General features: G+C 73.0%; 46 protein-coding genes and 1 pseudogene. 30 read left to right on the forward strand and 17 right to left on the reverse strand.

Annotation, left to right across the window (positions count from 1 at the left end):
- The 4 genes and pseudogenes from P3H78_RS29330 to P3H78_RS29345 all read left to right on the forward strand — a co-directional run.
- A pseudogene (locus P3H78_RS29330) lies at nucleotides 1-162 on the forward strand (flavodoxin-dependent (E)-4-hydroxy-3-methylbut-2-enyl-diphosphate synthase); the annotation flags it as partial.
- A 114-nt stretch (nucleotides 163-276) separates the two neighbouring features.
- Nucleotides 277-1,125 (forward strand): GNAT family N-acetyltransferase, encoded by an 849-nt coding sequence (locus P3H78_RS29335; RefSeq protein WP_276112198.1) that lies wholly within the window; start codon nucleotides 277-279, stop codon nucleotides 1,123-1,125.
- 154 nt (nucleotides 1,126-1,279) lie between these two features.
- Nucleotides 1,280-1,846 (forward strand): GNAT family N-acetyltransferase, encoded by a 567-nt coding sequence (locus tag P3H78_RS29340; RefSeq protein ID WP_276112199.1) that lies wholly within the window; start codon nucleotides 1,280-1,282, stop codon nucleotides 1,844-1,846.
- Between the two features lie 105 nt (nucleotides 1,847-1,951).
- On the forward strand, nucleotides 1,952-3,655 hold the full coding sequence (locus tag P3H78_RS29345) for a proline--tRNA ligase (protein ID WP_276112200.1): 1,704 nt from the start codon (nucleotides 1,952-1,954) through the stop codon (nucleotides 3,653-3,655).
- A 242-nt stretch (nucleotides 3,656-3,897) separates the two neighbouring features.
- On the opposite strand, the gene P3H78_RS29350 is transcribed toward P3H78_RS29345, so the two are convergent.
- The 3 genes from P3H78_RS29350 to P3H78_RS29360 form a co-directional block, all read right to left on the reverse strand.
- On the reverse strand, nucleotides 3,898-4,797 hold the full coding sequence (locus tag P3H78_RS29350) for an aminoglycoside phosphotransferase family protein (protein WP_276112201.1): 900 nt from the start codon (nucleotides 4,795-4,797) through the stop codon (nucleotides 3,898-3,900).
- A 111-nt stretch (nucleotides 4,798-4,908) separates the two neighbouring features.
- Complete coding sequence (locus tag P3H78_RS29355; protein ID WP_276112202.1) at nucleotides 4,909-5,385, reverse strand: DUF4439 domain-containing protein; 477 nt, start codon at nucleotides 5,383-5,385, stop codon at nucleotides 4,909-4,911.
- A complete protein-coding gene (locus P3H78_RS29360; protein ID WP_276112203.1) occupies nucleotides 5,382-5,972 on the reverse strand; it encodes a hypothetical protein in 591 nt (196 codons plus the stop codon). The genes P3H78_RS29355 and P3H78_RS29360 overlap by 4 nt, the downstream gene beginning before the upstream one ends.
- Before the next feature lie 225 nt (nucleotides 5,973-6,197).
- On the opposite strand from P3H78_RS29360, the gene rimP reads away from it, so the two are divergent.
- The 9 genes from rimP (at nucleotide 6,198) to P3H78_RS29405 (ending at nucleotide 18,261) form a co-directional block, all read left to right on the forward strand.
- Nucleotides 6,198-6,695, forward strand: a complete 498-nt coding sequence (gene rimP, locus P3H78_RS29365) for a ribosome maturation factor RimP (RefSeq protein WP_276112204.1) — start codon at nucleotides 6,198-6,200, stop codon at nucleotides 6,693-6,695.
- A gap of 2 nt (nucleotides 6,696-6,697) precedes the next feature.
- Nucleotides 6,698-7,684 carry a transcription termination factor NusA gene (nusA, locus tag P3H78_RS29370; RefSeq protein ID WP_276112205.1) on the forward strand — a complete coding sequence of 329 codons (987 nt, stop codon included), beginning with the start codon at nucleotides 6,698-6,700 and terminating at the stop codon, nucleotides 7,682-7,684.
- Between the two features lie 159 nt (nucleotides 7,685-7,843).
- Nucleotides 7,844-8,125 (forward strand): YlxR family protein, encoded by a 282-nt coding sequence (locus P3H78_RS29375; protein WP_276112206.1) that lies wholly within the window; start codon nucleotides 7,844-7,846, stop codon nucleotides 8,123-8,125.
- A 201-nt stretch (nucleotides 8,126-8,326) separates the two neighbouring features.
- Nucleotides 8,327-11,356, forward strand: a complete 3,030-nt coding sequence (infB, locus tag P3H78_RS29380; RefSeq protein ID WP_276112207.1) for a translation initiation factor IF-2 — start codon at nucleotides 8,327-8,329, stop codon at nucleotides 11,354-11,356.
- Nucleotides 11,357-11,592: 236 nt separating this feature from the next.
- Entirely contained in the window at nucleotides 11,593-11,889 is a 297-nt protein-coding gene (locus tag P3H78_RS29385; RefSeq protein WP_276112208.1) for a DUF503 domain-containing protein, read from the forward strand.
- 68 nt (nucleotides 11,890-11,957) lie between these two features.
- Nucleotides 11,958-12,410 (forward strand): 30S ribosome-binding factor RbfA, encoded by a 453-nt coding sequence (gene rbfA / locus P3H78_RS29390; RefSeq protein WP_276112209.1) that lies wholly within the window; start codon nucleotides 11,958-11,960, stop codon nucleotides 12,408-12,410.
- Nucleotides 12,407-13,312 (forward strand): tRNA pseudouridine(55) synthase TruB, encoded by a 906-nt coding sequence (gene truB, locus P3H78_RS29395; protein WP_276112210.1) that lies wholly within the window; start codon nucleotides 12,407-12,409, stop codon nucleotides 13,310-13,312. The genes rbfA and truB overlap by 4 nt, the downstream gene beginning before the upstream one ends.
- A 245-nt stretch (nucleotides 13,313-13,557) precedes the next feature.
- Nucleotides 13,558-17,055, forward strand: coding sequence for a serine protease (locus P3H78_RS29400; RefSeq protein ID WP_276112211.1), 3,498 nt, complete (start codon nucleotides 13,558-13,560; stop codon nucleotides 17,053-17,055).
- Between the two features lie 252 nt (nucleotides 17,056-17,307).
- A complete protein-coding gene (locus tag P3H78_RS29405; RefSeq protein ID WP_276112212.1) occupies nucleotides 17,308-18,261 on the forward strand; it encodes a bifunctional riboflavin kinase/FAD synthetase in 954 nt (317 codons plus the stop codon).
- A 48-nt stretch (nucleotides 18,262-18,309) separates the two neighbouring features.
- Here the strand turns inward: P3H78_RS29405 and P3H78_RS29410 are convergent, their stop codons facing one another.
- From P3H78_RS29410 to eccE, 8 genes are all read right to left on the reverse strand, one after another.
- Nucleotides 18,310-19,305, reverse strand: coding sequence for an ABC transporter ATP-binding protein (locus P3H78_RS29410; protein ID WP_276112213.1), 996 nt, complete (start codon nucleotides 19,303-19,305; stop codon nucleotides 18,310-18,312).
- On the reverse strand, nucleotides 19,302-20,294 hold the full coding sequence (locus P3H78_RS29415) for an ABC transporter ATP-binding protein (protein ID WP_276112214.1): 993 nt from the start codon (nucleotides 20,292-20,294) through the stop codon (nucleotides 19,302-19,304). The genes P3H78_RS29410 and P3H78_RS29415 overlap by 4 nt, the downstream gene beginning before the upstream one ends.
- Nucleotides 20,291-21,211, reverse strand: coding sequence for an ABC transporter permease (locus P3H78_RS29420; RefSeq protein WP_276112215.1), 921 nt, complete (start codon nucleotides 21,209-21,211; stop codon nucleotides 20,291-20,293). Before P3H78_RS29420 ends, P3H78_RS29415 begins: the two co-directional genes overlap by 4 nt.
- On the reverse strand, nucleotides 21,208-22,278 hold the full coding sequence (locus tag P3H78_RS29425) for an ABC transporter permease (protein WP_276112216.1): 1,071 nt from the start codon (nucleotides 22,276-22,278) through the stop codon (nucleotides 21,208-21,210). Before P3H78_RS29425 ends, P3H78_RS29420 begins: the two co-directional genes overlap by 4 nt.
- A 22-nt stretch (nucleotides 22,279-22,300) precedes the next feature.
- Nucleotides 22,301-24,226: an ABC transporter substrate-binding protein gene (locus tag P3H78_RS29430; RefSeq protein ID WP_276112217.1), complete on the reverse strand. Its 1,926-nt coding sequence runs from the start codon at nucleotides 24,224-24,226 to the stop codon at nucleotides 22,301-22,303.
- Between the two features lie 338 nt (nucleotides 24,227-24,564).
- Entirely contained in the window at nucleotides 24,565-28,023 is a 3,459-nt protein-coding gene (locus P3H78_RS29435; RefSeq protein ID WP_276112218.1) for an SCO5717 family growth-regulating ATPase, read from the reverse strand.
- A 333-nt stretch (nucleotides 28,024-28,356) separates the two neighbouring features.
- A complete protein-coding gene (locus P3H78_RS29440; protein WP_276112219.1) occupies nucleotides 28,357-29,121 on the reverse strand; it encodes a hypothetical protein in 765 nt (254 codons plus the stop codon).
- Complete coding sequence (gene eccE, locus P3H78_RS29445) at nucleotides 29,118-30,449, reverse strand: type VII secretion protein EccE (RefSeq protein WP_438828064.1); 1,332 nt, start codon at nucleotides 30,447-30,449, stop codon at nucleotides 29,118-29,120. Before eccE ends, P3H78_RS29440 begins: the two co-directional genes overlap by 4 nt.
- A gap of 208 nt (nucleotides 30,450-30,657) precedes the next feature.
- Between eccE and eccB the strand changes: the two genes are divergently transcribed.
- The 3 genes from eccB to P3H78_RS29460 all read left to right on the forward strand — a co-directional run bounded on the left by eccB (nucleotide 30,658) and on the right by P3H78_RS29460 (nucleotide 34,077).
- Nucleotides 30,658-32,181 (forward strand): type VII secretion protein EccB, encoded by a 1,524-nt coding sequence (eccB, locus tag P3H78_RS29450; protein ID WP_276112220.1) that lies wholly within the window; start codon nucleotides 30,658-30,660, stop codon nucleotides 32,179-32,181.
- A 64-nt stretch (nucleotides 32,182-32,245) separates the two neighbouring features.
- The gene (gene mycP, locus P3H78_RS29455; protein WP_438828066.1) at nucleotides 32,246-33,481 is read left to right on the forward strand and encodes a type VII secretion-associated serine protease mycosin; all 1,236 of its coding nucleotides are present in this window, start codon (nucleotides 32,246-32,248) and stop codon (nucleotides 33,479-33,481) included.
- A complete protein-coding gene (locus P3H78_RS29460) occupies nucleotides 33,478-34,077 on the forward strand; it encodes a hypothetical protein (RefSeq protein WP_276112222.1) in 600 nt (199 codons plus the stop codon). The genes mycP and P3H78_RS29460 overlap by 4 nt, the downstream gene beginning before the upstream one ends.
- A gap of 32 nt (nucleotides 34,078-34,109) precedes the next feature.
- Here the strand turns inward: P3H78_RS29460 and P3H78_RS29465 are convergent, their stop codons facing one another.
- A complete protein-coding gene (locus tag P3H78_RS29465) occupies nucleotides 34,110-34,724 on the reverse strand; it encodes a hypothetical protein (protein ID WP_276112223.1) in 615 nt (204 codons plus the stop codon).
- Between the two features lie 7 nt (nucleotides 34,725-34,731).
- Nucleotides 34,732-35,022 carry a hypothetical protein gene (locus P3H78_RS29470; protein ID WP_276112224.1) on the reverse strand — a complete coding sequence of 97 codons (291 nt, stop codon included), beginning with the start codon at nucleotides 35,020-35,022 and terminating at the stop codon, nucleotides 34,732-34,734.
- A gap of 190 nt (nucleotides 35,023-35,212) precedes the next feature.
- Between P3H78_RS29470 and P3H78_RS29475 the strand changes: the two genes are divergently transcribed.
- The 5 genes from P3H78_RS29475 to P3H78_RS29495 all read left to right on the forward strand — a co-directional run bounded on the left by P3H78_RS29475 (nucleotide 35,213) and on the right by P3H78_RS29495 (nucleotide 39,548).
- Nucleotides 35,213-35,662 carry a DUF2563 family protein gene (locus tag P3H78_RS29475; RefSeq protein WP_276112225.1) on the forward strand — a complete coding sequence of 150 codons (450 nt, stop codon included), beginning with the start codon at nucleotides 35,213-35,215 and terminating at the stop codon, nucleotides 35,660-35,662.
- 2 nt (nucleotides 35,663-35,664) lie between these two features.
- Nucleotides 35,665-37,422 carry a WXG100 family type VII secretion target gene (locus P3H78_RS29480; protein ID WP_276112226.1) on the forward strand — a complete coding sequence of 586 codons (1,758 nt, stop codon included), beginning with the start codon at nucleotides 35,665-35,667 and terminating at the stop codon, nucleotides 37,420-37,422.
- Nucleotides 37,423-37,548: 126 nt separating this feature from the next.
- The gene (locus P3H78_RS29485; RefSeq protein ID WP_276112242.1) at nucleotides 37,549-38,721 is read left to right on the forward strand and encodes a S8 family serine peptidase; all 1,173 of its coding nucleotides are present in this window, start codon (nucleotides 37,549-37,551) and stop codon (nucleotides 38,719-38,721) included.
- A 153-nt stretch (nucleotides 38,722-38,874) separates the two neighbouring features.
- Entirely contained in the window at nucleotides 38,875-39,168 is a 294-nt protein-coding gene (locus P3H78_RS29490; RefSeq protein ID WP_438828065.1) for a WXG100 family type VII secretion target, read from the forward strand.
- 80 nt (nucleotides 39,169-39,248) lie between these two features.
- A complete protein-coding gene (locus P3H78_RS29495) occupies nucleotides 39,249-39,548 on the forward strand; it encodes a WXG100 family type VII secretion target (protein WP_276112228.1) in 300 nt (99 codons plus the stop codon).
- 117 nt (nucleotides 39,549-39,665) lie between these two features.
- Here P3H78_RS29495 and eccCa read toward each other — a convergent pair whose 3' ends face one another.
- Entirely contained in the window at nucleotides 39,666-43,637 is a 3,972-nt protein-coding gene (eccCa, locus tag P3H78_RS29500) for a type VII secretion protein EccCa (RefSeq protein WP_276112229.1), read from the reverse strand.
- 343 nt (nucleotides 43,638-43,980) lie between these two features.
- Between eccCa and eccD the strand changes: the two genes are divergently transcribed.
- On the forward strand, nucleotides 43,981-45,489 hold the full coding sequence (eccD, locus tag P3H78_RS29505) for a type VII secretion integral membrane protein EccD (RefSeq protein ID WP_276112243.1): 1,509 nt from the start codon (nucleotides 43,981-43,983) through the stop codon (nucleotides 45,487-45,489).
- Between the two features lie 528 nt (nucleotides 45,490-46,017).
- Here the strand turns inward: eccD and P3H78_RS29510 are convergent.
- The gene (locus P3H78_RS29510) at nucleotides 46,018-46,320 is read right to left on the reverse strand and encodes a DUF397 domain-containing protein (RefSeq protein WP_276112230.1); all 303 of its coding nucleotides are present in this window, start codon (nucleotides 46,318-46,320) and stop codon (nucleotides 46,018-46,020) included.
- A 271-nt stretch (nucleotides 46,321-46,591) separates the two neighbouring features.
- Between P3H78_RS29510 and rpsO the strand changes: the two genes are divergently transcribed.
- The 5 genes from rpsO to P3H78_RS29535 all read left to right on the forward strand — a co-directional run bounded on the left by rpsO (nucleotide 46,592) and on the right by P3H78_RS29535 (nucleotide 52,142).
- The gene (rpsO, locus tag P3H78_RS29515; RefSeq protein ID WP_276112231.1) at nucleotides 46,592-46,879 is read left to right on the forward strand and encodes a 30S ribosomal protein S15; all 288 of its coding nucleotides are present in this window, start codon (nucleotides 46,592-46,594) and stop codon (nucleotides 46,877-46,879) included.
- 365 nt (nucleotides 46,880-47,244) lie between these two features.
- On the forward strand, nucleotides 47,245-49,467 hold the full coding sequence (locus tag P3H78_RS29520; RefSeq protein WP_276112232.1) for a polyribonucleotide nucleotidyltransferase: 2,223 nt from the start codon (nucleotides 47,245-47,247) through the stop codon (nucleotides 49,465-49,467).
- Nucleotides 49,464-50,843 (forward strand): M16 family metallopeptidase, encoded by a 1,380-nt coding sequence (locus tag P3H78_RS29525; protein ID WP_276112233.1) that lies wholly within the window; start codon nucleotides 49,464-49,466, stop codon nucleotides 50,841-50,843. Before P3H78_RS29520 ends, P3H78_RS29525 begins: the two co-directional genes overlap by 4 nt.
- A gap of 79 nt (nucleotides 50,844-50,922) precedes the next feature.
- The gene (gene dapB / locus P3H78_RS29530) at nucleotides 50,923-51,675 is read left to right on the forward strand and encodes a 4-hydroxy-tetrahydrodipicolinate reductase (RefSeq protein WP_276112234.1); all 753 of its coding nucleotides are present in this window, start codon (nucleotides 50,923-50,925) and stop codon (nucleotides 51,673-51,675) included.
- Between the two features lie 11 nt (nucleotides 51,676-51,686).
- A complete protein-coding gene (locus P3H78_RS29535; RefSeq protein WP_276112235.1) occupies nucleotides 51,687-52,142 on the forward strand; it encodes a tetratricopeptide repeat protein in 456 nt (151 codons plus the stop codon).
- Between the two features lie 78 nt (nucleotides 52,143-52,220).
- Here P3H78_RS29535 and P3H78_RS29540 read toward each other — a convergent pair whose 3' ends face one another.
- Both P3H78_RS29540 and P3H78_RS29545 read right to left on the reverse strand, forming a co-directional pair.
- A complete protein-coding gene (locus P3H78_RS29540; RefSeq protein ID WP_276112236.1) occupies nucleotides 52,221-52,775 on the reverse strand; it encodes an SCO5741 family PH domain-containing membrane protein in 555 nt (184 codons plus the stop codon).
- Between the two features lie 126 nt (nucleotides 52,776-52,901).
- Entirely contained in the window at nucleotides 52,902-53,141 is a 240-nt protein-coding gene (locus P3H78_RS29545; RefSeq protein WP_276112237.1) for a hypothetical protein, read from the reverse strand.
- A gap of 181 nt (nucleotides 53,142-53,322) precedes the next feature.
- On the opposite strand from P3H78_RS29545, the gene thyX reads away from it, so the two are divergent.
- From thyX to P3H78_RS29560, 3 genes are all read left to right on the forward strand, one after another.
- A complete protein-coding gene (gene thyX, locus P3H78_RS29550) occupies nucleotides 53,323-54,063 on the forward strand; it encodes an FAD-dependent thymidylate synthase (RefSeq protein ID WP_276112238.1) in 741 nt (246 codons plus the stop codon).
- A gap of 198 nt (nucleotides 54,064-54,261) precedes the next feature.
- A complete protein-coding gene (gene dapA / locus P3H78_RS29555) occupies nucleotides 54,262-55,161 on the forward strand; it encodes a 4-hydroxy-tetrahydrodipicolinate synthase (RefSeq protein WP_276112239.1) in 900 nt (299 codons plus the stop codon).
- A gap of 165 nt (nucleotides 55,162-55,326) precedes the next feature.
- Complete coding sequence (locus P3H78_RS29560) at nucleotides 55,327-57,012, forward strand: ribonuclease J (RefSeq protein ID WP_276112240.1); 1,686 nt, start codon at nucleotides 55,327-55,329, stop codon at nucleotides 57,010-57,012.
- Nucleotides 57,013-57,068 lie beyond the last annotated feature (56 nt).

A 57,068-nucleotide genomic window follows, 5' to 3' on the forward strand; every position in this document is an offset into this window, starting at 1 on the left:
GGCAATGGGAAGGGGCAGATCTTCGTGAAGGGCGAGGTCATCAAGACCGTGCCGGAGTCGAAGATCGTGGAGACCCTGATCGAGGAGGCCATGAAGCTCGCGGAGCGGATGACCGCCGAAGGCGCCGAGTCCGGAGAGCCCTCGGTCTCCGTCGCCGGCTGACCGCCCCGACCGCAGAACCACCGCACCCGCCCCCCTCCCCAGGGGGGCGGCACGGCCCGGATCCGGCGGGTACAGTGCGGAGATCAGCCGAACCCCCAGCATGAGGCCCCGCACGTGTTGACGCAGACCACCTCACGGGTGCTCGAACCGAGCGACCTGGACGCCGCGCTCGCCGTCCTCGATCGCGAGCCGGTCGCGAACGCCTTCGTGACGTCCCGCGTGCAGGTCGCCGGACTCGACCCGTGGCGGCTCGGCGGCGAGATGTGGGGCTGGTACGAGGGCGGCCTGCTCACCTCCCTCTGCTACGCCGGCGCCAATCTCGTCCCGATCTGCGCCACCCCCCGCGCGGTCCGCGCCTTCGCCGACCGCGCCCGGCGCGCCGGCCGCCGCTGCTCCTCCATCGTCGGCCCCGCCGAACCCACCACCGAGCTGTGGCGGCTGCTGGAGCCGTCCTGGGGCCCCGCCCGCGAGGTCCGCGCCCACCAGCCGCTGATGCTCACCGACCGCATGCCCGCCGACCTCGCCCCGGACCCGTACGTCCGCCGCATCCGCAAGGACGAGATGGACACGATCATGCCCGCGTGCGTGGCGATGTTCACCGAGGAGGTCGGCGTCTCCCCGATGGCCGGCGACGGCGGCCTGCTCTACCAGGCCCGGGTCGCCGAACTCGTCGGCTCCGGCCGCTCCTTCGCCCACGTCGACGAGCACGGCCAGGTCGTCTTCAAGGCCGAGATCGGCGCCGCCACCCCGCAGGCCTGCCAGATCCAGGGCGTCTGGGTGGCCCCCGAGCACCGGGGCAAGGGCCTGGCCGCCCCCGGCATGGCGGCCGTCCTGCGCTACGCCCTCGCCGACGTGGCCCCCGTCGTGAGCCTGTACGTCAACGACTTCAACACCGCCGCCCGGCGCACCTACCGGCGTGTGGGCTTCCAGGAGGTCGGCGCGTTCATGAGCGTGCTCTTCTAGGGCCGGTCGTCACCCTCCCGCCGTCCGCCCGGAGGCGGGCCCCGGCGCCTCGGCGGCCGACGTGTGCGTGACGGGGCGAGCGCTGCCCGCCGGGGCACCGGATCCGGCCTGCGGCCCGTGCTGGCGCCGGTGCACGCCCTGTAGTCTCCCCGGCATGCCCCACTCTCCCGGTCACGGACACGGCCACCCCGACGACGTCGTGATCGGCCCCCTCGACCTGCCGGCCCACGTCGACGAGGCACTCGCCGTCCAGGCCGTCGCCTTCGGACTCGGCGCCGACGAGGTCGCCGTACGCCGCCAGATCGTGCTCCGCCACATGTCCTACCCCGGGGCCCGGGCGCTGGGCGCCACCACCGGCGGACGGCTCGTCGGCTTCGTCTACGGCATGCCCAACGACCGCAGCCACTGGTGGTCCACGGTCGTCGAGCCGTACCTGCGCTCCGGCGGCCACGACCACTGGCTCGACGACTCCTTCGTCATCACCGAGCTGCACGTCCACCCCGGCCACCAGAACCGCGGCATCGGCCGCGCCCTCATCACCGACATCACCGACGGCGCCGCCGAACCCCGCTCCATCCTGTCCGCGATCGACATCGAGAGCCCGGCCCGCGCGCTCTACCGCTCCCTGGGCTACACGGACCTCGCCCGCCACGTGCTCTTCCCCAGCGCGCCCATGCCCTACGCCGTGATGGGCGCCCCGCTCCCGCTGCGCCGCCGATAACCGATTTCCACCGGCACAGCCCGCCCGGCTAACCTCCTTGCCATCACCTTCCCCCGCGCCCGGCCCGCCCGGCGGGGGAACCCCATCGGCAGGAGTACGAGAACCATGGCCAACGCACCGGTCCAGCGCATGTCCCAGTTGATGGCGAAGACCCTGCGCGACGACCCGGCGGACGCCGAGGTCCTCAGCCACAAGCTGCTCGTCCGCGCCGGCTACGTCCGCCGCACCGCGGCCGGTGTGTGGAGCTGGCTGCCCCTCGGCAGGCGGGTCCTGGCCAATGTGGAGCGGATCGTCCGCGAGGAGATGGACGCGATCGGCGCCCAGGAGGTGCTGCTGCCCGCCCTGCTGCCGCGCGAGCCCTACGACGCCACCGGCCGCTGGGACGAGTACGGCGCCGAGCTGTTCCGCCTCAAGGACCGCAGGGGCGGCGACTACCTGCTCGGTCCCACCCACGAGGAGATCTTCACCCTCCTCGTGAAGGACCAGGCGTCCTCGTACAAGGACCTGCCGGTCATCCTCTACCAGATCCAGAACAAGTACCGCGACGAGGCCCGTCCGCGGGCCGGCATCCTGCGCGGCCGAGAGTTCCTGATGAAGGACTCCTACTCCTTCGACGTCGCCGACGAGGGCCTCGCCGCCTCCTACGCCCTGCATCGCGCGGCCTACCAGCGCATCTTCGAGCGCCTCGGCCTCGACTACCGCATCTGCGCCGCGACCGCGGGCGCCATGGGCGGCTCCAAGTCCGAGGAGTTCCTCGCCCCGGCCGGCGCCGGCGAGGACACCTTCGCCGACTGCCCGCAGTGCGACTTCGCCGCCAACACCGAAGCGATCACGTACGAGCTGAAGCCCGTCGACGCCGCCGGTGTCCCCGCGGCCGAGGAGATCCCCACCCCGGACACCCCCACCATCGAGACGCTGGCCGCCTCGCTCGGCGTCCCGGCCTCCGCCACCCTGAAGAACCTCCTGGTGAAGGTGGACGGGGAGATCGTCGCCGTCGGCGTCCCCGGCGACCGCGAGGTCGACCTGGGCAAGGTCGAGGCGCACTTCGCGCCCGCCGCCGTCGAGCTGGTGACCGCCGAGGACTTCGTGGGCCGGCCCGACCTGGTGCGGGGCTACGTCGGCCCGCAGGGCCTGGAGAAGGTCCGCTACATCGCCGACCCGCGGGTCGCCCCCGGCACGTCCTGGATCACCGGCGCCAACAAGGAGCACACCCACGCGAAGAACGTGGTCGCCGGCCGGGACTTCGAGGTCGACGCCTACGTCGACGTCGTGGTCGTCCAGGAGGGCGACCCCTGCCCGCAGTGCGGTACCGGCCTCAAGCTGGACCGCGCCATCGAGATCGGCCACATCTTCCAGCTCGGCCGCAAGTACACCGACGCCCTGAAGCTCGACGTGCTCGGCCAGAACGGCAAGCCGGTCCGGGTCACCATGGGCTCCTACGGCATCGGCGTCTCCCGCGCCGTCGCGGCCCTCGCCGAGCAGCACGCCGACGAGCACGGCCTGGTCTGGTCGAAGGAGGTCGCCCCGGCCGACGTGCACGTGGTCGCCGCGGGCAAGGCCCTCCAGACCGAGCTGGCCCTCGACATCTCGCAGCAGCTGGCCGCGGCCGGCGTGCGGGTCCTCGTCGACGACCGGGCCGGGGTGTCGCCCGGGGTGAAGTTCACCGACGCGGAGCTGATCGGCGTCCCGCAGATCCTGGTCGCCGGCCGGCGCGCCGGCGACGGCGTGGTCGAGCTGAAGGACCGCAGGACCGGCGAGCGCGAGGAGCTGACGGTCGAGGAGGCCGTCGCGCGCCTGACCGCGCTGTGACCGGCGGGGGCGCCCCACTCGCACTCTTCTCCGGCCCCCGTGCGCCCCGGCCCACGGGGCGATTCGTCGTGCCCGGTGACGGCGCGTGTGCGCGTGCGCTTCGAGGAGCGCAGGAACACCCTCCGGCCGTCCAGGGCCGGGACGTGCGCTGCCGGGCGAGGCCGCGGAGGCGCTCCGGTGACGGGCGGGACAGCGGCAGGCCCGGCGCGGTCCGGCGGCGGCTCGGGCGTCGGCCCGCCCGCTCACAGCCAGGTGGCGAATTCCAGGAGGAGTTCGGCGTCCTGCGGGCGGCCCACCCGGCGGGCCCGGACGCCCGACTCCACCGCCCGGAACAGCGTCCAGCCGCGCAGCCGCTCCCGGTCGACCTCCAGGGACTCCGCGAGCCGCTTCACCCGCCGCCGGGTGGTCGCGGCACCGGACGGGGAGGCGATCAGGTCCTCCACCCGGTCCCGCACCAGCCGCGCCAGGTCGAAGGCGCACTCCCCGACGACCGGGTCGGGACCCACCGCCAGCCACGGCATCCGCTCCGCGCCGAGCACCTTGCTCTGCCGGAAGGTGCCGTGCAGCAGCCGGTGCTCCGGCGGCCCGGCCAGCAGCTCCTCGCGGACCGCGAGGGCCGCGTCCACCAGCGGCGCCACCTCGGCGTCCGCCTCCGCACCCGCCCGCATCGCCCGCCCCTGCCGGCCGGTCCGCTCGGCGACCGTCTCGAAGGCGTGCCCCTCGGGCGGCTCGACCCACAGCCGCCGCAGCGTCCCCGCCGCCTCCAGCAGCGCCTTCGCCTCGGGCAGCGACCGCACCGACACGTCCGGGTGCAGCCGCTCCAGGAGCAGGACGCCCTCCCCGCCCGACGGCTCCAGCAGCTGCACCGCGCCCCGCCCGCCCCAGTGGGCGAGCGCCGCCCGCTCGCTCTCCGGACGGGCCCGCGGCGGCGCCAGCTTCAGCACGGCCGGTGTCCCGTCCGCGGTGCGCACCAGCACCACCAGGCTGCTGCGCCCGCCGGGCACCTGCACCCGCTCGACGCTCAACTCGCCCGCCTCGACGGCCTGCTGAGCTCGTTCGGGAAGCTTCTCCAGCCAGTCGTCGCCGTCGGGTGCCGTCTCACCGAGCGCCCGCACCAGACGCTGCGGCGGTTCGAAAGCCATGCGCGCGTCGTTCCCTTCCTGGCCGCGTTTCCTGTCAGCGTGCGCCGGGGGCGCCTCCTGTGCCCGGCCCGCGCCGAGCGCGGGTCCTGATCCCTCGTACCCTCCTCCGGGTCACCCCTGCGGCGTCGCCGGCGCCGCGTCAGGCGCCGAGGCCGCCGGGGCCCGCTCGGCGAGACCAGGGAAGGCTACGCTCCTCCCGCGCCAGCGCACCGCCCGGACCGCCGCATCCCGCAGCGCGGCGGCCGCCTCGCGACGCCGCGCACCGTCGGTCGCCCGCACCAGGCCGGCGTACACCCCCGCCACCCGGTCCTCCAGGTCGGCGGCCAGCCGCACCGCCGCCGCGGAGTCCGGCACCGCGAACGGCAGCGCGTACCCGGCCGCCGCGGCCACCGGCCGCCCGCCCAGATCCTGCACCTCGCGCACCAGGGCGTCCCGCCGCGCGCGGTGGGCGTCGTACGCGGCCCGCGCCTCCGCGAGCCGCCCCGCGCCGACCTGCCCGCCGACCACGCCGTAGCCGTACACGGCCGCGTGCTCCGCGGCCAGCGCCGCCTGCAGCGCCGCGACCTGCCGCTGCGCCGCCCCGCTCATGCCCCGCCCCCCGTCAGCAGAAACGCGTGGGCGGCCCCGGCGGCCGCCACCGACGCCAGCAGCCGCGCCAGTTCGCCCGGCACCTCCAGCAGTGCGGCCGACCGCCGGTTCGCCACCGTCCACTCGGCGGCGGCCAGGCCGGCCAGCGCGTCCTTCCCGTCCGCGGGCACGGCGTCCGCGGCGGCCGTGCCGGCCGGAGCGCTCCCGGTCCCGGTGGCGCTCGCGGACGCCGACGGGCCCGAGGATGCGGCCGCGGCCGTCGCCCCCGCGGGGACCCGGGGCGGCCCGGGCGTCCCGGCCGGCTGCGTCCCGGCGCCGCCGAACGCGTCCCGGTGCGCCGCCGTCTCCGCCCGCAGCGGCCGCAGCCGCTCCGCCAGCGCCGGGTGCGCGGCGGCCACGGCGTCGTACCGCTCCACCAGGTCCTGGCTGTCCCGGGCCGCCCGCGCACGGACCCGGTCGGCCCGTGACGGGCCCCCGGTGCCGCCGGGTCCGGAGCAGCCGGTGAGCAGGGCGGCACCCGTGGCCGAGGCGAGCAGGCTCCTGCGGCGCGGCCCCGTGAGGGCGCGCGGGGGTGAGGGGTACGGCACGGCAGACGTCCTCGGGGGAGTGCGTACGACAGGGAGGCGGGCCGGTCGCCGGGCGCGTCCGCCCCCGGGCGGCACGCCCGTGATCACCGTACCCGTGCGTCCGCCGGGCTCCGGTCAGCGGCACCACCTGCCCAGGTGGACGGCAACACCCTCCGGGACCGGATACCCTTTGATCCAGACACGCGACCACCCCACAACAGCACACGCGGCCGAGGAGTCACCCGGATGAGCACCACCCAGAGCGAGAGGCTGCGGGAACTCCTGGAACCGCTCGTCGCCTCCCAGGGCCTCGATCTCGAAGAGATCGCCGTGGACTCCGTCGGCCGCAAGCGTGTGCTGCGCGTCGTCGTCGACTCCGAGGACGGTGCCGATCTGGACCGTGTCGCCGATGTGAGCCGCGCGCTCTCGGCGAAGCTCGACGAGACCGACGCGATGGGCGAGGGCGAGTACACCCTCGAGGTCGGCACCCCGGGTGCGGAGCGCCTCCTCACCGAGCACCGGCACTACGCGCGCGCCCTCGGCCGGCTGGCGAAGTTCCAGCTCGCCGACGGCGCCGAACTGGTGGCCAGGATCGTCCAGGTCGACGACGAGGGCCTGGACCTCGAAGTCCCCGGAGTGAAGGGCCGCAGGCCCACCACCCGCAGGCTCGGTTTCCCGGACGTCGTCAGGGCGCGTGTGCAGGTCGAGTTCAACCGCAAGGACAAGAAGGAAGAGGAGGCGTAGCCGTGGACATCGACATGAGCGCCCTGCGGGGCCTGGTGCGGGAGAAGGAGATCTCCTTCGACCTGCTGGTCGAGGCGATCGAGTCGGCCCTCCTCATCGCCTACCACCGCACCGAGGGAAGCCGCCGCCACGCGCGCGTGGAGCTGAACCGGCAGACCGGGCACGTGACGGTGTGGGCGAAGGAGGACCCGGAGGACCTCGAGGAGGGCCAGGAGGCCCGCGAGTTCGACGACACTCCGTCCGGGTTCGGCCGGATCGCCGCCACCACCGCCAAGCAGGTCATCCTGCAGCGGCTGCGCGACGCCGAGGACGACGCGACGCTCGGTGAGTACGCCGGCCGCGAGGGCGACATCGTCACCGGTGTCGTCCAGCAGGGCCGCGACCCGAAGAACGTGCTCGTGGACATCGGCAAGCTGGAGGCCATCCTGCCGGTGCAGGAGCAGGTGCCGGGCGAGACGTACCCGCACGGCATGCGGCTGCGCAGCTATGTCGTCCGGGTCGCCAAGGGCGTGCGCGGGCCTTCGGTGACGCTGTCGCGCACCCACCCCAACCTGGTGAAGAAGCTCTTCGCCCTGGAGGTCCCGGAGATCGCCGACGGCTCGGTCGAGATCGCCGCGATCGCCCGCGAGGCCGGTCACCGCACGAAGATCGCCGTCCGGTCCACCCGCTCGGGCCTCAACGCCAAGGGCGCCTGCATCGGCCCCATGGGCGGCCGGGTGCGCAACGTGATGGGCGAGCTGAACGGCGAGAAGATCGACATCGTCGACTGGTCGGACGACCCGGCCGAGATGGTGGCGAACGCCCTGTCGCCGGCCCGCGTCTCCAAGGTGGAGGTCGTGGACATGGCAGCCCGGTCGGCCCGGGTCACCGTGCCCGACTACCAGCTGTCACTGGCGATCGGCAAGGAGGGGCAGAACGCCCGGCTGGCCGCCCGGCTCACCGGCTGGCGGATCGACATCCGCCCGGACACCGAGCAGGCGCCGGAGTGACGCCTCCCGGGTGACGGCGGACACGTGATGTCCGGCGTCACCCGGTCAGGGGAATGAATCCGGGCCCCGTGGTGCTCGGATCACGACAGGTTTCAACGCAGCGCATGTTCGATCCTTGCCCCGAAGGGGTGAGGTTGCTGCGGGGAGGTAGACTGAAGAGTGTCTGGCCGGACGCATGCCCGCGTATGCCCTGAGCGCACCTGTGTGGGGTGTCGGGAGCGAGCGGCCAAGACCGAACTGCTGCGCACCGTGGAGATCGAGGGCGAATGCGTCCCCGATCCTCGCGGTACGCTGCCCGGCCGGGGTGCGTATGTGCACCCCGCCCTGGTCTGTCTCGACCAGGCGGTGCGTCGCCGGGCATTCCCCCGGGCGCTCCGCGTCCCGGGACCGCTCGACGTAATGGCGTTGCGCCGCTACGTCGAGCAGGCACAAGGTTGCTGAGAGCAGCAGACCGCGGTCCGTCCGCGGAGGCTGCGCCGGCAGCTCGGCAAGGAAAGACATACCGCACGGGGTCCCTGTGCGGTCTGGTACCTCGCGAGTCGAAAGCAGGTCGAGATTGCGATGAGCACTCGATGAGTACGCGATGAGTACGCCCATGAACTAGCGACGGTCCGGACGCAACCCGGACCTCTAAGGAGCGAAGTGGCTAAGGTCCGGGTCTACGAACTCGCCAAGGAGTTCGGTGTGGAGAGCAAGGTCGTCATGGCCAAGCTCCAGGAACTCGGTGAATTCGTCCGTTCGGCGTCCTCGACGATCGAGGCGCCCGTTGTACGCAAGCTGACTGACGCCTTCCAGCAGGGCAACGGCGGCGGCAGGTCCGCCAAGCCGGGTGCCCCGAAGAAGGCTGCCCCCAGGCCCGCCGCGCCCTCCCCGGCGCAGGCGGCCCGTCCGGCTGCCCCCAAGCCGCCGGCCGCACCCAAGCCCGCGGCGGAGCGGCCCGCGGTCCCGTCGGCGTCCGCGCCGACCCCCGGCCCGCGTCCGGTCCCGGGCCCCAAGCCCGCCCCGCGCCCGGCCCCCGCAGCGCCCGCCACGCCGGAGTTCACCGCTCCGCCGGCGGCCGCCGCGTCCCCGGCCGCGCCCAAGCCCGGTGGCGCCCGCCCCGGTGCCCCCAAGCCCGGCGGCCGCCCCGGCGGTTCCGGTCAGGGCCAGCAGGGACAGCGTCCCGGCGGCCAGGGACAGCGTCCCGGCGGTTCGGGGCCGCGTCCCGGCGCCCGTCCGGCCGGTCCGCGCCCGGGCAACAACCCCTTCACCTCCGGTGGCTCCACCGGCATGGCCCGCCCGCAGGCGCCCCGCCCGCAGGGCGGCCCGCGCCCCGGTGGTCCCGGTGCGCCCGGCGGCGGTCCCCGTCCGCAGGCACCCGGCGGCCAGGGCGGCGGTCCGCGTCCGCAGGCTCCGGGCGGTGCGCGTCCGACTCCGGGCGGGATGCCCCGTCCGCAGGGCGGTCCGCGTCCCGGTCCGGCCGGCCCGCGTCCGAACCCCGGCATGATGCCGCAGCGTCCCGCTGCCGGCCCGCGTCCCGGCCCCGGCGGCCGTGGTCCGGGCGGTGCGGGTCGTCCCGGCGGCGGCGGTCGTCCCGGTGGCGGCGGCGGCTTCGCCGGCCGTCCCGGCGGTGGCGGCGGCGGTCGTCCCGGTGGTGGCGGCGGTTTCGCCGGCCGTCCCGGTGGCCCCGGCGGTCCCGGTGGCTTCGGCGGCGGCGGCCGTCCCGGCTTCGGCGGTCGCCCGGGTGGTCCCGGTGGCCGTGGTGGCACGCAGGGCGCCTTCGGCCGTCCCGGCGGTCCCGCGCGCCGCGGTCGCAAGTCGAAGCGGCAGCGCCGTCAGGAGTACGAGGCCATGCAGGCCCCGTCGGTCGGCGGCGTGATGCTGCCTCGCGGCAACGGCGAGACCATTCGCCTGTCGCGCGGTGCGTCGCTCACCGACTTCGCGGAGAAGATCAACGCCAACCCGGCGTCCCTCGTCGCGGTCATGATGAACCTCGGCGAGATGGTCACGGCCACGCAGTCCGTCTCCGACGAGACGCTGCACCTCCTCGCCGGCGAGATGAACTACACGGTTCAGATCGTCAGCCCCGAGGAGGAGGACCGCGAGCTGCTCGAGTCCTTCGACATCGAGTTCGGCGAGGACGAGGGCGACGAGGAGGACCTGGCGATTCGTCCGCCGGTCGTCACCGTCATGGGTCACGTCGACCACGGCAAGACCCGCCTCCTCGACGCCATCCGCAAGACGAACGTCATCGCGGGCGAGGCCGGCGGCATCACCCAGCACATCGGTGCCTACCAGGTCGCGACCGAGGTCAACGACGAAGAGCGCAAGATCACCTTCATCGACACCCCGGGTCACGAGGCGTTCACCGCCATGCGTGCCCGTGGTGCGAAGTCGACCGACATCGCGATCCTGGTCGTCGCGGCCAACGACGGCGTCATGCCGCAGACGGTCGAGGCGCTCAACCACGCCAAGGCCGCCGAGGTCCCGATCGTCGTCGCGGTCAACAAGATCGACGTCGAGGGCGCCGACCCGACCAAGGTGCGCGGTCAGCTGACCGAGTACGGCCTGGTGGCCGAGGAGTACGGCGGCGACACCATGTTCGTCGACATCTCCGCCAAGCAGGGTCTGCACATCGACTCGCTGCTCGAGGCGGTCGTCCTGACCGCCGACGCCTCGCTCGACCTGCGGGCCAACCCGCACCAGGACGCGCAGGGCATCTCGATCGAGTCCCGTCTCGACCGCGGCCGCGGTGCCGTGGCGACGGTCCTCGTCCAGCGAGGCACCCTGCGGGTCGGCGACACGATGGTCGTGGGCGACGCCTACGGCCGCGTCCGCGCCATGCTCGACGACACCGGCAACAACGTCGCCGAGGCGGGCCCGTCGACCCCGGTCCAGGTCCTCGGCCTGACCAACGTCCCGGGCGCGGGTGACAACTTCCTGGTGGTCGACGAGGACCGTACGGCCCGTCAGATCGCCGAGAAGCGTGCCGCCCGCGAGCGCAACGCCGCCTTCGCCAAGCGCACGCGCCGTGTCTCCCTCGAGGACCTGGACAAGGTGCTCAAGGCCGGCGAGGTCCAGCAGCTGAACCTGATCATCAAGGGTGACGCCTCCGGTTCGGTCGAGGCCCTCGAGGCCTCGCTGCTCCAGCTGGACGTCGGCGAAGAGGTCGACATCCGCGTCCTGCACCGCGGTGTCGGTGCGGTCACGGAGTCGGACATCGACCTGGCCATGGGCTCGGACGCCATCGTCATCGGCTTCAACGTCCGTGCGGCCGGCCGCGCGGCGCAGATGGCCGAGCGCGAGGGCGTGGACGTCCGCTACTACTCGGTCATCTACCAGGCGATCGAGGAGATCGAGGCGGCCCTCAAGGGCATGCTCAAGCCGGAGTACGAGGAGGTCGAGCTCGGTACGGCGGAGATCCGCGAGGTCTTCAAGTCGTCCAAGCTGGGCAACATCGCGGGTGTGCTCATCCGCTCCGGCGAGGTCAAGCGCAACACCAAGGCGCGCCTCATCCGCGACGGCAAGGTCATCGCGGAGAGCCTCACCATCTCCGGTCTGCGTCGCTTCAAGGACGACGTCACCGAGATCCGCGAAGGCTTCGAGGGTGGTATCAACCTCGGAAACTTCAACGACATCAAGGTCGACGACGTCATCGCGACCTACGAGATGCGCGAGAAGCCGCGGGTGTAACAGCCGGCGGTTCGTGCTGGCCGGCGGGGCGTCGTCCCCGCCGGCCGGCCGTGCCTTGTCCGGGGGCGTTCGTGCCCCCGGGCCCCCGCAGCAGCGGGCGGGGGCGACCGGCGGCCGAGCGGGCGGAAAACCCCGTCGAGCCACCGGCCGTCTTCGGGGTACCGTTCCTGATGTCCCTGCCCCACACCGACGGCAGGGCCATCGACCCCGTACCGGCGGGTTAACCGGGTACACACATGTACGTGGGGACTCTGTCCTTCGACCTCCTCCTCGGCGATGTCCACTCGCTGAAGGAGAAGCGGTCCGTCGTCCGCCCGATCGTCGCCGAGCTCCAGCGGAAATTCGCGGTGAGCGTGGCCGAGGTGGACCACCAGCATCTCCACCGGCGGGCCGTCATCGGCCTCGCCGCGGTCTCCGGGGACGCGACGCACCTCGTGGACGTGCTCGACCGGTGCGAGCGGCTGGTCGCCGGCCGCCCCGAGGTGGAGCTGCTGTCGGTCGGACGGCGCTTCCACGGCGAGTACGACGACTAGACGGTCCAGACCGTCCGGACCGCCAGACCCTGAAAAACGCAGAAGAAGAAAGAACGGGAGACGGACCAGTGGCCGACAACGCGCGGGCGAAAAGGCTGGCGGACCTCATCCGGGAGGTGGTGGCCCAGAAGCTGCAGCGCGGGATCAAGGACCCGCGGCTCGGCTCGCACGTCACCATCACGGACACCCGGGTCACGGGCGACCTGCGGGAGGCGACCGTCTTCTACACGGTCTACGGGGACGACGAGGAGCGGGCCGCCGCGGCCGCGGGCCTGGAGAGCGCCAAGGGCATCCTGCGCTCCGAGGTCGGCCGTGCGGCCGGGGTGAAGTTCACCCCCACCCTCGCCTTCGTCGCCGACGCCCTGCCGGACAACGCCCGGAACATCGAGGACCTCCTCGACAGGGCGCGCGCCTCCGACGCCCAGGTGCGCGAGACCGCCACCGGCAAGACCTTCGCCGGGGAAGCGGACCCGTACCGGAAGCCCGGCTCCGCCGACGAGACGGACGACGCCGCCGAATGACCAGCAAGCCCACCCCGCCCGACGGCCTCGTCATCGTCGACAAGCCGTCGGGCTTCACCTCGCACGACGTGGTCGCCAAGATGCGCGGGATCGCCAGGACCCGCCGCGTCGGCCACGCCGGCACGCTCGACCCCATGGCCACCGGTGTCCTCGTCCTGGGCATCGAGCGCGCCACCAAGCTCCTCGGCCACCTCGCGCTGACCGAGAAGGAGTACCTCGGCACCGTCCGTCTGGGGCAGAACACCCTCACCGACGACGCCGAGGGCGAGATCACCTCGTCCACCGACGCCTCCCGGGTCACCCGGGACGCCGTGGACGCCGGGATCGCCAAGCTGACCGGCGACATCATGCAGGTGCCGTCCAAGGTCAGCGCCATCAAGATCGACGGCGTGCGGTCGTACAAGCGGGCCCGCGACGGCGAGGACTTCGAGATCCCCGCCCGCCCGGTCACCGTCTCGTCCTTCACGGTCCACGACATCCGGGACGCCGTCGCCCAGGACGGCACCCCGGTGCTCGACCTCGTCGTGTCGGTGGTGTGCTCCTCCGGCACCTACATCCGCGCCCTGGCCCGCGACCTCGGGGCCGGCCTCGGCGTCGGCGGCCACCTCACCGCCCTGCGCCGCACCCGCGTCGGCCCCTACGGGCTCGACGCGGCGAAGACCCTGGAGCAGCTTCAGCAGGAGCTGTCCGTGATGCCGCTCTCCGACGCGGCCGGGGCCGCCTTCCCGCGCTGGAACGTCGACACCCGCCGGGCGCGGCTGCTCACCAACGGCGTCCGGCTGGAGATGCCCGACGAGTACGCGGGCGCCGGGCCGGTGGCCGTCTTCGACCCCGAGGGACGGCTGCTCGCCCTGGTGGAGGAGCAGCGCGGCAAGGCCAAGAGCGTGGCCGTCTTCGGCTGAGGCGGGCGCCGCCCGCCGCCGTGCAGCGGCGGCCGGGGAACCTCCCCGGCCGCCGCCCCACGGATCCCCCTCGCTTCCCCCACCCGCACGGTGTATCCGGGGCGGCCCCTGCCTTCACCCGACCGTGCGGGCGCTCGGAGCGAACGGGGGAGTGCGCGGGGGCGCGTTCCCGTCGCGGCCTGTCCCGCCGATCTTCCTCCGCCTACCGTCTGAGCAGGCACGGATGCACGGCGGGAGGAACCACGATGGCGGCACGCGGCCCTCTGGCGACCGACGGGAGCCGGACCCGCGCCGGCGGAGCGGCGGACGGCGGAGGGGACCGGGCCGCCGCGGATCCTGCCCCGGACGCCGGGGACCGGGACCGGGGGGCGGCGGACCGTGTCCTGGACCGCTCGCTGGTGCGGATCCGCGACCTGGACGGGCGGCCGCGCGGCACCGCCTTCGCCGCCGACCACCGCGGCACCCTCGTCACCAGCCACGAGAGCGTCGACGGGCTCTCCCACCTCGTCCTGCACGCCCCCGGCGCCGACCGCACCCGCGTGGTCACCGCCGACGCGGTGACCGCGCTGCCCGCCCTCGGTCTCGCCCTCGTCCACACCGAGGACCTCGGCGCCGCCCCCCTGCCCGTCGCCGTACGGGACGCGGCCGCGCCGGGCACCTACGTCCGGATCGCCGCCGGGTGCTGGCGCGAGGCCCGGGTGCTCGGGCGCACCACCGCCACGTACACCGCCGCCGACCGCGTGCACGCCCTCGACGGCGTGCTGGAACTGGCGATCGGCACGGCCGGGAGGGACGCGCTGCGGCAGGGCGGAGGCGTGGCCGGGGGGCCGGTGCTCGACACCGGGACCGGGGCCGTCGTCGCCGTCCTCGGGACCGCACTGCACGACGGCGAGCGCGACACCGGCTTCGCCGTGCCGCTGCGCCCGGCCGGCGGCGCCCCCGGCCCGCTCGCCGTGCTGCTCGCCCGCAACGCGGCCACGGTCCCGGCGTACGGAGCCGACCTGAACCTGGCGGGCGTCCTGGAACTGACGGCCGTCTCGACCGGCCAGGACGGCCCGGGCCCGCTCGCACCGCCGGTGTCCCCCCGGACGACCCGGAGGACGCCCGTCCGGACGACCTGGGGGACGGGGTGCGGGGCGGCGGTCCCGCAGGCACCGCCCCGGCCGACCGCGGCCGCGGGAGCGACGGAGCCGGTGTCCACCGCCGGGGCGGGGGAGAGCTCCGCGGGGTCGGTGGCGGCCGCGGAAACCGGCGGTCCGGCCGTGGGGCCTGCGCCGGTGCCGGAGTCCGGCGTCCCGTTCGCGGGTCCGGGGACGGTCCCGGAGACGGGCGGTCCGGCCGTGGGGCCGGCGGTTGCACCGGAACCCTTCGGTCCGTCCGCCTCCGCCGATGCCGGGTGCGCCGGCCCCGGTGGCCTCGCCGCGACCCCGTCCGGCCCGGCCGGATCACCCGGATCCCCTCACCCCGCGGACCCCGCCCGCCCGATCCCCGCCCGCCCGATCCCCGCGCACCGCGGCCCCGCCGGAGCGACGGCCGCAGCCTTCGGGGGCTGGGGCGGGGAAGCGGGCTCGGAGGGCGGAGCAGGTCCGGCCGGGGGCCGGGGGCCCGGGCCGTCTCCGGTGGGGACGGGCGGCGGGGCGGGCGAGACGGTGGTGGAACGGGCCAACGTCGTACGCGAGTTGACGGCGTTCGCCGACGGCCCCGGCCCCGGCGCCGTGCTCGCCCTCGTCGGTGCCCCCGGCAGCGGCCGTACGACCGAACTCGCGGCGCTCGCCGCCCGCCGCGCCCGCCGTGCCGAACCCCGGCCCACGCTGTGGCTGCGGGGCGCAGACCTGCGGGACGCCGACGGCTCCGTCGCGGACGCGGTGGGCCGGGCGCTCGACCGGGCCGCCCGGATCGTCGCGGCCTCCCGGGCACCCCTCCCGGCCGACGGTGCCGGCCCCACCCCGGACCGCCTCGCCCACCACGCCCGCGCCGCCGGACGGCCCCTCCTGCTGCTGCTCGACGGCCCCGAGGAGATGCCGCCCGCCCTGGCACACCGGCTGGCCGAGTGGACCGGGGCCACGGCGCGCTGGCTGCACGCGACCGGGACGCGCCTGGTCGTCGCCTGCCGGGAGGAGCACTGGGAGGCGGCCGGGGCGCACGTCCCGCCCGCACTGCTCCACACCCCCCGCCGGGAGGACGGCGCCGGCCACCTCCCGCCCTGCCTGCGCCTCGGGGACCTCACGGCCGACGAGGCCCGCGAGGCCCGCGTCCGCCACGGCGTCCCGGACGGCTCCCTCGCGGCCGCCGACGCCCGCCACCCGCTCACCCTGCGCCTGCTCGGCGAGGTCCGCGCCGCCCTCCCCGGTCTCCCGCACGGCGTCCGCCTGGACCGTCACGACGTCCTCTCCGCCCACCTCGACCTGATGTGCCTGCGGGTCGCCGTCCGCCTCGCCGCCGGGAACGGCCGGCGCGGCACCGCGGTGCGCCTGCTCGCCGCGCGGGTCGCCGGGCAGGTCCACGAGGCCGCCCGCCGCAGCCTCGGCTCCGGCCGGGGCGAGCTGGAGCGGGCGGACTTCGAGGCGCTGTTCCCCTGGGGCACCGCCCCCGCCCGTCTCGGAGGCGGCACCGGCTGGGCGTCCGCCGTCCTCGCCGAGGGACTCCTCGTCCCGGCCGGCGGCGGCTACCGCTTCGCCCACGAGGAGCTCGCCGACTGGATCCAGGGCGTCCACCTCGACCTGGACCCGGCCCTGCACGCCCTGCTCCACCCCGGCCCCGCCTCCCGGGAGACCGCGCCCGTCCCGCACCACCGCATCGGCCCCGTCGTCCAGGCCCTGCTGCTCCTGGCCCGCCGGCACGCCCCCGGCCGGCTGTCCGCCCGCCTGGCCCGGCTGCTGTGCGCCCTCGACGCCGACCCGGACTCCTGGTGGGCGTCCCGGCTGCTGGCCGGCGTCCTGCTGCGGGTGCCCGACGCCTCCGCGCACGCGGACGTCCTGCGGCTGCTCGCCGAGTGGATCGTGGCCCGGCGGCTGGCCGGCCGGTCCGTCCCGTCCGCCCTCGGCCCCGCCTTCTGGATCGCGCTGCCCCTGCCCGACGCCGACCGCTGCGACCTGCTGCGGCGGCTCCTCCACGCCGACGGCGCCGCGGGCCCCGGCGCCGCACCCAGGTACCTCGACGCCGCCGCCCGGCTCCTCGACGCCGACCCCGCCGCTGTACAACCGCACCTGATCCGCTGGTTCGACGACGAGAGTCCGCTGCCCGCGACCCCCGACGCCACCGCGGCCACGGCCGCGCAGGCCCTGTTGCACACGCACCGCCACCGGGCCGTGGACGACCTCGCCGAGGCCCTCGCCTCCTGCGCGCACCCGCGGGCGCAGGAGCTGCTGTCGGTCCTCGCCGAGGAGGAGCCGTCCGCGCTGTGCCGGGCCGTGCACCGCTGGGCGCACGACGAGCGCCCGGCCCGCCGGGCCGCGGCCGCCGGCCACGCGCTGCGCACCGCGCCCCACGCCCGCACCGACCAGGACCGGGAGCTGCTCCGCCGCGCCGCGCTCGCGCTGCTGGCCCGCCCCGCCGACGCCGACCTGCACGGCAGCGCGCTCGCCGTCCTCGTGGGCGACCCGCACACCCGCGCCCGCCATCTGCCGCGGGCGCTGCGGCACTTCGCCGCAGGCGACCCGCACGTACCGCTCGCCGCGCTCGCCCCGGCCCTGGCCACCCACCCCGACACGGTCCTCGCCGCGTTCGGCGGCCCGATGTCCTGACCCGCGCCGCCGCGGGGCGCCCCCGGGACCGACCGGACCGCCGACCGGACCGGCCGGGCCGCCGCGGCCGACCGGACCGGACGCGCGCCGCCCGTGCGCCGCCGGACCGGTGTCCGTGTCCCCGTACGACCGTGGCGGGTCACGTGCGCCCCGTCACAGCCCCCATGCCGATGCGGGCCGCGGACGCGGGACATGGCACCCTTAGACCTGCGGACAAGGCAACCGAGACGGGTTCGACGAGGAGCGGTCACAGTGCAGCGCTGGCGTGGCTTGGAGGACATCCCCCAGGACTGGGGGCGCAGCGTCGTCACCATCGGTTCCTACGACGGGGTCCACCGCGGCCACCAGCTGATCGTCCGGCACGCCGTGGACCGGGCCCGCGCCCTGGGCGTCCCCTCCGTCGTCGTCACCTTCGACCCGCACCCCAGCGAGGTCGTCCGCCCCGGCAGCCACCCGCCACTGCTCGCCGCGCACCACCGCCGCGCCGAACTCATGGCCGAGCTGGGCGTGGACGCGGTCCTCGTCCTGCCCTTCACCAGCGAGTTCTCGAAGCTGTCCCCGGCCGACTTCGTGGTGAAGGTCCTGGTCGACAAGCTGCACGCCAAGGCCGTCGTGGAGGGACCGAACTTCCGCTTCGGCCACAAGGCGGCCGGCGACGTGGCGTTCCTCGTCGAGCAGGGCACCGTCTACGACTTCGAGGTCGACGTCGTCGACCTGTACGTCACCGGTGAGGCCGGCGACGGCAAGCCCTTCTCCTCGACCCTGACCCGCCGGCTGGTCGCGGAGGGCGACGTGTGCGGCGCCCGCGAGATCCTGGGCCGTCCGCACCGGGTGGAGGGCGTCGTCGTGCGCGGCGCCCAGCGCGGCCGCGAGCTGGGCTTCCCCACCGCCAACGTGGAGACCCTGCCGCACACCGCGATCCCCGCCGACGGCGTCTACGCCGGCTATCTGCACGCCCAGGGCGAGCAGATGCCCGCCGCCGTCTCCGTCGGCACCAACCCGCAGTTCGACGGCACCGAGCGGACGGTGGAGGCGTACGCCATCGACCGCGTCGGCCTCGACCTGTACGGCCTGCACGTCGCCGTCGACTTCCTGTCCTTCGTCCGCGGCCAGGCGAAGTTCGACTCCCTCGAAGCCCTGCTGGAGACCATGGCCGAGGACGTCAAGAAGTGCCGGGAGATCATCGCGGTGGACGAGCAGGACTGACGACCCGCGTCCCGCGGCGCCCCTGACGGCCGGGCGCCGCGACGCCCGTCACTCCTGCGGCGCGGCCACCCGGGCGCGCGCCCAGTGGCAGGCCACCTGGGCCTCGCCGCCACCGCCGAGCACCTCGAGGCCCGTCCCGCGGCACGCGTCCGCGACACCCGCCCGGGCCGCCTCCCCGCTCGCCAGGACCTGGCAGCGGACGTGGAAGCGGCAGCCGCCCGGGATGCGGGAGGGGTCCGGCGGCTCGCCGCCGAGGACGACCGGGGCGCCCTCGGCCTCCGGCAGCACCGACAGCAGCGCCTGCGTGTACGGATGCCGGGGCGCCGTCAGGACCTCCTCCACCGCGCCCGTCTCCACGATCCGGCCCAGGTACATCACCGCGACCCGGTCGGCGATGTTCCAGGCGAGGCCCAGATCATGCGTCACCACCAGTGCGGCCAGGCCGAGTTCGGTGCGCAGCCGCAGAAGCAGCGCGAGGATCTCGCCGCGGACCGAGGCGTCCAGGGACGCCACCGGCTCGTCGGCGACGAGGAGTTCCGGTGCGAGGACCAGCGCGCCCGCGATGACGACCCGCTGCCGCTGCCCCCCGGACAGCTCGTGCGGATAGCGCAGGAAGAAGCGCTCCGGCGGCCGCAGTCCGGCCCGGGAGAGCGCCTCGGCGACCGCGGCCCGCTCGTCGCCGCGGTGCCCGTGGATCCGCAGGCCCTCGGCCACCGCGTCGTACACGGTGTGCCGCGGGTTCAGCGAGCCGCTCGGGTCCTGGAGCACCAGCTGCGCCCGCTTGCGGTACGCCTTCAGGGCGCGGCCGGAGCGGGGCAGCGGCGCCCCGTCGAAGGTCACCCGGCCCGCCGTCGGCGGGACCAGTCCGAGCAGGGAGCGCGCCAGCGTCGTCTTGCCGCAGCCCGACTCGCCGACCAGGGCGACGATCTCGCCGGGCCGGATGTCCAGGTCCACGCCGTCCACGGCCCGCGCGGGCGGCGCACCGTGCCGCCCGGGGAACGTGATGTGCAGGCCCTCGACGCTCAGCAGCGGTGGGGTGGTCATGGGGTGCCGCTCCTCACTTCCGCCTCGGCCGCGCCGGCGCCCTCGGCCACGTGCACGCAGGCCGCCCGCCGGCCGGAGCCGGCCGGCCGCAGCGCCTGGTCCTGCGTGGCGCACACCTCCAGCGCGGCCGGGCACCGCGGGTGGAAGGCGCACCCGGAGGGCACCGCGGCCGGGTCCGGCGGATCGCCGGGCAGCCCGCGCGGCGCGAACCGGGACGCCGGGTCGCCGATCCGCGGGAACGCCTCGGACAGGGCCCTTCCGTACGGGTGCAGGGCGTCCTCGTGGACCTGCCGGGCCGGGCCCTCCTCGACCACCCGGCCCGCGTACATCACCGCGAGCCGGTCGCAGGTGTCCGCGAGGACCGCCAGGTCGTGACTGATCATGATCAGGCCGACGTCCTGCTCCCCGACCAGCCGCTCGATCAGGCGCAGGATCTGCGCCTGGATCATCACGTCGAGCGCGGTGGTCGGCTCGTCGGCGACGATCAGCCGCGGATCGCAGGCCAGCGCCATCGCGATCATCACGCGCTGCCGCTGCCCGCCGGACAGCTCGTGCGGGTACGCGCCCGCCCGCGCCGCGGGCAGACCCACCAGCTCCAGCAGCTCCCCGGTCCGCCGCCGTGCGGCGGCCGGGGCCGCCCGGCCGTGCAGCAGGATCGGCTCGGCGATCTGGTCGCCGATCCGGTGCACCGGGTTCAGCGAGTGCATCGCGCCCTGGAAGACGATGGAGGCCCCGGCCCAGCGCACCGCGCGCACCCGGCCCCACTTCATCGCCAGCACGTCCTCGCCGTCCAGCAGGATCTCCCCGCCGACCCGGGTGCCCGCGGGCAGCAGCCGCAGCAGGGCCAGCGCCAGCGTCGACTTGCCGCAGCCGGACTCGCCCGCGATCCCGAGCTTCTCGCCCGCGGCGAGCCGCAGGTCGGCCCCGCGCACCGCGGCCGCTCCGCCGGCGTACGTCACGGTCAGGTCCCTGACCTCGAGCAGACTCAACGCGGCACCCCCAGCCTGGGGTTGAGGACGGATTCCACCGCGCGCCCGCACAGCGTGAAGGCCAGCGCCACGACCGCGATGGCGATGCCGGGCGGCACCAGGTACCACCAGTCGCCGGAGCTGACCGCGCCCGCCTCCCGGGCGTCCTGCAGCAGGCCGCCCCAGGAGACCACCGTCGGATCGCCGAGCCCGAGGAACGCCAGCGTCGCCTCGGCGAGGATCGCGGTGGAGATGATGAGCGTGGTCTGGGCGAGCACCAGCGGCATGACGTTGGGCAGTACGTGCCGGGTCATGACGTGCCCGTGGCCGCCGCCGAGCGCCTTCGCCCGCTCGATGTACGGCCGCGACTCCACCGCCAGCGTCTGCGCCCGCACCAGCCGGGCCGTCGTCGGCCAGGTCGTCACGCCGATCGCGAGGACGGTCGTGCCCAGCGAGCGGGACATCACCGTGGCGAGCGCGATCGCCAGCACCAGCGTCGGCATCACCAGGAACCAGTCCGTGATCCGCATCATCACCGTGGCGTACCAGCCGCCGAAGTGCCCGGCCGTGATCCCGATGAGCGCGCCGATCGCCACGGACAGCACCGCCGCGAGCAGCCCGACCAGCAGCGAGACGCGCGATCCCCACACCACCAGGCCCAGCAGGGACCGCCCGAACTGGTCGGTGCCCAGCCAGAACCGCCCGCTCGGGCTCTCCAGCGGGGCGCCCGGTGCGTCCGTCACGCTCTGCACGTGCGAGCCGACGGTCAGCGGGGCGGTCAGGGCGGCCAGCGCGCACAGCACCAGCGCCGCCAGCCCGAACAGGCCCGCCCGGTGCGTGCGGTACTGCCGCCAGAAGCGCGCGACGGAGGCGCGGCGGCGCTGCCGGGCCAGGGTGCGCGGGCCGGTGGCCGGGGTCGCGGTCGTGTCGGCGGTCATCGGCCCACCCGGGGATCGAGCAGCGGATACAGGAGGTCGGCCAGTGTGTTCATGAGGATCACGGCCGCGGCGAAGACGAAGAACAGCCCCTGCACCAGCGGCAGGTCCGGCACACTGAGCGCCTGGTAGAACAGCCCGCCCAGGCCAGGCCAGGAGAAGACCGTCTCCACCAGGATGACCCCCGCGACGGTCCGGCCGAGGTTGACGAAGATCAGGGTCACCGTCGGCAGCAGCGCGTTCGGCACCGCGTGCCGGCGGCGCACCAGGTCGTCCCGCAGCCCCTTGGCGCGCGCCGTGGTCAGATAGTCGCTGCCCATCTCGTCCAGCAGCGCCGACCGGGTGACCAGCAGCGTCTGCCCGTACTCCACCGCCACCAGCGTGAGCACCGGCAGGACGAGGTGGTGGGCCACGTCGAGGACGTACGCGAAGCCCTCCGTGCCGCCGGACTCCATGCCGCCGGTCGGGAAGAGGCCCGGGACCGGCCCCACACCCACCGACAGCACGATGATCAGCAGCAGGCCCAGCCAGAACGACGGGATGGAGTACAGCGTCAGCGCCAGGCCGGTGTGCAGGCGGTCGCCCGCCCCGCCGTTGCGCCAGGCCGAGCGGGTGCCGAGGAAGATGCCCAGCGCGGTGTACAGGACGAAGGCCGTCACGGTCAGCAGCAGGGTGTTCGGCAGCGCTTCGGTGATCTTGTCGAGGACGGGGGCCCGGAACTGGTACGACGTGCCCAGGTCGCCGGTGAGCGCCTTGCCGCAGTAGTCGGTGAACTGGTGCCACAGCGGCAGGTCGAGGCCGAACTCCTTGCGGTAGACGGCGATCTGCTGCGCCGACACCGGGCGGCCGCCGGTCATGAACTTCACCGGGTCGCCCGGGATCAGCCGGAACAGGAAGAAGCTCGTGACGAGGACGGCGAGCAGCGAGACGGCGGCGCCGCCCAGCCTGCCCGCCACGTAGCGCAGGTAGGAGGCGGAGGCGCCGGCCCGGGGGGCGCGGCCCGCCGCCCGCCCCGTGCTGCCCGGGCCGGCGGCGCCCTCGACGAGCGCGGGTGTCGCTTCAGCGGTCATGGGACATCACTCGTTCGTCGGCCTATTCGCGGTCGTCGGCCGTGGCCCGGCGGCGCAGCGCGAGGAACCCCGCGAGGCCGACGAGGACGACGACCCCCGCGACGATCCCGATGATGACGCCCGACGGCGTGCCGCCGCCCGAGGAATCACCGGAGTTCGCCGGAACGGCGGACCACCAGCTCCAGTAGCCGTCCTGACCGTAGATGTTGCCCGCCGCCGACGGCATGGTGGTGATGGACCTGATCCGGTCCGTGCGGTAGGCCTCCACCGCGTTGGGGTACGCCATGACGTTCATGTACCCGAGGTCGTACAGCCGTGACTCCATCTGCTTGACCACCTTCGCCCGGGCGGCCGGGTCGTACTCGGCGAGCTGGCGGGCGTAGAGCTGGTCGTACGTCCGGTCGCAGATGAAGTCGTCGGTGGCCCCGGTGTCCTTGGGGGTCGCCGGAAGCGCCCCGCAGGTGTGGATGGAGAGCACGAAGTCCGGGTCCGGGTTCACGGACCAGCCGTCGAAGGCCAGATCGTACTTGCCCGCCAGCCAGGGGTCGGTCACGTTGTCCAGGCAGTCGACGGTCACGCCGATGCCGAGCTTGCCCCACCACTCCTGGAGGTACTTGCCGACCGCCTTGTCGTTGGGGTCGGTGGCGTGGCACAGCAGGCGGTAGTTCAGCGGCTTGCCGTCCTTGCCGACGCGCTTGCCGTCGGCGTTCCTGCGGTACCCCGCCTCGTCGAGCAGCCGGGCCGCACCCGCCGGGTCGTAGCGCAGCTCCTGACCGGCCGACGGCTTCCAGAAGTACGTCGCGAAGCGCGGCGGGACATAGCCCTGGCCCTCGACCGCGTGGCCCTGGAAGACCTTGCCGACGACGGTCCGGCGGTCCACCGCCATGAACAGTGCGTGCCGCACCCGCTGGTCCAGCAGCGACGGGTCGCCGTCGCCGAACTTCTTCCCGTTGCGGGCCCGGGCTCCGGGGTTGGTGGCGAGGGCGTAGAAGCGGCGTCCGGGGGCGTCGTTGACGTGGATGTTCTTCTGGCCCTTGAGGGAGGCGGCCTGCGCGGGGGTCAGGGACGGGGAGCCCGCCACGAAGGAGACCTCGCCCTTGCGCAGCGCGGCGACCGCGGCGTCCTGGTCCTTGTAGTAGCGGAAGACCAGCTCGTCGAACTTGGGCGCGCCGCGCCAGAAGGACGTGTTCGCCCTGAGCCGCACATAGCTGTCCGGCTTGTAGGCGGTGAGCACGAACGGCCCGTTGCCGACGATCGGGAAGCTCTTGTCGTTGTTGAACTTGGAGAAGTCGCCGACCTTCTCCCACACGTGCTTCGGCACGATCGGCACGTCCAGTGCCGTCATCGTGGCCTGCGGCTTCTTCAGGCGGATCACCAGCCGGGTGGGGCTGGGGGCGCTGACCTCGCTGAAGTTGGCGACGAAGCTGCCGTTGGCGGTGGCCGCGCCCTGGTCCGTCATCATCTTCCGGAACGTCCAGGCGGCGTCCTCGGCGGTCGCCTGCTGCCCGTCCGACCACCGGGAGTTGTTCCGGATGGTGTACGTCCAGGTCAGCTTGTCCGGCGACGACTGCCACGAGGTGGCCAGGCCGGGAATGACGTGCCCGTCCTTGGGGTCGTAGTTGGTGAGGTACTCGTACATCAGCCGGTGGATGCTGGTGCTGAGCAGCCGGACCGCGAGGAACGGGCTGAGCGAGTCGACGCTCTGCGCGACGGCGACGGTGAGGACCTTGGAGCCCTTCGACCCCTTCGAGCCCGCGGAGTCCTGCGCGCCCGCGGTGCCCTGCGCGGCCCGGGCGTCCGCCACCGTGGCGGCACGGGGAGCGGCCGAGGCCGGAGGCGTCGTGAGCCCGGCGGAGAGGACCAGAGCGGTGGCGCCGACGGCGGCGAGGAGCCGGGACCTCCCCGGGCGGCGACTGCGTCCTCTGCCGTGCTGATCGTGTGTCTTCATGGCTCGGTGACCTCGCGTCATCGCACGCAGGGAGCGGAGTGCGCCCCCAGCGCGACGGGCTGGAACGGGCTGGAACGGGTGGCGCCGGCGGAATGAAGTGAGTGTCTATCAGCGGCAGTCTGCACGCGTCAACGGTGCGTCAAACCCCATGTGGCCTGCGGAAACAACGATGTGACGACGCCGTGTCCCCCATTGGTGGAGACCACTGACGCCGTCCTGGTGAGGGAATGGCGGCGCCGCGGGCCCCGGGCGGGGACACGAACGCGCGAAGGCCCGCGCCGAACGGGTCGGCGCGGGCCTTCGCGCGTGTCACGGCCGCTTCCGCGGACCGCTGCGGCTCACTGCGGGGGCGGCGGCGGAGGCGGGGTCTGCCCCTGCGGGGGCTGCGGGTAGGGGGGCTGAGCCTGCGGGTGCGGGGGCTGCGGTGCCTGTCCCCGCGGGTGCGGTGCCGGCGGCTGCTGCCCGTACAGGTCCTGCACCTGGCCGGGCTGCGGCGGTGCGGGCTGCGGCCGGCCCGGGTGCGCCTGCGGGTACGGGTACGGGTACGGCTGCCCCGGCTGGGGCTGGGGCGCGTACTGCCCGGGAGCGGGCTGTCCGGGTGCCGGCTGCCCCGGTGCCGGCTGTCCGGGTGCCGGCTGTCCGTGCGGGTACGGTCCCGGCACGGGCGGGCTCGGCATCGGCTGGCCGGGGTAGCCCTGGCCCGGCATCGGCGGGGCCGCCACCGGAGGCGGGTTGCCGTCCGAGGTCCACAGACCGTGCGCCTGCTGGTGCCGGACGAAGTCCTCGGCGACCATCGCCGCGAGATTGAAGTACGCCTCGCGCACCTTCGGCCGCATCATGTCGAGGTCGACCTCGGCACCGGCCGACAGATGCTCGTCGAAGGGCACCACGACGACACCCCGGCACCGCGTCTCGAAGTGGGAGACGATGTCCTCCACCTTGATCATCTTGCCGGTCTCGCGCACCCCGGAGATCACGGTCAGCGACCGCGAGACGAGGTCGGCGTACCCGTGCGCCGACAGCCAGTCCAGCGTCGTGCTGGCGCTGCTGGCGCCGTCGACGGACGGCGTGGAGATGATGATGAGCTGGTCGGCCAGGTCCAGCACCCCGCGCATGGCGCTGTAGAGCAGCCCCGTGCCCGAGTCGGTGAGGATGACCGGGTACTGCTTGCCCAGCACATCGATCGCGCGGCGGTAGTCCTCGTCGTTGAACGTCGTGGACACGGCCGGGTCGACGTCGTTGGCGATGATCTCCAGACCGGAGGACGCCTGCGAGGTGAACCGGCGGATGTCCATGTACGAGTTGAGGTACGGGATCGCCTGGACGAGGTCGCGGATGGTGGCCCCGGTCTCGCGGCGCACCCGGCGGCCGAGGGTGCCGGCGTCCGGGTTGGCGTCGATGGCGAGGATCTTGTCCTGGCGCTCACTGGCCAGCGTGGAGCCGAGCGCGGTCGTCGTGGTCGTCTTGCCCACGCCGCCCTTGAGGCTGATCACCGCGATCCGGTAGCAGGAGAGCACCGGCGTGCGGATCAGGTCCAGCTTCCGCTGCCGCTCGGCCTCCTCCCTCTTCCCGCCGATCCTGAACCGGCTCCCGGCGGCGGCCGGACGCGCGCTCCGGGCCTTCTGCCGCTTGTTGTTGAGCAGCCGGTCGGAGGACAGCTCCACGGCGGCGGTGTAACCGAGCGGTGCCGCCCCGGGGTTGGTGGGCTGGCGCTGGTCGTGCTGGATGGGCTGCGGCCAGGCGGCCCCGAGCCGCGGGTCGACCGGAGCCTGCGGGGCCTGTCCCTGTGGTGCCTGCGGTGCCTGCCCGGGCACGTGGCCCTGCGCCTGCGCGGCGCCGGGCTGGGCGGGCGGCAGCGGGAAGCCGTAACCGCCGTGCTGTGCAGGCGGGTTGGGCGGGGTCGGGGCTCCGGCAGCGCCGGGTGTACCGGGCGCACCCGGGCCCTGGGGGAAGCCGTAGCCGCCCTGGGCCGGGACGCCCGGCTGGGGGAAGCCGTAACCGGGCGCCTGCGGGGGAGCCGCGGGACCGGTCGGTCCGGCGGGTCCCTGGGGCGCGGCGGCGGGGCCGGGCTGCGCCTCGGCGGCGGCCGCCGGTGCGGGGGCGGCCGGTGCGTGCGGGGCCGGTGCCGGAGGGGTCGCCGGGGGCGGGAAGCCGTACCCGTCCTGCGCCGGAGGCATGGGAGCGGCGGGCGGCTGCGGCGCGCCCTGCGTCCCGGGCGGCGGGAAGCCGTACCCCTGCGGTGCGGCCTGCGGCGGCTGCGGCGCGGCCTGGCCGCCCCAGCCGGCGTGCGCGGGCGGCGGGGCCTGCGGCGGGAAGCCGGGCTGCGGAGCCGGTGCCGACGGCCGGTCCTGCCCGGGCTGCGGCTGCTGGGGCCACTGCGCCGCCGGGGCGGGCGCGGCGGGTTGGTACGACGGCGGCAGCGGCGGCACCGGGCCCTGGGGCATCGGCGGAGGCGGCCCCCAGGCGGCGGGCGCGCCCTGCGGGGCGTCGGCGGCCTGGGCGGGTACGGAATCGTGGGGGTCGGCATGCGGCGGCACGGCGTCCTGCGGGACGGCGTCCGCGGGGCGGGCGTCCTGGGGCACCGTGACCTGCGGCGCCGGGCCGGTGCCGGCGTCGGCCTGCGCGGGCACGGCGTCCCCGGACGCGCCGGCGTGCGGCGCGGTGCCGTCCTCGCCGGAGTCGGAGCCCGCAACCGCCTCCGTGGAGGCGGAGGTGGAGGCGGATGCGGCGTCCTGGTGCTCGGACCGGGCCTGCGCCGCCTCCGCGTCAGGAAGGGAGCCGGCGTCGGCCGCGGCGGCACCGGCACCGTCGGTGGCGTCGGCCGCCGCGGGCCCCTCGGCAGCGGCGTCGTCTCCGTCGGCGCCGGCCTGCCCGGCGGTCTCGTCGGCGACGGTCCCGGAAGCGTCGGCCGCGCCGGTGCCGGTCACCACCGGGCCGTCCCCCGAACCCGCGGGACCGTCAGGGGAGTCGGTACCGGATTCGGCAGCAGTGCCACCGTCGGTCTCGGAGCCGGTCTCGGAGCCGGACTCGGCCTCGGGGCCGGACTCCGACGCGGCGCCGGTGTCCTGACCCACGCCCGGCCCGGCCCCGTCCCTGCCCTCCGCGTCCCCGGCATCCGCCGGTCCACCCCCGGCCTCGGCCTCGGCCTCGGCCTCGGCGGAAGTCTCCGCATCCGACGCGCTCCCGGCGTCCTGCTCGCCGGCCTCGCCGCTGTCGCCCGCCTCGTCCGCCTTCGCCTCCGCGGCGGCGGCCTGCTCCGCGATCTCCCGCTTCAGGGCGACGGCGGAGAACCGCATGGTGGCACCGCTCTCCAGATCACCGGCCCCGAAGGCGGGACCCGGCTGCCCGGACTGCGGCGCGGGCGCCTGCTGCTCCGGCGCCTGCGGCGCGGCACCGGGGGCCGGCGGCTGCTCCGGCCGCGGTGCGAACCCGCCGTCCGCCGAGGGCCCGGGCACGGCGACGGGGTCGCCGGTCGGCGGCGGGAGCGGGGTGCCGTGCTGCGCGTACGGAGCGGCGGGCGGCGCCGCGAACGGCGCGGGCGGCGGGGGAGGAGGAAGCGGAGCCCCCGGGCCCGCCGGTGAACCCGCCGTCCCCTCCGGCCGGTCCGGCCGGTCCGGCCGGTCCGCCCCCGAGTCCGCACCGGTCCCCGAACCGCCCGAGGCGTTCTGCGTGTACCAGGCGGGCGGCGCGTAGTCGATGGTGAACTCGCCCGTCGTCTCGATGGCGGACTCCGCGTCGGACTGGTCATCGCCGGGTGTTGCCCAGCCCCCGCGGATCCCGTCCCGATCGCTGTTCACTGTTCCTCCTGGTGTGGTCGGGCACCCTCATGCTGTGCCGGGGCGACCGGTCGTGTCGTAGGGGGTCGGTCGCAACCCGTCGGCGGGAGCCGCCGGACGACGCCCCGGACCGAACCGGCCGCCCGGCCCTCCCCGGAGCGCGGGCGTCCCGACCGGGGATCCCGGTACGGCCCCCGGTCCCAGCCTAATCACGACGGGCACACTCGCGGCAGGCCCGTCCAGCCCTCCGTACCGGCCCCGGAGCCGTCGCCCCCGTATTGGTGTCCCCCGGGCACGCCGGGTAACCGCCCAAATCCCCCGCAAACCGTCAAGGCCCTTCCGAGGGGGGCCGGTTCAGTCCATTCGCCGCGGATTGCCCAGCAGCCCGATCTCGGACTCGGTGGGCTGCGTCATGACGTAACTGCGGTCGCGGTCGGAGCACCACAGGGTGAGCCCGTCGGCGAGCGTCGGCAGGGCCTCGACGTCCGCCCGCGGCAGCGCCATGGTGCGGCCGAGCTCCGCCGCCTCGTCCGGCGAGATCCGCTGGACGCCCACGAGCCGCGCCTGGCGCACCAGTCGGGGCGCCACCACGCTCAGGTACGGCAGCAGGGTCACCACGGACTGCCAGGGCCCCGAGACGACACGGCCGTGCGGCGGGCGCATGCCGCAGTCGCGCACCACCAGTACCGGCGTACCGGCCGAGGCGCCCTGCGGGGGCACCCGGCCGACCTCGTACACCGCGAGTCCGTTCTGCCCGCCGCCCATGGCGTGCACCAACTGCATCCAGGCCTGCGGCCGCCCGGTCTCCACCGCGACCCGCGCCCCGGTCGCCGCCGCCCGCAACGCGAGCACCTGCGCGGTCCACAGGCCGCCGATCAGCAGCACGTCGTACGGCGTCGGCCGGTTGAGGCCCAGAACCGCGGGCTGGCCCTCGGCGTCCACGCCGGCGACCACCCCGTCGTCCCCGATGGGCAGGGCGAGCGCGTCGAGTTGCTCCGCGGCCAGGGTGTGGCGTCCGTGCCGGGGACCGATCAGCCCGAGGCCGCTGCGCAGCCGCCCGCCGGCCGAGGGGCGGGGCCCGCCCGCGGCAGGTGCGTTCCGCGTGCTGAAGGGGCTCATCGGACACCTCCGAGAGGCAGCGTGGCGAGGATGCCCGGTACCTGTTCGCGGTCCAGCCGGCCCAGTGCGGCTCCCGCCTGACGTGCCGCGTCCTCCACGGCCCGGCGCGCGGCGATCAGCTCGTCCTCGCTCCGTCCCGTCACGCGTACGTGCCCGCACAGCGACGTCTCCTGCCGGCCGCCCGGCGAGAGTGTGAGACTGAACGTCGTGGCCAGCGCCGGTACGGCGGTGACCTGTGCGACGAACTGCGGCAGGGCGGGCCCGCGCCCGCCCAGCTGGGGCCAGCGGCGCACCCAGTACGTGGTGTGCCGGCGGTTGTCGCACCGCCAGCTGCGGCTGGACTCCTCGGTGCGCCGCTCGGGCACCTCGGAACGGCCCGCCTCCGCCGTCACCAGCGGGTTGGCGCACGCGGAGGTGGCGATGGCCGCGGTGAGCTCCTCCTCGTTCAGGACCGTCGCACGGAAACCGGCGCCCGTGAGCCTGCTGGCGAGGTGGTCGGCGACGCGGGCGAGGCATCGCTGGACGCCTTCGAGGCCGCCGCCGCGCGCGGCCACGGCCTCCCGGCACAGTTCGGGGTCGAGCTTCAGCGCGATCCAGGTGATGCGCACCGCCGGGGCACCGGTCTGCGCCTGCAACGGCGCGTAGTTGGTCACGGCGACCGAGTGCTGCGGCAGCCGCAGCGCCGGCGCGGGCTGCGTGTGCAGCACGATCTGCGCCGACTCCAGGCGGATCCCGTCCACCTCCAACGCGTCCCGGACCAGTGCGACGGGCAGCGGCCGCCGGCCCCGCTCCGCCCGCAGTGCGGTCACGTCGGCCTCGACCTGGACGACCGCGGTGACGAAGGTCCCGTCACCGACCATGCCCACGGGACGCCGGTCGTGCCCGCCGAAGGAACAGGTACGCAGGCTGGGGTCGCACTCCACGGCCGGTGCGAAACCCGACTCGGTGCCCGGCGGCACGGGAGTGCCGGCGGCCCGCCGCCTGCGGGCGCGCAGGGCGAGCACGGTGCCCAGCCACTCCGGAAGCGAGCGCCCCCGGCGCCGCACGAACGCGAGCGCCACGAGCAGTACGGCCACGGTGAACGCCGGGATCCGCACGAACAGCCCGCCGGCCCACCCGCACAGCGCGAGTGCGGCGGCCAGCTCCACCAGGACGATCCGCCGGCGTCCGAACGATCCACCCCGCCCCGAGCGGGACTTCGGCTGGAGGGTGAGCGCATCACGGGTCCGCGCCGGGGAGCCGTTGCCGCGGGGAGCCTCCGGCCCCGCGTCGCCCGATCGTGACCCGGATTGCGATCGCGACCGGGTCCGTGTTGCGGAAGTCGTCACTCCAAACCCCCCGAACTCTCCCGAAACTCCTCGTGCGCACCCTTCGCGGGGCGTCAGCACCCTACCCGTGCCGCGGGCAGTGCCACGCAACAGGCATAGTAGGGGCCGGTGCTGACGGGCGACGCACCAGATGCGGTCCAGGACCGGGGGTGGAACGCTCCAGCCTCCATGAGTCCTTCACAGTTGTGCACGGGGAGAGCGGGAACACATGGCATCACGGCGGGACGAACTCAACGCCTACACCTTCGCGAGGCGCCGCATGCTCGCCGCCTTCCTCCAGCCCTCGCCCTCCGGCTCCGAGGAGGCCGCCCCCAAGCCGCTGGGCGCGGTGGTGCCGGGCCTGGTCGTCGGAGCGGTGACGCTCGCGGTGTTCGGCGCCATCGGCATGTTCAGCCCGACGGCTCCTCCCGGCTGGGACCAGGCGGGGGCGCACGTGATCGTCGCGAGCAAGTCCACCACCCGGTACGTCGTCCTGAGGACGGGCAAGCAGAACCAGCTTCACCCGGTCCTGAACATGGCCTCCGCGAAGCTGCTCCTGGACCCGGACAAGGACGACGTCATCACCGTCGACGAGAAGATCCTGGACAGCGGCACGCCGCCCCACGGCGCCACCATCGGCATCCCGTACGCACCCGACCGGCTGCCTTCCGACCAGGAGGCCCAGTCCGCCAAGCACTGGGCGGTCTGCGAGCGCCCCGGGGACGGCGGGCGGGCGATCCAGAAGGCCGCCTTCGTCCTCGCGCGGAAGGACTGGGCCCGGACGGAGGGAGGCGACCGGCTGTCCGGCGGCGACCTGATGTACGTGATCGGCCCGGACGGCAGGACGCCGTTCGTGGTCGACGCGGACGGTTTCGCCTACCGGCTCGCGGACCCCTCGGACCAGGAACTGCTCAAGGCCCTGGACACGCAGGGCCGCGCTCCCCAGCGTGTCTCCCAGGAGTGGCTGGACACCCTCCACAGGGGTTCCGCGGTCAGGATCCCGGCCATCGAGGGCACCCCCGGTGCGAAGGCCGGCGCGTCCCCCGGACTCGGGCAGTACGACCGCGTCGGCATGGTCATCAAGGCCTACGACGGATCACGCATGCAGTACTACGTGGTGCAGCCCGGCAAGGTGGCCCGCATCTCGGAGTTCACCGCCACCCTGCTGCTCAACAGCAGGGCCCTCGTCGGTGTCGGACAGGCCGGCGAGGCACAGCAGGTGAGCCCCGGTGCCGTCGTCGACAGCGGCACCTGGGACCCGGCCCGGAAGTGGCCCACGTACACGCCGCGGACGGTCAACGACGGGGCCAGCGCCACCAGCGGACGCGACACCGTCTGCAACGTGCTGCGCTCGGTGGACGGCAGCGGCCACTGGAACGTGTCCACCTGGGCGGGCACCGACTTTCCCGCACAACTGCCCACCGGTTCCTCCAGCGCCTACGTCACTCCCGGTTCGGGCCTGCTGTTCCGCCAGTTCCACGGCCGTGAGACGGCGGCCGGCGGCGTCTTCCTCGTCACCGACACCGGCCTGCGGTACGCCCTGCAGTCCAACAGCGACAGCGCCACCGACGACAAGGGCATCGGCACCTCCGCCCAGCAGCGTCAGCAGGAGCTCAGCGAGGCGCGCATCGCCCAGACCCGTCTCGGCTACGCCCACGTCAACCCGACGCCGGTGCCCGCCGAATGGTCGACGTTCCTGCCCACCGGCCCGCGACTGTCCGAGGCGGCCGCCCGTCAGCCGCAGGGCTCCTGAACGCGGAGGAGACGCACCAGTGACGCAGACGACCGCGCACGGTCCCGCGGCCCGGAACGGGTCCGTGCGCCGCTCCGCGGCCCTCGCGGCCGCGACCGCTCTCACGGCGGCCACGTCCGTGCTCGCCCTTCCCCCGGCCGCCGCCCGTGCGGACGACGGGCAGTGCACCTTCCCGTCGAAGAACTACGCGGGGCGGCCGTGGGCGCTGCAGCGGGTCAACCTCGACCAGTTGTGGGCCCAGTCCACGGGCAAGGGCGTCAGGGTCGCCGTCATCGACACCGGAGTCGACGTCAAGAACCCCCAGCTCAGGAACGCGGTCGAGGCGTCCCGGGGCAGCAACCTGCTGCCCGACAAGAACGGCAAGGGCGAGAAGATCGACCGCGGGAGCCCCAAGGGCATCACCGACACCGTCGGCCACGGCACCCGGGTGGCCGGGATCATCGCGGCCCGCCCACTGAAGGGCACCGGCTTCGTCGGGCTCGCCCCCGACGCCACGATCATCCCCGTCAAGCAGAACGACGCGGAGGGCGACGGCACCTCGACCACCCTCGCCCAGGCGATCGACCACGCGGTCTCGGAGGGCGCGGGCGTCGTCAACATCTCCCAGGACACGGCGAAGGCCATCGAACGGGACTCGCTCCTCGAACGCGCCGTCGAGCGCGCCGTCGGCCGGGGCGTGGTGGTGGTCGCGTCCGCCGGCAACGACGGCCTGGGCGGCAACGTCAAGGTGACGTACCCGGCCTCCTACTCCGGAGTGCTCGCCGTCGCCGCCTCCGACCGCAACAACGAGCGCGCCCCGTTCTCCCAGTCGGGCGACTTCGTCGGAGTGGCCGCTCCCGGCGTCGACATGATCTCCACCGTCCCCGGCGGAGGCCACTGCTCCGACAACGGCACCAGCTTCTCCGCACCCTACGTGGCCGCGGTGGCGGCGCTCCTGAAGTCCAAGTACCCCCGGTGGACGCCGGGCGAGATCGTCGCCCAGATCGAGCAGACCGCGGAACGCTCCGTCCCCGGCCGCGACCGACTGGTCGGCTGGGGCGTCGTCGACCCGGTCAAGGCCCTCACCGACGTCGACCCGGCGCACCCGGTGCAGTCACCGCTGCCCGAGGGCGGAGTGACCCGAGCCGAGGCCCCCACCGTCACCCCCCTGCACTTCGGCGAGACCGCCGAAGAACGCGACGCCCGTCTCGGCACGTACGTGGCCGTCGGAGCCCTGGTGGCGGTCGCGGGTCTCGGTGGCACGGCGGTGGCCGTACGGGACGCGCGCAGAAGGCGGTCGCGGACGGGAGGCACGGCATGACGACGATGGTGGTCGTCAGCTTCTCCGTCGCAGCCGTCATGGCGCTGGCGGGTTGCCTGAGAAGCGCATGGGTCCGGGCCTGGCGGCGCCGGCTCAGCCCCGGGGCGCCCGAGCTGCCCGATGCCTCGTTCGTTCTGGCCCGGGTCGTCTTCTTCGCCCTGGCGGGAGTTCTGGTCTTCTCGGGCTTCCGCCTCGTGTCCGTCGACGACGCCGCCGCGTGGAGCGACGGCGAACTGGCAAGCGCCGTGGAGCAGGCGGCGTACGCCCTCGACGGCACGTCCCGCGAGGGCGACATCTACGGCGACGACGGCGACTTCGACACCGAGTACGCCTCGATGATCGAGGACAAGGTCGTCCAGAAGGGCGGCGGGGACGCTCCGGAGGGCGGAGTGAACGCCGCTCCCACGGGGACGAACGGGGCTGCCGACGCCCGGTACACGGTCACGGCGTCCGGGGCGGAGGCCTCCTACTGCCTGCACGTGACCCGCACCCACTCCAAGAAGGACGACTGGGTGTCGCCGGGTATCTCAGGCGGTGACGGCGTGACGGTACCGATGTTCCGCTTCGCCGTCACCAGCAGCAGGGGAGCGTGCTGACGGGACGAACGCCGTCCCCTTGACGGAGGTGTTCAACCGCCCAGCCTGCCCGGCAGCTCACAGCGGGCTTTCCCGTGCGCGTAGGCTGCGGCGTTCTTGGCGAGCGCGATGAGCCCCCGGCGCAGTGCCGACCGGTCGACGTCACCCTTTCGCTTGAGCTGCACGATCACGCTCAGATGACGGTTGGCCCCGCGAGCCGTGCACGGGACGTAGATGGCTGCGACCCCGTCCGAGGCGATCGCCCTGTCTCCCGCGTCGAAGGCTCTGAGCGAGGACGCCGCGGCGAACTGCCCGACATTCTCCCTCTGCCACGTGCCGGGTGTGCCGTACTCAAGCAACTCGACGCGTGTGCTGAGGAGTTGTCGGCCACCGCCATTGACGAAGCAGCCTGTCTCGTACGAGCTGTCAGTGGTGTCGGACCTCAGGTCGGTCGGACCCTCGTCGAAGGCGTAGGAGGGCGCGGCCGGCAGGATCACGTTCAGGGCGGCGGCAGCCCGTGAGGCATCGCCCAGCGACGTGCACACGTCGGCCGCCTCGACCTTTCCCCCGGCCCTGAAGGGCGGCCACCTCAGGGCGTACGCGAGCCCACTGATGAGGGCCAGCACGAGGACGGCTCCGGCAATCGGCAGAAACCTGCTGCGCATCATGTCGATTTCAGTCTTCCGTGTCGAGCTTCCGGGGGATGCCTTCACCGTCGAAGTAGTCGTGGACCTTCGTACGGGCGCTGTCGAATCCGGCCTCGGCGGAGGTGGCCACCGACGCCTCGACCAGCGGGTAGTGGTGGCCCGCGCTCTGCCCTGCCTTGCGGGCGGCCGCGTCCACCGCATGCGGAGGCTCGGTGGAGGGCGCCGGCGTCGAGCCGGGCGCGGCGGCCGCGGTCGCGCCCTGCGGGCCGTGCCGGCGCAGGAGGGGTCGCCGTCCAAGTCCCGCACCTTCGCAGCACATGCGCAAACGGTACAAACCGCGGGCGCTGGGACGGACTTGTAACTGGGCTAACACATGCCTCGGTTGGCCCCGGTCGACCGGGTGACTACAGTGGTAAACGCGTTGTGAGGTGCGCGTTGGTTTGCGATCGTACGGAGAGCGGCTGATCGGCCTCAGGCAATGACGTGACGGGGTGACGGGGAGGAGCGTCGTGCTTCCGGCGGACATGGTGGGAGGCGCGTCGGCCACCAGGGCGGCGAACCTGAAAGCCAGCAACGAGGCGCTGACGACATTCCAGAAGCGCGTGGACGCCGTCCTGCGCCGCCTGGAGTCGTCGGCTGGGAATCCGACACGTGTCGGTGCTCAGACGATCAGGGCCGGCTCGCTGAACAGTGGGACCCAGGATGCGTTCCCGGAGGCGCACGCCCTGTATCTGCAGTACAACCACGTCCACGAGAAGCTCACGGGCCTGTCCAAGACTCTGCACCTCCAGATCGAGGCCATCGGTATCGCCGTGCAAGGCGCGCACCGAGGCTTCCAGAACCTGGAAGAGGAGCAGCGCCGCCGGTTCTGGGAGATTCAGACGCAGATCAAGCAGCTGCAGCAGTCTTCCTCGAACGAGGGGCACATGGGCGTTCCGAAGACGGGTGCGGGGTACTGAGCATGGCCGACAACCATAAGTCAGACCTCGACCGTATCTCTCATCAGAACTCTTTCACCGACCTTGCGCGGGGTGTCGAGGCGCAGCCTCGGGGTGGTGGACTCTTCAGCGATCTCGTGATCGAACCGCTGCGCGCCGTGGTCGACTCCACCGGGTATGGAAAGGCCATGCACGGCCGGACGAACTTCGAGGAGTGCCCCCTCAACCACATGCTCGATCTTGTCGAGCAGACGGACCCCGAGGACCTCGAGACCTCCGGCAAAGCCCTGTGGGACGCCCGAGACGCCATCCAGTCGGCGGCCAAAGAACTGAGTGGCCACATCGAGCACGTCGAGTGGGTCGGCGAGTCGGGCGATGCCTTCCGTGCATGGGGGCGCTCCCTCGTCAAGGACGCGCACAGCCTCAGCGATTTCGCTGGGGGAGCCGGTGATCAGATCAGTGCTGCTGCCGTCGGGCTCGCGTCCGTGCGTCATGCGATGCCGCCCCGCGACACGACGAACGCACCCCGGCCCAAGAGCTTCCCCAAGTCCAAGCAGATGGACAGCAACCACGACTACACCACTGCGGTCCGAGTGGAGAAGCATCGCCAAGAGGCGATCAATCAGATGAACAGGTTGTCGTCCTACTACGCCGTGTCCACGGACCAGCTGGAGTCCTGGAACCAGCGGGCCCCCGAGTTCACCTCCATGCCCGACGTGGGCGTGCCCAAGCCGACGTCGTACGCCGACGGAGCTGGCTCCGGCGGCTCTGCGCACGGCGCAGCAGCGACTCACCCCGGCGTGGTCGCGGTGAGCCATCACACCATCACCGGGACCTCCGGCCAGAGCCTCCCGCATCACCCGGGCGTCATGCCCCAGCCTTCCGGGCAGGGGCCTGAGCATGTGATCCACCCGGATGCGCCGGTCGGTACCGTCATCGACAGCGCGGGCACTCTGCCGGCGTCCGCTCCTGACACGGGTCACACCCCCTACCAGCCTGGACCCACGAGCACCGCGGGCGGCCCGAGTGGACGGTCCGAAACCGGCTACCTCCCTGTTTCCCCGGGCATCCCCGGCGGAGGCGCAGGCGGCCCGGGACGATTCCGCAACCCGTTCTCCGTCCAAGGGCGTGCGGGTACGACGAGTTCCGGCACCTCCGCGAGCGAGCGTTCTCTGGGCAGGGCGATGCCCGGACAGCCGGTTCGCCCCTCCCCCGGCCAGGGACTCGGGAAGGGAATGTCCGCTCAGGAGAAGGCCACCACCCCGATGGGGCGTGCCGTCACCGGAGGTACGCCCAGGGCCGCCGGGACCTCGGCTCCCCGCGCCAACACCGGGCCGACCACGGGCGCAGGCCGGTCGAACGGCGTGGTCGGTGGACGACCCACGAACACCGCGGGGACACCTGCCAAGGGCGGCTCGCGTATTCCCCGCGGCACGGTGATCGGTGCGGAGGAGACCGGAGGCCCGCAGGCCTCCACCGGACGGCTCGCCCGGCGAGGCGTGTTCGGGACGCCCGAGTCCACGACACGGCCGGACGGTACCGGCGCGACCACTGCCCGTAGTGTCCCGGCAGCCTCTGAAGGGGTCACCGGCAGGCCTGCCGCCCGCAACTCCGCCTCCCGAGCCGAGGGCAGCGGGATGACGCGCGGCGGCACGGCCCTGGGACGCGCGTCCGATCGTTCACGTGGCCGCGAGGCGGCACGCCCCGACCGTCCGGCCGAGGACGAAGAGACGCACCTGACCACAAACTCCCGGCGCGACGTGCCGCCGGCCGTCAACTGAACGCAGACGAGGACCGACATCACCATGAACTCAGGGATCGACCGCCGAGGCGCACGGGCTGTCCCCCGCGGGACGCTCAGGGGAGCGCGCGGACGGGTCGCGGGCGCGGCCCTCGCCTCCCTGGCCATGGGAGGAGTGGGCCTCGCCCCGAGTGCCGTCGCCTCCGACACCGCGTCGAAGCAGTGGTACCTCGGTTCGATGCAGGCCGAGCACATGTGGAGGACCAGCACCGGCAAGGGGGTGAAGGTTGCCGTCATCGACACCGGCGTCAACCCGAACACGTCCTCGCTCCGAGGGCAGGTGCTGGTCGACGACGTGCCCAAGGCAGTTTCCTACCAGGCCACGCAGGATTACTCGGGCCACGGCACCAGCATGGCCGAGTTGATCGCCGGCACCGGTGCGGGCGGTGGCCTGCGCGGGCTGGCGCCGGGCGCGAAGATCGTGCCCTACCGGGTGCGCCTCGCTGGTCTCAAGAGCGGTGCGGCGAACGACCGGACTCCCCAGGCGTGGAAGGCGCTGAGGGCGGCTGCCGACTCCGATGCAAAGATCATCAACATGTCCTTCGGCGGTATGACCACCGATGAGGACGAGGCTGCCGTCACATACGCGGCGTCGAAGGGCAAGCTCCTCGTTGCCGCGGTCGGCAACAACGCCCAGGACGGGGGGAGCGGCTTCATCGACTATCCCGCGGGCTACCCCTACGTGCTGGGCGTCTCCTCCACCGACAAGTCCGGCACGGTGTCCAAGTTCGCCTCGTCCGGCAACGCCGTAGATGTCGTCGCCCCGGGCGAGGGCATCCCCGGCTGGTGCGACGCGTCCTTCCGCTCGTACTGCGACAACCGAAACGGCACGAGCCCGGCCACTGCGATCGTCTCCGCGTCGGCGGCCCTGATCTGGTCCGCCCACCCTGACTGGACGGTGAACCAGGTGGTTCGGTCACTGATAGACACCGCCGGCCGAACTTGGCCCGAGGATCGTCCCAGCAAGTACCTCGGGTACGGCGGAGTGCGGCCCCGCAAGGTCCTGGAGAACACGCATTACACGGCCGGAGCACCCTACGCCGACCCGCTCGCGAAGGAGAACACACAGGACGGTGTGGATCTCTACACGAAGGCTCCTTCGGCCCCGGCCGCCAGGTCCTCGGCACGCGCCGCGGACGGCGCCGCCGGTCCGGCGGCGTCGGATACGCGTACGTCGGACGGCAGCACCAGCATGTGGATTGTCGCAGGCGCCGTCGCCGCGCTGGCGGTGATCGGCGGTGCCGGCTTCGCCGTCCTGCGGGCACGCCGCTCCGCGTGAGTCTTCGGTCCTTCGGGGGATCGGAATACGTGCCACTGCAATCGGGCGGTGGGCGCGACAGCTGGACTGAGGAAGAACAGAGGAAGGGGCGTTACGGCGATGGCCGGTAAGCAGAAGCTCGAAGATGCAGCGGTAGTCAAGCTCGAAAAGGACATGTACACCAAGTACGAGCACATCCTGAAGCGGGCGCACAAGCTGCAGGGCATCATCGACAGCCTGGAGAAGGGGCACTGGGACGGCATCGGCCGCAGTGCGTTCAACGAGAAGCAGCAGGCCATCAACGTGGCCCTTCAGAACATCGGCAAGATCCTCACCGATGTCATCGAGGCGATGAACAAGACCCGCAAGATCAAGGACGGCAGCGAGGACGAGGTGCGCGCGGCTGTCAACAAGATCGATATTCACGACGGTGCTCCGGTGTCCGTGTTCAGTTCGTACCACCACTGAGCGGCACGCGCGTCACTCACCACGGACCGGACAACCGGCCGTACATCAGAAGCTTCATGAGCGGAAAGAGGTTTTGCGGAATGAGCACCAACGCTGACGGCCTGTCCGTCAAGTACGACGCTCTCGACCTGACGGCGACTCATATCGGCAACGAGGCGAAGAACCTGGAGCAGGACCTGCAGGAGCTCCGGCAGATGGTGGTCCGCAGCCAGCAGTACTGGGAAGGCGACGCCCAGTCCACCTTCACCACCGAGCTGGCCAAGTGGGACAAGGAGGCCACCCACATCCACACCGCGCTGACCACCATCGGCCACACCGTGCACACGGCGGGTGGTACCTACATGGAAGGCGACAAGAAGGCGGCCGGCTACTTCCGCTAGGCGCCGGGACGTCGCAGCAGGGTGGGCGCGCGCGGGAGGCGCCCACCCTGTCGTCGTCTCCGCGGTGCCGGACACGGAAGGGGCCCGTACCCAGTGGGTACGGGCCCCTTCCGGGGTTCACGCGGTCTCGTCCGCCAGCCCGATCTGGACCAGCGGCTTCCCTCGCCGCCGGGACACGAACACGCCCCGGCCGGCCGGCATCGGGCGGGGTCGCACCCCGCCCAGCAGGTCGCCCTCGCCGGGGTCGCCCGCGAGCACGACACCCTGCGCGCCGAGCTCCTTGACGCGCTGCATGAAGGACTCGTAGGCCGCCCGGCCGGCGCCCGCCGTGGAACGGGCGATGATGAAGCGCACGCCGACATCGCGTGCGAAGGGCAGCAGCTCCGTCAGTCCCGCCAGCGGGTTGCCGCTCGACGTGGACACCAGGTCGTAGTCGTCGATGACCACATAGACCGTCGGGCCCCGCCACCAGCTGCGCTCGCGCAGCTGCTCGGCAGTGACGTCCGACGTGGGCGTCCGGCGCTGCATCAGGTCGGCGAGCGCGTCCATGTGGTGCTGCATCTGGTTCGACATGGGGATGTACTCCGCCAGGTGCGAGTCCGGGGTCACACCCAGCAGCGACCGGCGGTTGTCGACCACGAACACCTTGCAGGAGTCGCCGTCGTACCGCTCGGTCAGGCCCTTGATGAGCAGCCGCAGCAGGTTCGACTTGCCGGACTCGCTCTCGCCGAAGACGAGGAAGAACGGGTCCTGGTCGAAGTCGACGAAGACCGGCTCCAGGTTGTCCTCGTCCAGGGCGAACGCGATGCCGTGCCGCGGGAAGCGGTCGCCGGGGGGCAGCTGGACCGCCGGGAATTCGCGGGGCAGCAGACGCACCGCGGGGGCACCCGGCTGCTGCCAGTGCCGGCTCACCTCGGTGGTGAGAGCCGCCGTCGCCTCCGCGAGGTCGGTGTCCGAGGAGAGACCGTCGAGCCGGGGCACCGCCGCCATGAAGTGCTGGTTCTGCGCGGTCTGACCACGACCGGGCACCCCGGTCGGCACGTTCGCCGCGACCTTGCGGTCGAACTCGGAGTCCATCGGGTCGCCGAGCCGCAGCTCCAGCCGGTTCATCAGGTGGTCCTTGAGGTTGGAGCGCACCTCCATGGACCGCGACGCGGTGAGGACCAGGTGGATGCCGTAACCGAGGCCGCGCGCGGCGATGTCCAGGACGACCGGCTCCAGGGCGTCGTAGTCGGTGCGGAAGTTGCCCCAGCCGTCGATGACGAGGAACACGTCGCCCCAGGGCTGGTCCGTCACCGAGATGTCACCACTGGCCCGCCGGGCACGGAACTCGGCGATGGAGGAGATGCCCGCCGAGCGGAAGTACTCCTCCCGGCGCGTCATCACGCCGTACACCTCCGCCGCGGTCCGCCGCACCTTCTCCGGGTCCAGACGCGAGGCGACACCACCCACGTGCGGCAGACCGGCCACCGCGGACATCCCGCCACCGCCGAAGTCCAGCCCGTAGAACTGCACTTCCTGAGGGGTGTGCGTGAGCGCGAAGGCGGCGATCAGGGAGCGGACCAGCGTCGACTTGCCGGACTGCGGCCCGCCGAGGATCTGCATGTGGCCGGCCGCACCGCCGAAGTCGACCCACAGCGGGTCGCGCCGCTGCTCGTAGGGCTTGTCGACGAGACCGGCGGGGACGACGAGCCGGCCCGCGCCGTCGTACCCGGGCTGGGTCAGGCCCCGGCCCGGCTCGGGGGCGAGACCGGGCAGCAGGAAGTCCAGTGACGGCGGGCTGTCCAGCGGGGGGAGCCACACCTGGTGGGCGGACGGGCCCTGCGCCTCCAGCCGGCGCACGATCACGTCGAGCACGGTGTCGGCGAGCGCGTCGTCCTTCTGCTCCCGCACGACCTCCTTGCGCTGGCGGGGCACCGCTGCGTACTGCACCGGCACCTGCGCCGCGGTGAACACGACCGGCCTGCGGTCGACGGGCAGCGGACCGCCCGCGGCGACCGCCTGCTGCGCGCCCGTGCGGTACACGCCCGAGACGTAGGCCGCCTTGAAGCGGACCATCTCGTCGGTGCCGTACTTCAGGAATCCGGACCCCGGCACGTTCGGCAGCTCGTAGGCGTCCGGGACACCGAGCGCCGCACGCGACTCGGCGGCCGAGAAGGTGCGCAGACCGACGCGGTAGGAGAGGTAGGTCTCCAGGCCGCGCAGCCGGCCCTCCTCCAGCCGCTGCGAGGCGAGCAGCAGGTGCACGCCGAGCGATCGGCCGATCCGGCCGATCTGCACGAACATCTCGATGAAGTCCGGCTTGGCGGTGAGCAGTTCGCTGAACTCGTCGATCACCAGGACCAGGGACGGAATCGGCTGCAGCGGGGCGCCGGCCGAGCGTGCCTTCTCGTAGTCGCGGATGTTGGCGTAGTTGCCCGCGTCGCGGAGCAGCTCCTGACGGCGGTTGAGTTCGCCGCGGATCGAGTCGCCCATGCGGTCGACGAGGGTGAGGTCGTCCGCGAGGTTGGTGATGACGGCCGCGACATGGGGAAGCTGCGCCATGCCCGCGAAGGTGGCGCCGCCCTTGAAGTCCGCGAGGACGAAGTTCAAGGTCTCCGAGGAGTGGGTCACCGCGAGGCCCAGCACCAGGGTGCGCAGCAGTTCGGACTTGCCGGAACCGGTGGCGCCGACACAGAGTCCGTGCGGGCCCATGCCCTCCTGTGCCGCCTCCTTGAGGTCGAGCATCACGGGGCGGCCGTCCTCGCCGAGGCCGATCGGCACCCGGAGCCGGTCGGCCTGCGCACGGGGGCGCCAGGTCCGCCGGGGATCGACGGACGCGGCGTCGCCGAGGCTCAGCAGATCCGTGAACTCCAGGTTGGCGAGCAGCGGTTCGTCGTCGTCACCGCCCGAGGCCATGCGCAGCGGCGCCAACTGGCGGGCCAGGGCCTCGGCCGCCTCGTACGACAGGACGTCCGGAGTGCCCTCGTAGACCATGCCCTGCGCCGACTCCAGGCGCAGCTCCTCCGGCCGGACGATCACGGAGAGGTCGCCGCGCCCGGAGGCGAGGTCACCGGGCACGATCTCCAGGACCGTGACCCCCTGCAGGCCCTCCGGCCCGGCCAGCAGGGAGGAGGGCGGCAGGGAGACACCGTCGAGGACGACCAGCAGATGCGGCTGCTCGGGCACCGGCGGCCCGCCCGGGTGGAACCGCGGCCGGCCCTCGAGGCGGGAGGCGAGCAGGTCGTCCAGCTCCGTCGGGTCGGTGGTGATCAGACGCCGGCTGCCGGCGCCGTCCGCGGTGTCCGGAACCTGCACGTGCGGCAGCCACTTGGCCCACTCCCAGGCGGGCGCGGACCCGCGACCGGCGGCCACCGCCACGACGAGGTCCTCGGGAGAGTGCAGCGAGGTGAGCGAGGCGGTGATCGCACGCGCGGCGCCGCGCACGGTGTCCTGCTGCCCGCTGACCGTCACGTGGTAGAAGGCGCGCAGCGAGACCGCCATCGGCAGTGCGTCCAGCGTGCCGTGGGAGGACACGAAGCGCTGCATGGCGCCCGCGGTCAGCGGTTCCAGTTCCTCGACCGGACCGGTCTCCGGTGCCACCAGGGCAGTGGCGAGGGACTGCGCTCCGAGGCCCACCCGGACCTGCCCGAAGTCCTCGTCCCCGGAACGCCGTTCCCACACCCGGCTGCCCTCGGCGACCAGCGCCCACAGTTGCTCGGGCGAAGGGTGCAGGAAGAACTGGGCGTCGCGCTGCGCCCGCGCGGTGTCCAGCGCGCTGCGCCGGGTCTGCGAGAGATAGCGAAGGTAGTCGCGCCGCAGATCGGCCATCTGTCCCTGGCTGCCGCGGCGGTAGCGCACCAGCATCGAGATTCCCATGGCGATCGTGGACGCCACCATCACCATGCCCATGATCTTCATGAAGGGCTGGGCCTGCGGGTTGAAGAAGAAGACCACCGAACCGCCCATGCCGAGCATGGGCAGCAACTGCATCAGTGCGCCCTCCTGCTGACCCCGCGGAAGCTCCGGCGGGGGCTGCAGGACGACATCTTCCGTGGGCACGTCCTTCGGCAGAACCCTGGGCGGGCGCTTGACGATGATCTGGCTCACTACGCACCAATTCTCTTGACGACCGAGAATTTCTGTCCGCCGCCCCGTCTCAGGCGAACGCCGATCGCGAACCGCGATCCTACTGACAACGGCGGACGGTGACGGGCGGTAGGGTGCCGGTGAGACATGTGAGCAGGTGCGAATCGGCCCGGGAAAACCGGGCAATCCGCGACGTACGAAGCACGTGTCCTCCGTGAGCCCCGGTCCCGGTGGCGAAGTCGACCGCCGGTGCGGGTGCCGTGACGGAAACCCGCGAGGAACGTGCACAGGATCTTTACGGCCGGTGCGGCGCGGCGCAGGAATGGCCGGCCGCACCAGCGACGAGGGGGAACAGCAGGTGAGCATGACGGCCTCCGCACCGGCCGGCGCCAACGCCGGACCGGGCACCGGGGCCCCTTCGGGGGCGAGCACCGGCTTCGGCTTCTGCCGGGTCACCATCGTGGCGCCCGACAGCCGCATCGACGTCGCGCTGCCCGACGACGTACCGGTCGCCGACCTGTACCCGGAGATCCTGCGGCTGTCCCGTCAGAGCGCCGCGGAGGGGGCGCCCGTCGGCTACCACCTCGTGCGCCGCGACGGCGCCGTCCTCGACAGTGCGCGCTCCTTCGCGGCGCAGCGCATCCTCGACGGCGAACTGCTCACGCTCCGCCCGTTCTCGGAGTCCCTGCCTCCCGCGGTCTTCGACGACGTCTCCGAGGCGGTCGCCTCGGCCGTCACCCGGGACCACGCCCTGTGGAGCGGCGACCTCACCCGCGCCGCCGGCCTGGTCGCGGGAGGGCTCCTGCCCGCTCTGCTCGCCTTCGTCGCCTGGAGCTCCCAGCTCCGGCACGACATGCACAGCCTGCAGGGTGTCCTGGCCGCCGTCGCCGGCGTCCTCCTCGCCACCGTCGCCTGCGTGCGCGCACGCGTGTACGACGACCGCGGCTCCGCCGTGGCCCTCGGGCTCGGGGCGCTGCCGAACATCGCCGTGGCCGGCTCCGGACTGCTGCCCCTGTCCGCGGGCCAGGGGACCGGGCGGCTGCAGTTCCTGCTCGCCTGCACCGCCGTACTGATCACCGCCGTGGTGCTCACGCTGGTCGCGCCGAGCGGCGACGGTCCCTTCGTGGCCTTCGTCTTCGCCTCGGCGATCGGCCTGGTGACCACCTTCATCGCGATCCTGACCGACATCCGGCCCGTGGAGACGGCGGCCGTGGGCGCCCCGGTCGCGGTCGGCGCACTCGCCTTCCTGCCCGCCCTGTCGATGCGCTTCGCGCGGCTGCCCATCGGCTTCCAGCCCCCCAGCCCGGCCCGCGGGGGCTACGCCTCGGGCGAGCAGGGCCCGCAGGAAACCGTCGACGCCGAGCGCATCGCCGCGCAGGCGCACCGCGGTCACGAACTCCTCATCGGTCTCGTCGGCGGCTGCGCGCTCGTCGCCGTGGGCGCGTCGATCGTCCTCGGCTTCTCCAGCAACATCTGGGCGGAACTCCTCGCGCTGGCCACCGGTGTCGCCCTGATCATGCGCGCCGGCCTGTTCCGGTACACGGCCCAGGTCGCCGTCGTTCTGGCCGCCGGCCTCGCGGGTCTCGTCTTCCTCGGGCTCGGCCTCGCACTGAATCCCCCCAGGTCCTATGTGATCGAAGCACTCCAGGGCGACACCTCCGGCCTCGACATCCGCAGTGTGTGGCTCGCCGCGGTGGTCGGCGCCGCGGCGGCCCTGGTGACCGCGATCGCCCTCATCACGCCGCGCCGGGGGGTCACTCCCTTCTGGGGCCGCTTCCTCGAGATCGCGGAGAGCTTCGTCCTGCTGACCCTGGTCCCGCTGACGCTGGCCGTCTTCAACGTCTACGCGACCGTCCGCTCGATGACGGGCTGATCCGGGCACAAGTCGGCGCCGTCCGCGCCCGTCCCCCCGAGCGGCCGAGTGCCACGCGGCGGACTCGGCGCGTTCCCAGGCCGGTGCACGGCGCCTGCCGAGGTCTTCGTCCTGCCGCCCCGACTCCAGGGCGGCAGGTCTTCGCCCTGGCGCCCCGGATCCCGCCGGCCCCGGGCGCCCGGGACGTGCACGCGACCGTCGCGCCCACGACGAGGCGGCCCACCTCACCCCCCACCCGACGCAACAGCGCACGCCCCGGCATGCGGCCGGCCGTGCGACGAAGGGACCCTGCCGCGTGAGTCTCGGCCCGCCCCCTCCCTATACACCCAGTCCACGGTCGCGGCCGACGGCTCGTCGGGGGCGCGGTGGCCCTGGTTCTCGTCGCTGCCCTGAGCGTCGTGGGCGTGCTGTGGTCCACCGCGCACCACAACGGGTCCGCCGAGGGCGCGGCAGCGGCCGCTCCGGGACCGGACGACATCAAGCACCCCACGTGCGGGGGAAGGGGTGCCCCGGCCGATCACACCCCCCTCAGCCCGTGCCCCCCGCCTCCGTCCCGCCGCCCTCCGGCGCCGGCTCCAGGTCGAACTCCCCGTCCCGTGCCCCCAGCACGAACGCCCGCCACTCGGCCTCCGTGTACCGCAGCACCGTGCCGGGGTCGAGGGAGGAGCGCATGGCCACGGCGCCCTCGGGGAGGTAGGCGATCTCGACGCGCTCCTCGTGCGCCTCCGTGCCCGGGGCGCCGTGCCACTGGGCGCCGGAGATGTCGAGGGCGTACAGCTCGTCCCGCTCGCGCTCCTTGCGAGCCCTGATCTCGGCTTCCGTCTCCGCCATGCCGCAGCGTCCCCTTCCCGACGTCCGTACCGGTCGAGCGTCACCCTAGTGGGCCGGGCGCTCCCACCAGCACGATTCCGGGGAGAGGTGCCGGAGCGGCCGGAACCGCCTGGTACCCTGTGTGACGGCCGTTCGTGTACGCACCTCCGGGACCCTTCACGGGACCTGGGGGCAGCGCCCAGCGGATCCCCGCCTTCCGAGTCATGGAAGCTCCCTCGAGATGCAGACCGGGGGCACTCGGTGGCCACTCACAGACTATTGAGGAGTACGCGTGTCGCTCGACGCCGCCACGAAGAAGCAGATCATCTCCGAGTTCGGTACCAAGGAGGGTGACACCGGCTCCCCCGAGGTCCAGGTCGCCATGCTGTCCCGCCGGATCACCGACCTGACCGAGCACCTCAAGATGCACAAGCACGACCACCACTCCCGTCGTGGTCTGCTGATCCTGGTCGGTCAGCGCCGCCGTCTGCTGCAGTACCTCGCCAAGAAGGACATCCAGCGCTTCCGTGCGCTGGTCGACCGCCTCGGCATCCGCCGTGGTGCGGCGGGCGCCAAGTAGTACGCCGTGAAGGGAGCGGTTCCCGGGAGACAGGGAGCCGCTCCCTTTGCCGTAGGTACGGCACACCTCCGTCGTACGTGCGGAAACGTGCGGAGTGTCACCGACGCTTTGTAGTGTGGTAGCACAACGCAGTACGTACGACGCAGCGTGAGGGGCCCCACCCGTTCGGGCGGGTCCCCGGCACGCCCCACGCACGAGGAGGAGCGCACCTCGCCGCCGCCGGTCCTCGGTAGTGGCCCCCGGGGACCGCATCCCGGGTGCTTCGATCGAAGACCGGCCCGCACCGGAAGCGCGCTTCTCCGTCACCGTCCCCCGGCCATACGGGCCGACGGGACCAAAGACGACATGTAACGGAGAAAACGCTAGTGGAGAACGAGACCCACTACGCCGAGGCCGTCATCGACAACGGCTCCTTCGGCACCCGCACCATCCGCTTCGAGACGGGCCGCCTGGCCAAGCAGGCCGCCGGCTCCGCCGTCGCGTACCTGGACGACGACACCATGGTGCTGTCGGCCACCAGCGCGTCCAAGAAGCCCAAGGACCAGCTCGACTTCTTCCCCCTGACGGTCGACGTCGAGGAGCGGATGTACGCCGCGGGCAAGATCCCCGGCAGCTTCTTCCGCCGCGAGGGCCGGCCCTCCGAGGACGCCGTCCTCACCTGCCGCCTCATCGACCGCCCGCTGCGCCCGTCCTTCAAGAAGGGCCTGCGCAACGAGATCCAGGTCGTCGCCACGATCATGGCGCTCAACCCCGACCACCTGTACGACGTCGTGGCGATCAACGCCGCCTCCGCGTCCACGCAGCTGGCCGGTCTGCCCTTCTCCGGCCCGGTCGGCGGCGTCCGCGTCGCGCTGATCAACGGCCAGTGGGTCGCGTTCCCGACGCACACCGAGCTCGAGGACGCCGTCTTCGACATGGTCGTCGCCGGCCGCGTCCTGGAGGACGGCGACGTCGCGATCATGATGGTCGAGGCCGAGGCCACCGACAAGACCATCCAGCTGGTCAAGGGCGGCGCCGAGGCGCCGACCGAGGAGGTCGTCGCCGCCGGTCTCGAGGCCGCGAAGCCCTTCATCAAGGTCCTGTGCAAGGCGCAGTCGGACCTCGCCGCGAAGGCCGCCAAGCCGACCGCCGAGTTCCCGATCTTCCTGGACTACGAGGACGACGTCTTCGAGGCCCTCAGCACCGCCGTCACGAGCGAGCTCGCCCAGGCGCTCACCATCGCCGGCAAGCAGGAGCGCGAGTCCGAGCTGGACCGCGTCAAGGAGATCGCCGCCGAGAAGCTGCTCCCGCAGTTCGAGGGCCGCGAGAAGGAGATCTCCGCCGCCTACCGGGCGCTGACCAAGAAGCTGGTCCGCGAGCGCGTCATCAAGGACAAGGTCCGCATCGACGGCCGCGGCGTCACGGACATCCGTACGCTCGCCGCCGAGGTCGAGGCCATCCCGCGCGTGCACGGCTCGGCGCTGTTCGAGCGTGGCGAGACCCAGATCCTGGGCGTCACCACCCTCAACATGCTCCGCATGGAGCAGCAGCTGGACACCCTCTCCCCGGTGACCCGCAAGCGCTACATGCACAACTACAACTTCCCGCCGTACTCCGTCGGTGAGACCGGCCGCGTCGGCTCCCCGAAGCGCCGCGAGATCGGCCACGGCGCGCTCGCCGAGCGCGCGATCGTGCCGGTCCTGCCGACCCGCGAGGAGTTCCCCTACGCGATCCGTCAGGTGTCCGAGGCCCTCGGCTCCAACGGCTCGACGTCCATGGGCTCGGTCTGCGCCTCCACCATGTCGCTGCTCAACGCCGGTGTGCCGCTCAAGGCCCCCGTCGCCGGTATCGCCATGGGTCTGATCTCCCAGGAGATCGACGGCCAGACGCACTACGTCGCCCTCACCGACATCCTCGGTGCGGAGGACGCCTTCGGCGACATGGACTTCAAGGTCGCCGGCACCAAGGAGTTCGTGACCGCCCTCCAGCTCGACACCAAGCTGGACGGCATCCCGGCCTCCGTCCTGGCCGCGGCCCTCAAGCAGGCCCGCGACGCCCGCCTCCACATCCTCGACGTGATGATGGAAGCGATCGACACGCCGGACGAGATGTCCCCGAACGCCCCGCGGATCATCACCGTCAAGATCCCCGTGGACAAGATCGGCGAGGTCATCGGCCCCAAGGGCAAGATGATCAACCAGATCCAGGAGGACACCGGCGCCGAGATCACGATCGAGGACGACGGCACCATCTACATCGGTGCCGCCGACGGCCCGGCCGCCGAGGCCGCCCGCGCCACGATCAACGGCATCGCCAACCCGACCATGCCGGAGGTCGGCGAGCGCTACCTGGGCACCGTCGTGAAGACGACGACCTTCGGTGCGTTCGTGTCGCTGCTCCCGGGCAAGGACGGTCTGCTGCACATCTCGCAGATCCGCAAGCTCGCCGGCGGCAAGCGCGTGGAGAACGTCGAGGACGTCCTCGGTGTGGGCCACAAGGTCCAGGTCGAGATCGCCGAGATCGACTCCCGCGGCAAGCTCTCCCTCGTTCCGGTGATCGAGGGCGAGGACGGCTCCAGCGACGACAAGAAGGACGACGCCGACAAGTGACGTCCCGTGGCTTCAAGGCGACGGCCCGCACCTCCTCGGAGGCGCGGGCCGTCGCCCGTACCCAAACCCTGATCAAGGGCACCAACGGCATCGGCACCGTCCGCAGGACCACCCTCCCCGGCGGCCTGCGCATCGTGACCGAGACCCAGCCCTCCGTGCGCTCGGCCACCTTCGGCATCTGGGCGCACGTCGGCTCCCGCGACGAGACCCCCTCGCTCAACGGCGCCACGCACTATCTGGAGCACCTGCTCTTCAAGGGCACCGCCCGCAGGTCCGCCCTGGACATCTCCGCCGCCCTCGACGCGGTCGGCGGCGAGATGAACGCGTTCACGGCGAAGGAGTACACGTGCTACTACGCGCGCGTGCTCGACACCGACCTGCCGCTCGCCATCGACGTCGTGTGCGACATGCTCACCGGCTCGCTGATCCTGGAGGAGGACGTCGACGTCGAGCGCGGCGCGATCCTCGAGGAGATCGCGATGACCGAGGACGACCCGGGCGACTGCGTGCACGACCTGTTCGCGCACACCATGTTCGGCGACAGCGCGCTCGGCCGGCCGGTCCTCGGCACCGTCGACACGGTCAACGCGCTCACCGCCGACCGCATCCGCCGCTTCTACCGCAAGCACTACGACCCCACCCACCTCGTCGTCGCCTGCGCCGGCAACGTCGACCACCAGAAGGTCGTACGCCAGGTCCGCGCCGCCTTCGAGAAGGCGAGCGCCTTCCGCGCCCCGCAGGCCGAGCCCATCGGACCCCGCGAGGGCCGCCGCACCGTCCGCGCCGCCGGCCGGATGGAGCTGCTCGGCCGCAAGACCGAGCAGGCGCACGTCGTCCTGGGCATGCCGGGCCTGGCCCGCACCGACGACCGCCGCTGGGCCCTCGGCGTACTGAACACGGCCCTCGGCGGCGGCATGTCCTCGCGCCTGTTCCAGGAGGTCCGCGAGAAGCGCGGCCTGGCCTACAGCGTGTACTCCTACACGTCCGGCTTCGCCGACTGCGGACTCTTCGGCGTGTACGCGGGCTGCCGCCCGAGCCAGGTGCACGACGTGCTGCAGATCTGCCGCGACGAACTCGACCAGGTCGCCGAGCACGGCCTGTCCGACGACGAGATCGCCCGCGCCGTCGGCCAGCTCCAGGGCTCCACCGTCCTCGGCCTGGAGGACACGGGTGCGCTGATGAACCGTATCGGCAAGAGTGAACTGTGCTGGGGCGAGCAGATGTCCGTCGACGACATGCTGGCCCGGATCGCCGCGGTGACCGCCGACGAGGTCCGCTCGGTGGCCCGCGACATCCTGGGACAGCGCCCGTCGCTGTCGGTCATCGGCCCGCTCAAGGACAAGCAGGCCGCCCGGCTCCAGGCCGCCGTCGCCTGACCGGGGCCACCGGCGGGGCCGCGCGGCGCGGCCCCCCGGGGTCCCAGCCCGCAACCCGTCTTCGGTAAGGAAGCAAGAGATGAGCAAGCTGCGCGTGGCGGTCCTCGGCGCCAAGGGCCGGATCGGGTCCGAGGCGGTACGGGCGGTCGAGGCCGCCGAGGACATGGAGCTGGTGGCCGCGCTCGGCCGCGACGACAAGCTGGAGACGCTGGTGGAGACCGGCGCCCAGGTGGCCGTCGAGCTGACGAATCCGGCCTCGGTCATGGGCAACCTGGACTTCTGCGTCCGCCACGGCATCCACGGCGTCGTCGGCACCACCGGCTGGACCGACGACCGCCTGGCGCAGCTGAAGGGCTGGCTCGAGCAGTTCCCGGAGACCGGTGTGCTGATCGCCCCGAACTTCTCCATCGGCGCCGTGCTGACCATGAAGTTCGCCCAGATCGCCGCCCCGCTCTTCGAGTCCGTCGAGGTCGTGGAGCTGCACCACCCGAACAAGGCCGACGCCCCCAGCGGCACCGCCACCCGCACCGCCCAGCTGATCGCCGAGGCCCGCGCCCGGGCCGGCTCCGCACCGGCGCCGGACGCGACCGTCACCGCGCTGGAGGGGGCCCGCGGCGCCGACGTCGACGGCGTGCCCGTCCACGCGGTCCGCCTGCGCGGTCTCCTGGCCCACCAGGAGGTCCTGCTGGGCGGCGAGGGCGAGACGCTCACCATCCGCCACGACTCACTCCACCACAGCAGCTTCATGCCGGGCGTCCTGCTCGGCGTGCGCCGCGTGGTGACCACTCCGGGCCTGACCTTCGGCCTGGAGAACTTCCTCGACCTGAACTGAGCGAACCCGTCATGCGCGCGAAGATCACCTACCTCGTCACGGCCGCCGTCCTGGTCTTCTACTTCGTCCTGGTCGGCAGCCGCGGCGTCATGCTCCTGCAGGCCGGCACCCCGGTGACGGTCACCTTCGGGATCGCCGTACTGATCCTGCCGGTGATCGGCGTGTGGTTCCTGTGGAAGAACACCCAGTTCGTGCGCCGTGCCAACCGGCTCGCCGCCGAGCTCGACGCCGAGGGCGGCCTGCCCGTCGACGAGCTGCGGCGCACCGCCGGCGGGCGCATCGACCGCGACTCGGCCGACGAGGTGTTCGCCCGCCGCAAGGCCGAGACGGAGGACGCGCCCGGTGACTGGCGCACCTGGTTCCGCCTGGCCGTCGCCTACCACGACGCCCGGGACACCCCACGCGCCCGCAAGGCGATGCAGCGGGCCATCGCGCTGCACGACGGCCGGCCCTTCGAGTCCGCCTGACGGCCGGAGGCGTCCCGACACACCGGTGGGCCCGGACCGCGCTCGCGGTCCGGGCCCACCGGCACGAGAACGCCCCGGTCAGTCCCGCCGGTGTTCCTCGGCCCAGGCCTCCACGGTGTCGGCCGCCCGGTCGAAGGCCTCCGGGCGGGCCAGGAAGTCCGCGCTGTGCGTGGTCAGCAGCGGAGGCATCTCGCCCCGGGCCGCGCCCGCGCGCTCCAGGACCAGCGCCTGCCCCTGCACCGTGCGTGGCAGGCCGAGCCAGCGCACCGGCTGCTGCACCGTCCGGACGCTGCCGACCTGCGCCCACGTCGCCGTCCGGCTGACGAAGAACCCCACCTGGCGCAGCCCGCGGGAACTCACCCACACGCCCTGGCGCAGCATCCGCAGCGCACCGGCGATCACGGCCAGGGCGACCGCGAAGCAGAAGGCGGCGCCGGACACCGTGCCGGTCAGTGCGGTGATCACCGCGGCGAAGAGCACGAACGAGGACAGCAGGAGCAGCAGCGCGGCCGAGCCCACCCGCCACGGACCGGGCCGGTACGGACGCCGCCAGCGCTCGCGGTCGTCGAAGGGCAGCGCGACGTCCTCGGTGGTGTCGAAGGCACGGTCGGCCGTCAGGAAGGGCAGGGGCACGGCTGGTCCTCACTCGTCCACGCGTGGGCTGTGCCCGGTGAGGCTATCCGGCCGGCTGCCGGCTCACCACCCATGGGGGGCCATGGGAGGCGCCTCCCGCGCGCCGCGGGCCGCCGCAGCCCCGGCTCAGTGCCCGGGTGAGGCCTGCGACTGGGGCGTCTGGGCGGGGGACCGGTCTATGGACAGCGCCGGCGTCCCGAGGATCACGGATCCCACGAGCGCGGCGACGATGGTGAGGCCCAACAGGCAGCGCCCGGCCATCCGGCCGGCCGAGAGCCGCTCACGGGGCGGCGGCGTGACGTTGCTGCGGAATCTGTCGGCTTCGGAGACGAAGGCGAACGGGACGGGCTCGCGCCGACGGGACATCTCGGGTGCTTCTCTCTTCGAGGTTCGAACGACTCATTCTCCTCCATACAGACGAACGAACCGTCGCCGGGGTGCCCTGTTCCGCGGACTTCCCCGCGGCAGGCCGCCGGCGCCCGGATGTCGGTGCCGGGCCGTAGAGTGTTCGCGGCCCGAGAGACGTGATGGAAGGACCCCCCGCCCCGTGACCGACACCCCCGCCGACGACCTGAAGCCGAGCTTCCGCAGCGACGTCACCGTCGAGCTGGTCAAGCACACCGCGTCCGACGCCGACGTCCTGTTCGCCGCGCGCGTCTCGACCGTCGGGGAGCAGTCCCTGGAGGAGCTCGGCAAGGACCCGGAGCGCTCCAAGGGCCTGATCAACTACCTGATGCGGGACCGTCACGGCAGCCCCTTCGAGCACAACTCGATGACGTTCTTGATCAGTGCCCCGATCTTCGTCTTCCGCGAGTTCATGCGGCACCGGGTCGGCTGGTCGTACAACGAGGAGAGCGGCCGCTACCGCGAGCTGGAGCCCGTCTTCTACGTCCCCGACGCCTCCCGCAAGCTGGTCCAGGAGGGCCGCCCCGGGAAGTACCGCTTCGTCGAGGGCACCCAGGGCCAGCAGGAACTCGTCGGCCGGGTGATGGAGGACTCCTACCGGCAGGCGTACGAGGCGTACCAGGAGATGCTCGCCGCCGGCGTCGCCCGCGAGGTGGCCCGTTCGGTCCTTCCCGTCGGCCTGTTCTCGTCCATGTACGCCACGTGCAACGCACGCTCGCTGATGCACTTCCTCGGCCTGCGCACCCAGCACGAGCTGGCGAAGGTGCCGTCCTTCCCGCAGCGGGAGATCGAGATGGTCGGCGAGCTGATGGAGGCTGAGTGGGCCCGGCTGATGCCGCTCACCCACGCGGCCTTCAATGCCAACGGTCGCGTCGCGCCGTAGCCGCCTCGGGGACAGATGTACGGATCAGCCGTGCGAAGTGTCCGTATTGCGGCATTTAGAGAAGTTCATCTAGCCTGATCAAACGGACCCGGCACTGCTTGAACCCCCGAGCAGGCAGTGCCGGGTTCCACCTTTGTCACGACTTGTCGGCCGCCCCGCGGGCAGACCCCGCCCTGAGCAGCGAGTAGCGTGTTACCCATGGCTCCGACCTCCACTCCGCAGACCCCCTTCGGGCGGGTCCTCACCGCCATGGTCACGCCCTTCACGGCGGACGGCGCACTCGACCTCGACGGCGCGCAGCGGCTCGCCGCCCACCTGGTGGACGCAGGCAACGACGGCCTGATCGTCAACGGCACCACCGGCGAGTCCCCCACCACCAGCGATGCGGAGAAAGCGGAGCTCGTACGGGCGGTCGTGGAAGCGGTCGGCGATCGCGCCCACGTCGTGGCCGGGGTCGGCACCAACGACACCCACCACAGCATCGAGCTGGCCCGTGCCGCCGAGAAGGCCGGCGCGCACGGCCTGCTGACCGTCACGCCGTACTACAACAAGCCCCCTCAGGAGGGCCTGTACCGGCACTTCAAGGCCATCGCCGACGCCGCCGACCTGCCGGTCATGCTCTACGACATCCCGGGCCGCAGCGGGGTCCCGATCAACACGGAGACACTCGTCCGGCTGGCCGAGCACCCCCGGATCGTGGCCAACAAGGACGCCAAGGGCGACCTCGGCCGCGCGAGCTGGGCCATCGCCCACTCCGGCCTCGCCTGGTACTCCGGCGACGACATGCTGAACCTCCCCCTCCTCGCCGTCGGCGCGGTGGGCTTCGTCTCGGTCGTCGGCCACGTCGTCACCCCGGACCTGCGCGCCCTCGTGGAGGCGTACACCGCGGGCGACGTCCAGAAGGCCACCGAGATCCACCAGAAGCTGCTCCCGGTCTACACGGGCATGTTCCGCACCCAGGGCGTCATGACCACCAAGGCCGCGCTCGCCCTGCAGGGACTCCCCGGCGGGCCGCTGCGGCCGCCCATGGTCGAGCTGACGCCCGAGGAGACCGAACAGCTCAAGATCGATCTTGCCGCCGGCGGGGTACAGCTCTGACAACAAGACTTCGCGAGATTCCTCGCACCGCCCGGGCCACCGGGCACCCACAACTGAACAGCAGGACCCCGGTGCCTGCATTCCACAACGACAACTGCTTCTGCACGAACGTCACGCACGCCACGTGCCCACCGGTACGTGGCGTACGTGGTTGAGGAGAGTCTTTTGAGTCATCCGCACCCTGAACTCGGAACACCGCCGGCGCTGCCCGAGGGCGGCCTGCGCGTCACCCCGCTCGGCGGCCTCGGCGAGATCGGCCGGAACATGACGGTCTTCGAATACGGAGGCCGCCTGCTCATCGTCGACTGCGGAGTGCTCTTCCCCGAGGAGGAGCAGCCCGGAATCGACCTGATCCTTCCGGACTTCACATCCATCCGGGACCGCCTCGACGACATCGAGGGCATCGTCCTCACCCACGGCCACGAGGACCACATCGGCGGCGTCCCCTACCTCCTGCGGGAGAAGCCGGACATCCCCCTGATCGGCTCCAAGCTCACCCTCGCGCTGATCGAGGCCAAGCTCCAGGAGCACCGCATCCGCCCCTACACCCTCGAGGTGGCCGAGGGCATGCGCGAGCGGGTCGGCCCCTTCGACTGCGAATTCGTCGCGGTCAACCACTCCATCCCGGACGCCCTCGCGGTGGCCATCCGCACCCCCGCGGGCATGGTCGTCCACACCGGCGACTTCAAGATGGACCAGCTGCCGCTGGACAACCGGCTGACCGACCTGCACGCCTTCGCCCGGCTGAGCGAGGAGGGCATCGACCTCCTCCTCTCCGACTCGACCAACGCCGAGGTCCCCGGCTTCACGCCGCACGAGCGGGACATCTCCAGCGTCCTGCGCACGGTCTTCGCCGGCGCGCGCAAGCGGATCATCGTGGCCAGCTTCGCCAGCCACGTCCACCGCATCCAGCAGATCCTGGACGCGGCGCACGAGTACGGCCGCCGGGTCGCCTTCGTCGGCCGCTCGATGGTCCGCAACATGGGCATCGCCCGCGACCTCGGCTACCTGAAGGTGCCGCCGGGCCTGGTCGTGGACGTCAAGACGCTGGACGACCTGCCCGACCACGAGGTGGTCCTAGTCTGCACGGGCTCCCAGGGCGAGCCGATGGCGGCGCTGTCCCGGATGGCCAACCGCGACCACCAGATCCGGATCGTCCCGGGCGACACGGTGATCCTCGCGTCGTCGCTGATCCCGGGCAACGAGAACGCGGTGTACCGGGTCATCAACGGCCTCACCCGCTGGGGCGCCAACGTCGTCCACAAGGGCAACGCCAAGGTGCACGTCTCGGGCCACGCCTCGGCCGGCGAGCTGCTGTACTTCTACAACATCTGCCGCCCGAAGAACCTGATGCCGGTGCACGGCGAATGGCGCCATCTGCGCGCCAACGCCGAGCTGGGCGCCATGACCGGTGTGCCGCACGACCAGATCGTCATCGCCGAGGACGGCGTGACCGTCGACCTGGTCGAGGGCAAGGCCAGGATCTCCGGCAAGGTGCAGGCCGGATACGTCTACGTCGACGGCCTCTCCGTCGGCGACGTCGGCGAGCCCGCGCTGAAGGACCGCAAGATCCTCGGCGACGAGGGCATCATCTCGGTCTTCATCGTGGTGGACTCCACCACCGGCAAGATCACCGGGGGCCCGCACATCCAGGCCCGCGGCTCGGGCATCGACGACTCGGCCTTCGCCGGCGTCGTCCCGAAGATCGCCGAAGCGCTGGAGCGCTCGGCCCGGGAGGGGGTCGCGGAGACCCACCAGCTGCAGCAGCTCGTCCGCCGCACGCTGGGCAAGTGGGTGTCGGACACCTACCGGCGCCGGCCGATGATCCTCCCGGTCGTCGTGGAGGTCTGACACGGCGTTCGATCCTTCGTACGCATGAACTGGCGGCGGGGGGGGGGGGGGGGGGG

The organism is Streptomyces tropicalis (assembly GCF_029269835.1).
GTDB classification, from domain to species: domain Bacteria; phylum Actinomycetota; class Actinomycetes; order Streptomycetales; family Streptomycetaceae; genus Streptomyces; species Streptomyces tropicalis.

Bases quoted from the DNA above. Each gene is read 5' to 3' on its own strand.
- P3H78_RS29340 (WP_276112199.1), top strand. From the start codon at position 1,280: ATGCCCCACTCTCCCGGTCACGGACACGGCCACCCCGACGACGTCGTG.
- P3H78_RS29345 (WP_276112200.1), top strand. From the start codon at position 1,952: ATGGCCAACGCACCGGTCCAGCGCATGTCCCAGTTGATGGCGAAGACC.
- P3H78_RS29350 (WP_276112201.1), bottom strand. From the start codon at position 4,797: ATGGCTTTCGAACCGCCGCAGCGTCTGGTGCGGGCGCTCGGTGAGACG.
- P3H78_RS29355 (WP_276112202.1), bottom strand. From the start codon at position 5,385: ATGAGCGGGGCGGCGCAGCGGCAGGTCGCGGCGCTGCAGGCGGCGCTG.
- rimP (WP_276112204.1), top strand. From the start codon at position 6,198: ATGAGCACCACCCAGAGCGAGAGGCTGCGGGAACTCCTGGAACCGCTC.
- P3H78_RS29385 (WP_276112208.1), top strand. From the start codon at position 11,593: ATGTACGTGGGGACTCTGTCCTTCGACCTCCTCCTCGGCGATGTCCAC.
- truB (WP_276112210.1), top strand. From the start codon at position 12,407: ATGACCAGCAAGCCCACCCCGCCCGACGGCCTCGTCATCGTCGACAAG.
- P3H78_RS29400 (WP_276112211.1), top strand. From the start codon at position 13,558: ATGGCGGCACGCGGCCCTCTGGCGACCGACGGGAGCCGGACCCGCGCC.
- P3H78_RS29410 (WP_276112213.1), bottom strand. From the start codon at position 19,305: ATGACCACCCCACCGCTGCTGAGCGTCGAGGGCCTGCACATCACGTTC.
- P3H78_RS29420 (WP_276112215.1), bottom strand. From the start codon at position 21,211: ATGACCGCCGACACGACCGCGACCCCGGCCACCGGCCCGCGCACCCTG.
- P3H78_RS29425 (WP_276112216.1), bottom strand. From the start codon at position 22,278: ATGACCGCTGAAGCGACACCCGCGCTCGTCGAGGGCGCCGCCGGCCCG.
- P3H78_RS29430 (WP_276112217.1), bottom strand. From the start codon at position 24,226: ATGAAGACACACGATCAGCACGGCAGAGGACGCAGTCGCCGCCCGGGG.
- P3H78_RS29440 (WP_276112219.1), bottom strand. From the start codon at position 29,121: ATGAGCCCCTTCAGCACGCGGAACGCACCTGCCGCGGGCGGGCCCCGC.
- eccB (WP_276112220.1), top strand. From the start codon at position 30,658: ATGGCATCACGGCGGGACGAACTCAACGCCTACACCTTCGCGAGGCGC.
- P3H78_RS29460 (WP_276112222.1), top strand. From the start codon at position 33,478: ATGACGACGATGGTGGTCGTCAGCTTCTCCGTCGCAGCCGTCATGGCG.
- P3H78_RS29465 (WP_276112223.1), bottom strand. From the start codon at position 34,724: ATGATGCGCAGCAGGTTTCTGCCGATTGCCGGAGCCGTCCTCGTGCTG.
- P3H78_RS29470 (WP_276112224.1), bottom strand. From the start codon at position 35,022: ATGTGCTGCGAAGGTGCGGGACTTGGACGGCGACCCCTCCTGCGCCGG.
- P3H78_RS29480 (WP_276112226.1), top strand. From the start codon at position 35,665: ATGGCCGACAACCATAAGTCAGACCTCGACCGTATCTCTCATCAGAAC.
- P3H78_RS29485 (WP_276112242.1), top strand. From the start codon at position 37,549: ATGGGAGGAGTGGGCCTCGCCCCGAGTGCCGTCGCCTCCGACACCGCG.
- P3H78_RS29490 (WP_438828065.1), top strand. From the start codon at position 38,875: ATGTACACCAAGTACGAGCACATCCTGAAGCGGGCGCACAAGCTGCAG.
- P3H78_RS29495 (WP_276112228.1), top strand. From the start codon at position 39,249: ATGAGCACCAACGCTGACGGCCTGTCCGTCAAGTACGACGCTCTCGAC.
- eccD (WP_276112243.1), top strand. From the start codon at position 43,981: ATGACGGCCTCCGCACCGGCCGGCGCCAACGCCGGACCGGGCACCGGG.
- P3H78_RS29510 (WP_276112230.1), bottom strand. From the start codon at position 46,320: ATGGCGGAGACGGAAGCCGAGATCAGGGCTCGCAAGGAGCGCGAGCGG.
- dapB (WP_276112234.1), top strand. From the start codon at position 50,923: ATGAGCAAGCTGCGCGTGGCGGTCCTCGGCGCCAAGGGCCGGATCGGG.
- P3H78_RS29535 (WP_276112235.1), top strand. From the start codon at position 51,687: ATGCGCGCGAAGATCACCTACCTCGTCACGGCCGCCGTCCTGGTCTTC.
- P3H78_RS29545 (WP_276112237.1), bottom strand. From the start codon at position 53,141: ATGTCCCGTCGGCGCGAGCCCGTCCCGTTCGCCTTCGTCTCCGAAGCC.
- dapA (WP_276112239.1), top strand. From the start codon at position 54,262: ATGGCTCCGACCTCCACTCCGCAGACCCCCTTCGGGCGGGTCCTCACC.